This window comes from Agrobacterium sp. T29 (assembly GCF_006970545.1).
In the GTDB taxonomy this organism is placed as follows: domain Bacteria; phylum Pseudomonadota; class Alphaproteobacteria; order Rhizobiales; family Rhizobiaceae; genus Agrobacterium; species Agrobacterium leguminum.
In genome coordinates this window covers 2125460-2183130 of sequence record NZ_CP040641.1, presented here as the reverse complement: position 1 = coordinate 2183130, position 57671 = coordinate 2125460, and the positions used below count along the sequence as shown (strand labels likewise).

Annotated in this window: 50 protein-coding genes (2 of these 50 running past the window's edge); 22 read left to right on the top strand and 28 right to left on the bottom strand. The window is 60.5% G+C overall.

The genetic code is table 11. The features are described 5' to 3' along the window. The 4 genes from FGF54_RS24990 to FGF54_RS24975 all read right to left on the bottom strand — a co-directional run. On the bottom strand, positions 1 to 677 hold the 5' portion of the coding sequence (locus tag FGF54_RS24990) for a carbohydrate ABC transporter permease (protein WP_142781529.1). It extends 157 nt beyond the left edge of the window; 677 of the gene's 834 nt are visible here — the first part of the coding sequence; it begins with the start codon at positions 675 to 677; its stop codon lies off the left edge, out of view. Continuing rightward, entirely contained in the window at positions 674 to 1540 is an 867-nt protein-coding gene (locus FGF54_RS24985) for a carbohydrate ABC transporter permease (protein WP_035225330.1), read from the bottom strand. The genes FGF54_RS24990 and FGF54_RS24985 overlap by 4 nt, the downstream gene beginning before the upstream one ends. A 217-nt stretch (positions 1541 to 1757) precedes the next feature. Beyond that, a complete protein-coding gene (locus FGF54_RS24980; protein WP_142781634.1) occupies positions 1758 to 3044 on the bottom strand; it encodes an extracellular solute-binding protein in 1287 nt (428 codons plus the stop codon). 115 nt (positions 3045 to 3159) lie between these two features. After that, complete coding sequence (locus FGF54_RS24975; protein ID WP_035238462.1) at positions 3160 to 4176, bottom strand: hypothetical protein; 1017 nt, start codon at positions 4174 to 4176, stop codon at positions 3160 to 3162. Positions 4177 to 4673: 497 nt separating this feature from the next. On the opposite strand from FGF54_RS24975, the gene FGF54_RS24970 reads away from it, so the two are divergent. Genes FGF54_RS24970 through FGF54_RS24960 form a run of 3 tightly spaced genes read left to right on the top strand, consistent with a single transcriptional unit; the run spans position 4674 to position 7609 of the window. Beyond that, positions 4674 to 5942 (top strand): ADP-dependent glucokinase/phosphofructokinase, encoded by a 1269-nt coding sequence (locus tag FGF54_RS24970; RefSeq protein ID WP_142781528.1) that lies wholly within the window; start codon positions 4674 to 4676, stop codon positions 5940 to 5942. 11 nt (positions 5943 to 5953) lie between these two features. After that, entirely contained in the window at positions 5954 to 6727 is a 774-nt protein-coding gene (locus FGF54_RS24965; protein ID WP_003521609.1) for an SDR family NAD(P)-dependent oxidoreductase, read from the top strand. A 60-nt stretch (positions 6728 to 6787) separates the two neighbouring features. After that, the gene (locus tag FGF54_RS24960) at positions 6788 to 7609 is read left to right on the top strand and encodes a DeoR/GlpR family DNA-binding transcription regulator (RefSeq protein WP_003504407.1); all 822 of its coding nucleotides are present in this window, start codon (positions 6788 to 6790) and stop codon (positions 7607 to 7609) included. A gap of 25 nt (positions 7610 to 7634) precedes the next feature. Here the strand turns inward: FGF54_RS24960 and FGF54_RS24955 are convergent, their stop codons facing one another. From FGF54_RS24955 to FGF54_RS24940, 4 genes are all read right to left on the bottom strand, one after another. Then, on the bottom strand, positions 7635 to 9239 hold the full coding sequence (locus FGF54_RS24955; protein ID WP_142781527.1) for an FGGY-family carbohydrate kinase: 1605 nt from the start codon (positions 9237 to 9239) through the stop codon (positions 7635 to 7637). Between the two features lie 98 nt (positions 9240 to 9337). Then, entirely contained in the window at positions 9338 to 10114 is a 777-nt protein-coding gene (locus FGF54_RS24950) for an ATP-binding cassette domain-containing protein (protein ID WP_142781526.1), read from the bottom strand. Next, complete coding sequence (locus FGF54_RS24945) at positions 10111 to 11196, bottom strand: ABC transporter permease (protein WP_142781525.1); 1086 nt, start codon at positions 11194 to 11196, stop codon at positions 10111 to 10113. Before FGF54_RS24945 ends, FGF54_RS24950 begins: the two co-directional genes overlap by 4 nt. Before the next feature lie 230 nt (positions 11197 to 11426). Further along, a complete protein-coding gene (locus FGF54_RS24940; protein WP_035238465.1) occupies positions 11427 to 12452 on the bottom strand; it encodes a substrate-binding domain-containing protein in 1026 nt (341 codons plus the stop codon). A gap of 303 nt (positions 12453 to 12755) precedes the next feature. Between FGF54_RS24940 and FGF54_RS24935 the strand changes: the two genes are divergently transcribed. Both FGF54_RS24935 and FGF54_RS24930 read left to right on the top strand, forming a co-directional pair. Then, positions 12756 to 13991 carry an ROK family transcriptional regulator gene (locus tag FGF54_RS24935; RefSeq protein WP_142781524.1) on the top strand — a complete coding sequence of 412 codons (1236 nt, stop codon included), beginning with the start codon at positions 12756 to 12758 and terminating at the stop codon, positions 13989 to 13991. A 146-nt stretch (positions 13992 to 14137) separates the two neighbouring features. Continuing rightward, positions 14138 to 16153, top strand: a complete 2016-nt coding sequence (locus tag FGF54_RS24930) for a hypothetical protein (protein ID WP_142781523.1) — start codon at positions 14138 to 14140, stop codon at positions 16151 to 16153. A gap of 42 nt (positions 16154 to 16195) precedes the next feature. Here the strand turns inward: FGF54_RS24930 and FGF54_RS24925 are convergent, their stop codons facing one another. Then, on the bottom strand, positions 16196 to 17008 hold the full coding sequence (locus FGF54_RS24925) for a nickel-binding protein (RefSeq protein ID WP_142781522.1): 813 nt from the start codon (positions 17006 to 17008) through the stop codon (positions 16196 to 16198). Positions 17009 to 17192: 184 nt separating this feature from the next. Next, positions 17193 to 19136, bottom strand: a complete 1944-nt coding sequence (locus FGF54_RS24920; RefSeq protein ID WP_142781521.1) for an ABC transporter ATP-binding protein/permease — start codon at positions 19134 to 19136, stop codon at positions 17193 to 17195. A gap of 222 nt (positions 19137 to 19358) precedes the next feature. Here FGF54_RS24920 and FGF54_RS24915 point away from each other — a divergent pair, with 222 nt between their 5' ends. The 5 genes from FGF54_RS24915 to FGF54_RS24895 all read left to right on the top strand — a co-directional run bounded on the left by FGF54_RS24915 (position 19359) and on the right by FGF54_RS24895 (position 23166). Beyond that, positions 19359 to 20567, top strand: a complete 1209-nt coding sequence (locus FGF54_RS24915; RefSeq protein ID WP_142781520.1) for an MFS transporter — start codon at positions 19359 to 19361, stop codon at positions 20565 to 20567. Positions 20568 to 20740: 173 nt separating this feature from the next. After that, entirely contained in the window at positions 20741 to 21550 is an 810-nt protein-coding gene (locus FGF54_RS24910) for a cyclase family protein (RefSeq protein WP_142781519.1), read from the top strand. 136 nt (positions 21551 to 21686) lie between these two features. Beyond that, positions 21687 to 22124, top strand: coding sequence for a curlin (locus FGF54_RS24905; RefSeq protein WP_035225274.1), 438 nt, complete (start codon positions 21687 to 21689; stop codon positions 22122 to 22124). 62 nt (positions 22125 to 22186) lie between these two features. Further along, positions 22187 to 22585, top strand: a complete 399-nt coding sequence (gene csgH / locus FGF54_RS24900; protein ID WP_142781518.1) for a curli-like amyloid fiber formation chaperone CsgH — start codon at positions 22187 to 22189, stop codon at positions 22583 to 22585. A 167-nt stretch (positions 22586 to 22752) separates the two neighbouring features. Next, a complete protein-coding gene (locus FGF54_RS24895) occupies positions 22753 to 23166 on the top strand; it encodes a curlin (RefSeq protein ID WP_168208236.1) in 414 nt (137 codons plus the stop codon). A gap of 48 nt (positions 23167 to 23214) precedes the next feature. Here the strand turns inward: FGF54_RS24895 and FGF54_RS24890 are convergent, their stop codons facing one another. From FGF54_RS24890 to FGF54_RS24855, 8 genes are all read right to left on the bottom strand, one after another. After that, a complete protein-coding gene (locus FGF54_RS24890; RefSeq protein WP_142781516.1) occupies positions 23215 to 24210 on the bottom strand; it encodes a hypothetical protein in 996 nt (331 codons plus the stop codon). A 178-nt stretch (positions 24211 to 24388) separates the two neighbouring features. After that, on the bottom strand, positions 24389 to 25258 hold the full coding sequence (locus FGF54_RS24885; protein WP_142781515.1) for a sugar phosphate isomerase/epimerase family protein: 870 nt from the start codon (positions 25256 to 25258) through the stop codon (positions 24389 to 24391). A 66-nt stretch (positions 25259 to 25324) separates the two neighbouring features. Beyond that, entirely contained in the window at positions 25325 to 25990 is a 666-nt protein-coding gene (locus FGF54_RS24880; protein WP_142781514.1) for a nucleoside triphosphate hydrolase, read from the bottom strand. Positions 25991 to 26016: 26 nt separating this feature from the next. After that, positions 26017 to 26865, bottom strand: a complete 849-nt coding sequence (locus FGF54_RS24875) for a sugar phosphate isomerase/epimerase (RefSeq protein ID WP_142781513.1) — start codon at positions 26863 to 26865, stop codon at positions 26017 to 26019. Between the two features lies 1 nt (position 26866). Further along, positions 26867 to 27862, bottom strand: a complete 996-nt coding sequence (locus FGF54_RS24870) for an ABC transporter permease (protein WP_142781512.1) — start codon at positions 27860 to 27862, stop codon at positions 26867 to 26869. Beyond that, positions 27859 to 28875, bottom strand: coding sequence for an ABC transporter permease (locus FGF54_RS24865; RefSeq protein ID WP_142781511.1), 1017 nt, complete (start codon positions 28873 to 28875; stop codon positions 27859 to 27861). The genes FGF54_RS24870 and FGF54_RS24865 overlap by 4 nt, the downstream gene beginning before the upstream one ends. Next, a complete protein-coding gene (locus tag FGF54_RS24860; RefSeq protein WP_142781510.1) occupies positions 28868 to 30358 on the bottom strand; it encodes a sugar ABC transporter ATP-binding protein in 1491 nt (496 codons plus the stop codon). Before FGF54_RS24860 ends, FGF54_RS24865 begins: the two co-directional genes overlap by 8 nt. A gap of 117 nt (positions 30359 to 30475) precedes the next feature. Next, positions 30476 to 31453 carry a substrate-binding domain-containing protein gene (locus FGF54_RS24855; RefSeq protein WP_003521644.1) on the bottom strand — a complete coding sequence of 326 codons (978 nt, stop codon included), beginning with the start codon at positions 31451 to 31453 and terminating at the stop codon, positions 30476 to 30478. Positions 31454 to 31690: 237 nt separating this feature from the next. Here FGF54_RS24855 and FGF54_RS24850 point away from each other — a divergent pair, with 237 nt between their 5' ends. Together FGF54_RS24850 and FGF54_RS24845 are read left to right on the top strand one after the other, a co-directional pair. Beyond that, positions 31691 to 32770, top strand: coding sequence for a LacI family DNA-binding transcriptional regulator (locus FGF54_RS24850; RefSeq protein WP_142781509.1), 1080 nt, complete (start codon positions 31691 to 31693; stop codon positions 32768 to 32770). A gap of 80 nt (positions 32771 to 32850) precedes the next feature. After that, positions 32851 to 33177 carry a tetratricopeptide repeat protein gene (locus FGF54_RS24845; RefSeq protein ID WP_142781508.1) on the top strand — a complete coding sequence of 109 codons (327 nt, stop codon included), beginning with the start codon at positions 32851 to 32853 and terminating at the stop codon, positions 33175 to 33177. Positions 33178 to 33270: 93 nt separating this feature from the next. Here the strand turns inward: FGF54_RS24845 and catB are convergent, their stop codons facing one another. Both catB and FGF54_RS24835 read right to left on the bottom strand, forming a co-directional pair. Next, positions 33271 to 33906, bottom strand: coding sequence for a type B chloramphenicol O-acetyltransferase (gene catB, locus FGF54_RS24840; protein ID WP_142781507.1), 636 nt, complete (start codon positions 33904 to 33906; stop codon positions 33271 to 33273). 332 nt (positions 33907 to 34238) lie between these two features. Further along, positions 34239 to 37028: a bifunctional aconitate hydratase 2/2-methylisocitrate dehydratase gene (locus FGF54_RS24835; protein WP_142781506.1), complete on the bottom strand. Its 2790-nt coding sequence runs from the start codon at positions 37026 to 37028 to the stop codon at positions 34239 to 34241. Between the two features lie 359 nt (positions 37029 to 37387). Here FGF54_RS24835 and FGF54_RS24830 point away from each other — a divergent pair, with 359 nt between their 5' ends. From FGF54_RS24830 to FGF54_RS24815, 4 genes are read left to right on the top strand one after another with little or no spacing between them, the layout of a single operon-like run. Then, positions 37388 to 37885: a spore coat U domain-containing protein gene (locus FGF54_RS24830; RefSeq protein ID WP_003521650.1), complete on the top strand. Its 498-nt coding sequence runs from the start codon at positions 37388 to 37390 to the stop codon at positions 37883 to 37885. A 21-nt stretch (positions 37886 to 37906) separates the two neighbouring features. Further along, positions 37907 to 38626 (top strand): molecular chaperone, encoded by a 720-nt coding sequence (locus FGF54_RS24825; protein WP_142781505.1) that lies wholly within the window; start codon positions 37907 to 37909, stop codon positions 38624 to 38626. Further along, positions 38598 to 41036, top strand: coding sequence for a fimbria/pilus outer membrane usher protein (locus FGF54_RS24820; RefSeq protein ID WP_142781504.1), 2439 nt, complete (start codon positions 38598 to 38600; stop codon positions 41034 to 41036). Before FGF54_RS24825 ends, FGF54_RS24820 begins: the two co-directional genes overlap by 29 nt. Continuing rightward, a complete protein-coding gene (locus tag FGF54_RS24815) occupies positions 41033 to 41983 on the top strand; it encodes a spore coat U domain-containing protein (protein WP_142781503.1) in 951 nt (316 codons plus the stop codon). The genes FGF54_RS24820 and FGF54_RS24815 overlap by 4 nt, the downstream gene beginning before the upstream one ends. Here the strand turns inward: FGF54_RS24815 and FGF54_RS24810 are convergent. The 6 genes from FGF54_RS24810 to FGF54_RS24785 all read right to left on the bottom strand — a co-directional run bounded on the left by FGF54_RS24810 (position 41977) and on the right by FGF54_RS24785 (position 48695). Further along, positions 41977 to 43584: an ABC-F family ATP-binding cassette domain-containing protein gene (locus FGF54_RS24810; RefSeq protein WP_142781502.1), complete on the bottom strand. Its 1608-nt coding sequence runs from the start codon at positions 43582 to 43584 to the stop codon at positions 41977 to 41979. The genes FGF54_RS24815 and FGF54_RS24810 overlap by 7 nt on opposite strands. Positions 43585 to 43766: 182 nt before the next feature. Continuing rightward, positions 43767 to 45581: an ABC transporter ATP-binding protein gene (locus FGF54_RS24805; RefSeq protein WP_142781501.1), complete on the bottom strand. Its 1815-nt coding sequence runs from the start codon at positions 45579 to 45581 to the stop codon at positions 43767 to 43769. Between the two features lie 460 nt (positions 45582 to 46041). Beyond that, complete coding sequence (locus tag FGF54_RS24800) at positions 46042 to 47031, bottom strand: tripartite tricarboxylate transporter substrate binding protein (RefSeq protein WP_059756400.1); 990 nt, start codon at positions 47029 to 47031, stop codon at positions 46042 to 46044. 114 nt (positions 47032 to 47145) lie between these two features. Then, a complete protein-coding gene (locus FGF54_RS24795) occupies positions 47146 to 47841 on the bottom strand; it encodes a superoxide dismutase (RefSeq protein ID WP_142781500.1) in 696 nt (231 codons plus the stop codon). A 195-nt stretch (positions 47842 to 48036) separates the two neighbouring features. Then, on the bottom strand, positions 48037 to 48363 hold the full coding sequence (locus FGF54_RS24790) for a GCG_CRPN prefix-to-repeats domain-containing protein (protein ID WP_142781499.1): 327 nt from the start codon (positions 48361 to 48363) through the stop codon (positions 48037 to 48039). A gap of 149 nt (positions 48364 to 48512) precedes the next feature. Then, the gene (locus FGF54_RS24785) at positions 48513 to 48695 is read right to left on the bottom strand and encodes a hypothetical protein (protein WP_020810615.1); all 183 of its coding nucleotides are present in this window, start codon (positions 48693 to 48695) and stop codon (positions 48513 to 48515) included. Between the two features lie 268 nt (positions 48696 to 48963). On the opposite strand from FGF54_RS24785, the gene FGF54_RS24780 reads away from it, so the two are divergent. The 6 genes from FGF54_RS24780 to FGF54_RS24755 are packed head-to-tail and all read left to right on the top strand — an operon-like array spanning position 48964 to position 54510. Then, a complete protein-coding gene (locus FGF54_RS24780) occupies positions 48964 to 50115 on the top strand; it encodes an extracellular solute-binding protein (protein ID WP_020810614.1) in 1152 nt (383 codons plus the stop codon). Then, positions 50112 to 50996, top strand: coding sequence for an ABC transporter permease (locus FGF54_RS24775; protein ID WP_142781498.1), 885 nt, complete (start codon positions 50112 to 50114; stop codon positions 50994 to 50996). The genes FGF54_RS24780 and FGF54_RS24775 overlap by 4 nt, the downstream gene beginning before the upstream one ends. A 1-nt stretch (position 50997) precedes the next feature. Continuing rightward, positions 50998 to 51822: an ABC transporter permease gene (locus FGF54_RS24770; RefSeq protein WP_142781497.1), complete on the top strand. Its 825-nt coding sequence runs from the start codon at positions 50998 to 51000 to the stop codon at positions 51820 to 51822. A gap of 9 nt (positions 51823 to 51831) precedes the next feature. Beyond that, the gene (locus tag FGF54_RS24765) at positions 51832 to 52866 is read left to right on the top strand and encodes an ABC transporter ATP-binding protein (protein WP_142781496.1); all 1035 of its coding nucleotides are present in this window, start codon (positions 51832 to 51834) and stop codon (positions 52864 to 52866) included. Between the two features lies 1 nt (position 52867). Further along, positions 52868 to 53704 (top strand): glycerophosphodiester phosphodiesterase family protein, encoded by an 837-nt coding sequence (locus tag FGF54_RS24760; protein ID WP_142781495.1) that lies wholly within the window; start codon positions 52868 to 52870, stop codon positions 53702 to 53704. After that, entirely contained in the window at positions 53701 to 54510 is an 810-nt protein-coding gene (locus tag FGF54_RS24755; protein ID WP_142781494.1) for an inositol monophosphatase, read from the top strand. Before FGF54_RS24760 ends, FGF54_RS24755 begins: the two co-directional genes overlap by 4 nt. 39 nt (positions 54511 to 54549) lie before the next feature. On the opposite strand, the gene FGF54_RS24750 is transcribed toward FGF54_RS24755, so the two are convergent. After that, positions 54550 to 56361 carry an ABC transporter ATP-binding protein gene (locus FGF54_RS24750; RefSeq protein ID WP_142781493.1) on the bottom strand — a complete coding sequence of 604 codons (1812 nt, stop codon included), beginning with the start codon at positions 56359 to 56361 and terminating at the stop codon, positions 54550 to 54552. Positions 56362 to 56365: 4 nt separating this feature from the next. Continuing rightward, on the bottom strand, positions 56366 to 57671 hold the 3' portion of the coding sequence (locus tag FGF54_RS24745; protein ID WP_142781492.1) for a gamma-glutamyltransferase family protein. Its footprint extends 479 nt past the window's final position; only the last 1306 of its 1785 coding nucleotides appear in the window; its start codon lies off the right edge, out of view; it ends in the stop codon at positions 56366 to 56368.

Below are 57671 nucleotides of genomic sequence, written 5' to 3'. Positions count from 1 at the left end.
AGCGTCTTCATCTCGCTTTTCGTCAGCACGATCAGCGCCAGGAAAAATTCGTTCCAGGTGACGATGAACTGCCAGATGGTGACGAAAACCAGCGCCGGGCGCACCAGCGGCAGCGCCACATGCCAGTAGGTCTGCCAGGCGTTGCAGCCATCCACCTTGGCCGCCTCGAACAGTTCACGCGGCGCGTCTTCCATGAAGGATTTCAGAATGACCATGGCGAAGGGCACACCGAGTGCGGCATAGGGCAATATGAGCCCGATATAGGTGTTCACCCAGCCGAAATTCTTCAGGAGAATGGCAAGCGGCAACACCATCGAGGCGAGCGGCACCATCAGCGTGGTCAGAAGCGTGGTGTAGAGAAACAGTGTGCCCTTCAGCCGAAGGATGGCGATGGAGAAGGCAAAAAGCGAGGATACGGCAACCACAATCACCACCGTCGCGACCGTCACGATCAGGCTGTTCAGAAAGATGCCGCCGAGCGGATTGTCGCGGATGACGGTGATGAAATTATCGAAGGTCACCGGCCATGTGAAAAGCGCCGCGTCGAACGCCTGGGCCGGCGTTCTCAGACCTACGGACAGCATATAGATCTGCGGGACCATCCAGATGCCGAGCACGATGAACAGCACCGCATGAGTGAGAAGGCCGCGTGCGCGGTTGCGGGCAAAAGCCGTCATGACCGATCCTTTCCGGCAGGCGTCAGCCGTGCGCCGAGTGCTGCGATCTGCAGCAGCGAGAGGCCAAGCGCCACGACAAGAACGATCACGGAAAGCGCCGCACCGCTGCCGGTATCGCCCAGCACAAAGCTCTGCTTGAAGATGAAGGTGCCGAAAACCTCGCTTGCCCGGTTCGGGCCGCCGCCTGTCATCAGATGCACGATGGGAAAGGTCTGAAGCGTGCCGATGACGCCGAGAAGCAGCAACGATTTCGTGGCGGGCGCCAGCATGGGAACCACGACATGGGCGGCAAGCTTCAAACCCTTCGCGCCATCGATGCGCGCCGCATCCAGCACCTCAGACGGCATGTTGGCGATGCCGGCGATATACATCAGCATGGAAAACCCGGTCCATTGCCAGATGTTGACAACGATGAGGGCATAGATCGCCGTTTTGGGATCGCCGATCGGCGAGGTCGACATGACGATGCCGGCATATTTCAGATATTCCTGCGCGATGCCGTAATAGGGCGCGTAAATCTGCACCCAGACAAGGCTGACCACCGAAACGGAGGTGACGACGGGCAGGAAGAACATGGTGCGAAAGAAACCGCGCAGCCGGTCCGTGTGCCGTTCGATGAACCAGGCGAGCACCCCGCCCACCAGCATCTGAACCGGAATGGTGATGACGCCCCAGAGCGCCATGTTGCGCACGACGATCCAGAAGGTGGGGTCACCAAGAACCGTGGCGTAATTCGAAAACCCCGCAAAGCTGCGTGCCTCGCCGGAAGCCGCATAGAAGCTCTGTCCCGTCACCCAAAGGATTGGATAGGCAATGAAAACGACGAACAGCAGAACGGCAGGAAGGGCGAAGACATAAAGCATGGACGTCCTCGAAACTCTGCTGCGTTCAATGATAACAGGCGTAGTACCGGCCCTTAAAACTTCTGCACGCATGGGTTCTCACCGATTGATAATCACGCCACCATCAAACGAAACGGCATCGAAAGGTGTTGAAGCGCACCAGGGAGGTCTTGTCGTGGTCGATGCGCTTCAACCCGCCGGGCGCATTTGGCAGCGCCCGGCATCTTGAGGCCGCCTGTCACTTTGACGCGAGCGCCTTTTTGGTCGCCTCGTCCACCTTGGCCAGCGCAGCCTCGGCTTCGATGCTGCCGGCGGCTACGCCCGCCAGGGCGTTGTCCAGCGCCTCGGCCACGGCCGGCGAAGAAAAGCGCTGGTTTTCAGCCTTGGGCAGATCTGCCATGAACCGCGCCGACAATTGCTTGACGTGGTCGGTAATATCGCCCTTCGGCGTATGGCCTTCGAAGGCCGGCAGATCGTTCAGGTCGTTCAGCGCCTCCTGCAGACCGACACCATTGGTCAGTTCGGCAAGGAAAGTCCATGCGGCGTCATTCTTGCCGCCATTCTTCGTCAGGCCGTAACCAATGTCGATGCCGCCGACAGGTGGGCTTACCTTGTTGCCCTCCTTGACGGGTGGCATGTAGAAGAAGTCGAACCCGTCCATGTTCTGTACATAGTCGGAGAGCGGCGGCGGGAACTTGCTTTCCTGCATCCACCAGGAGCCAAGCGCCATCATGCCCACCTTGCCCTGTGCGAAGAGCTGCGCGCCGGTCGGATAGGCATGCGCGCCAAGCGCACCCTGCTGGAAGATGCCGTCATCGAAGAGGCCCTTCCACGCCTTCATGGCAGCCACCAGCTCCGGCGCGGTCCACGGCGTTTCACCCGCCTGCGCCTTGTCGACGATGCCGGGGGAAAACTGGTTGGCGAGCATCAGGAAGACGTTTTCGTTCTGCCAGCCGTCCGCAGCACCCTGAAACATCGGGATGAGGCCGTTATCGCTCAGCGTCTTGGCGGCAGCCTTCAGTTCCGCATAGGTCTTCGGTACAGCGATATTGTGTTTTTCGAAGAGCTTGCGGTTATACCAGATGCACAGAACCTGCGATTCCTGGGGAATGATGTAGAAATTCTTGTCGCCGGCGGGGTTGCCCATCAACATCTGTTTGCGGTTGACGGGGAAAATCTTCTCCTCCCACGTTGCACCCCATTGTTTGGCGGCGCGTTCGTTTACGGGCTCCAGATTATCGCGATATTGCTGTGTGAGGGACCCCGGCTGCAGGCCGATGATGTCAGGCAGGCTCCCGGATGCCGCCGCCGCCTTCAGCGCCGTGATATATTCCGGCGAATAATTGTAATAGGTATAGTTCACCTTCACGTCTGGGTGGGCCTTCTCGAAGGCCGCAATCGACTTCTTCATGGTGCTTTGCACGAACCATGACCACACGGTCACTTCTTTCTGCGCAGCACTCGCGACAGCAGCGGACAGAACGGCAGTCAGAACTGTCGTTGCAAGAAACAACGTCTTCCTCATCATATTCCTCCCTTTATTGTTTAAAGACGCATTGTTTAAAGACGCCGGCGGACCTGCCGCCCGATTTTGTCGCGGCCCTCCCCAGAGCCGCGTTCACTCGAAATCCCGGCAGCTATCAGGCCGCCTTGGCCGCCGCCGCTTTCAGCACATCCTCGGTAATGACGCGGTCGTCGGCGAGCGGGCGCACCGGGGAAAGCCCCAGTGTCTGCAGCTCGCCATGATAGGCGCGGACCGCCTCTTCCGGCTTCAGGGCACCGTCGGCAACCGCGCGCATCAGCACGATCAGATTGAGCGGTGCTTCAGCCAGATTGATCTTGCGCCCGAACAGCGCGAGCCGCGCACCGTAACGCTCCGACTGCGCCACCAGCTCGAACGTATCGCGGGTGGTGCCCGCTCCGCCGCCAAGAACGCCGACGATCAGCTCGGAATCGAAAGAGGCGAGTTCCTCCAGCGCCTTCGGCCCGTTATAGGGCATCTTGAGAAACAGCGGTCGCTCGGCACGCGGCACGCTCGCCAGTGACTTGATGATGTGGTCGTTGACAAACTCTCCGGTCTGCTCGCGCGTCAGGCCGATATCGACGTTCGGGTTGAAGACCTCATAGAAATATTTGAAATTGTGCTTCGACGCTTCGGCGCGGAACTCGGCGAAAGCTTTCAGCGTGCATATGTCGCGGTCGAGATCGTTGGTGAAGCACACCGAATAAAGGCAGAGATCGGTGCCGGAGGTCGGGTAGTTGGCGATGGCGCGGGCAAGACCCGTATCGCGGAACGGCACGGATGGCGACTGTGTATAGGTGCCATGCCGCACGCCACCCCAGCACATGCTTTCGAGATTGCCGCGAATGGCCGGTTTCACCTCGCTGCCGGAAAACGCACCGCGCTCGTCCAGCAGATCGAGATTGGACTGCGACACCAGCATGATGTCGACCACGTCCTGATCGATGATCTCCTCGATCTGGGCGATGAATTCCTGCCGGGTGCGGCGACGGGGCGGCTTGACGGAATAATCGAAACCGGTGGCGGAGACACCCGCGCCGACATCGCTGTCCTTCGCATCGGCAATGATAAAATCAGTCGGTTTGTAACGCCCTGCGCGAATATTCGCCAGTTTTCTGTCGAGTCTCGTGACCATCGTAGCCCTCAATGAATGTTGGAGTTCGGCTGCCAGCGCTTCGATTGCGACCGCAGACTTGCATTTATAAACGGCCACTTCTCATATTCTGTCAATAGCTATCTTTTTCTCTCTAAATGAACGCGGCACACCCCATATCCTTGGCCGAAGGATGGGACCAAAAGTTTCCAAAGTTCGATTTTTATAAATAGAAATCAATATTTTAAATTGCTCATCCAGACATCTTCCAGCGCCTTTTCATGCCATATCAACAAAACATCAGTGCCACGATGATCCTCCACTCACACGCTTGAAATGTCTTTATTTTCGGTAAATTAGGGGTCAATACGCCGCTCAAGACGTTCGCATGCGCAAAACATGTGCTGCGCCGCTTTAAAAATGCGCTGCATTGCGCAAATTCTGGCAAAATAGCATTTTCAGCGCAAAATCTCGTTGACGATTTGAGAGATAATGGTAGCAATTGACATCATTGCCGCGTGAGGAGGAGATACTCGGCTATGGGTGACGTTTTTACAGGCGACTGGGGGGAGCGTTATGCTGCGCTCGCCGATCCGCGCTCCGGCCCGATTGGAACATCGGCGCTTTCGCGGGCGGGGCTGTTCTTGTGCGGCATGTCCACCTGTGTCGATGCACGGGTCGACATGCACAATATGCAGCCGCTTCTCGATGCCCCAGCCGAAACGCCGGCCGGTCAATTCGCCGCCATGTTGCTGGCGCGCGCCGCAAAGGGTATCGGCGGTGAAGTACGCGCCGACTGGGTGGACGGCCCGCAATGGCTGCGCGACCATCTGGATGTTCGCTACGCGCTGGGCGGCACCGGCCCGCAGGCCGCCTGGGTGCTTTCGCGGCTCGGCGTCGCGTCTCTGGTGGCGCTGGAGGATCGCCATGAGCAACAGCTTCGCCAGATCCCACCGGGCGTTTTATTGGCCGAGGGCAATGCACTTAAAACGGCAGCTGAAGTGACGCCGACAGAACGGCATATCCCTGAAATATTCATCTTCGAATTCACGGCGGGCAAGCCAATCGGTGCGCTCATACCCAATCGTTCGACACGCATCATCGTGCGTTTCTGTGATCGCGGTATCCAGCATGATGCGGCATTTGAGGCGGTATCACGAAAGCGCGCCTCCACCGCCGCTGCCGGCCTTCTGTCCGGCCTCAACGACGAGGCCGCGGAAAATGTCGGCGCCGCCGCCCGCCATGTCTTTGCGCTCAGCCGCGACTGGATGGATGCGGGCTTGAAGACGGTGCATTTCGAGCTTGCCGGCTATGCTTCGCAGGACGCCGTAAGCGAGCTGCTCGATCACGCCAGGGGTGCGATCAGTTCGCTCGGCATGAGCCATTCGGAACTGCTGGCAATGGATAGCGCCGCCCAGCATCCGATGGAGGCGCTGATCGCTCTTGGAGACCGGCTGGATATCGACCGCGTCTGCGTGCATGCCGACACCTGGGCGGCCGCTGTGACACGCAACGACCCCGATGAGGAGGAACTGGCGCTGATGGCCGGATGCGCCATTGCCAGCGCCCGGGCTGCCAATGGGGAACCGGCAAACGCGATCCGTACCGATGCGCTGGCGCAGTTCCACGCGTTGCCCTTCGACAATCGCGTGCGGAAAGGCCGCTGGACCTTTGTTGCCTGCGCCTCGCCCTATGTTGAAAAGCCCGCTACCACGCTTGGCCTCGGCGACAGTTTCACGGCCGGGTGCCTTCTCGTTCTCGGAAATCCCGGCGTCGCGACCGCCCCCGCCGCCCTCAAACAGGCCTGAAGGAAAACACGATGTTTCTCGAACGATTTCGTCTGGATGGAAAAACTGCCTTCATCACCGGCGGCGGGCGCGGCATCGGCCTTGCGACGGCGCAAGCGCTGGCGGAAGCAGGCGCGCATGTCATCATTTCCGACATGAATGCCGAGGTGCTGGAGGCGGGCCTCTCGGAACTGAAGGCACAAGGCCATGCGGCGGATGCGATGCAGCTCAATGTAACGGATGCGAAGGCCGTCGCCGAGGCCGCGCGGGCCGCCAACGACCGCTTCGGCGCCGTCGATATCCTGATCGCCAATGCCGGCATCGCCTGGCCGGACACGCCGGGCGAAGAGATGAGCGACGAGGTCTGGCTGAAGGTGGTGGATGTCGATCTCAACGGCGCTTACTGGTCATGCCGTGAATTCGCCCGGCCGATGCTGGCGCGGGGACACGGCTCCATCGTCACCCTCGGTTCGATGTCCGGATTGATTTCCAACAAGCCGCAGCGGCAAGTGCATTACAACACGGCCAAGGCCGCCGTTCACCACATGACGCGCTGCCTCGCGGGCGAATGGGCTGAGCGCGGCGTTCGGGTCAATTGCGTTGCGCCCACCTATGTCGATACCGTCATGTCGCGCGGCGGCTTTTCAGATGAAACCCTGATGCCGGTCTGGATGGAGATGACGCCGATGAAGCGTGTTGCAAGGCCCGATGAGATCGCCGCGCCCATTCTGTTTCTGGCTTCGGACGCTGCCAGCGCCATGACCGGCACAATCGTTGCGGTGGATTGCGGATACACGATTTGGTAGAGCTTGACGGACATTGGAGAGAATCGGCGCGTTTTTGCGGGCCGAAAACCGGGTGATTGCATGGAGTCTTCGAGCAAGCGTGTTGATATGGTTCCCGCCAAAAGACGGGCGCTCATTCTGGAGCACCTGCGCATCAATGGCGCGGCGGGCATTCAGGAGCTCGCGGATACGATCGGCGGATCGCAATCGACCGTGCGGCGTGATCTCGAACATCTGGTGGAAAAAGGCTATCTCGAGCGCACCCACGGCGGTGCGCATCTGTTGCAGCCGATGCGTGCGACCTTCGAACGGGAGATGACGGTCAATGCCGCGCTTCAGCACGCGGAAAAGGTTGCGATAGGCCGCGAGGCGGCGGAGCGGCTGAGTGCCGGCGACAGCGTCATCTTCGACAGTTCCTCGACGGTGATGGAGGCGGTGCGGGCCGCTGCCGAACGCGACCTTCCATTGACGGTGGTGACCAACAGTCTGCAGATCGCCGATTTCGCCGCCGACATCAAATCCTGGCGCACCATCCTGCCGGGCGGCACGGTGCGGCCCGGGCACCGCCATCTTGCTGGCGAGCCGGGGGAAAGCTTCATCAAAACGCTGCACGCCGATATCTGTATGACGGGGGCTTCGGCCGTTACCGGCACGCTGCTGACGGAAACCTCACTGGAAGTGGCCTCGCTCAAGCGCGCCATGATCGCGGCCGCCCGCAGGACCGTGCTTCTGGTCGACAGCTCCAAATTCGCGGCGCCCGGTTTCTGCACGCTTTCGGATATTTCGCAGATAGATGAAGTCATCACCGATAACGGCATTTCGCAGGATGCGATGACCTCGCTCAAAGCGACGGAGTGCAAGGTGACGCTGGTTTCGCCCGCAGCCCCCGCGCCATTGACCTGACGAACCGCCGCTTCCATCGCCAAATTCACTGTGCCGCCTCGGCGTTCGGCGACTGCGGTTGCGAATGTGCATTTTGACGTGCGGCAAACAGATGAAGCGAACGCATGGCCCGCCGGAGCTCCTCGTCCGCCGCAAGCCGGCGATATTCGGCATAAAGCGTCTCGTATTTTTCTAAATGGTGCAGGTTCGGCACAAATTCGCGTAGACTGCGCGCACCGAGCCTTTCCGCGCCCTCGGCAAAAGAGCCAACGATCCCGGCCGCCACCGCCGCATGGATTGCCGCGCCGAGCGCCGTTGGGTTCTCCACATCAGGAACCTCGATCGTGCGTCCGAACACATCCGCCATCGTCTGCACCAGAAACGGGTTGCTGCGGGCCAGACCGCTCGTCATCACGATACGGCTGATCGGCACGCCGCCCGCTATCGCCATGTCCAGAATGGATCGCGTGCCGAAACACAGCGCCTCGATCAGCGCCCGGTAGATTCCGGCAGAGGTCGATTTCAGGCTGAGGCCCACCAGCAATCCCGACAGCATGGAGTCGGCCAGCGGGATGCGGTTTCCCGCAAACCAGTCGAGCGCCAGAACACCGCCCCCGCCCGGGCCGACCGCCTGCGCCGCCTCATTGTGCAGGGCGAAGTTGCGGGAAAGGTCGTCATCGCGCGGAAAAGTCTTCACATACCAGGCCAGCATATCGCCGAACGCCGCCTGCCCCGCTTCGTAACACCACAGATCCGGCAGGGCAGCGCCGAAGGCCGCCCCTTCGAGCCCTTGTGGCAGGCCGCGTCCCTCGCCGTCCAGAATGAGAAAACCGGCGGAGGTCCCGAGCGCGCCGACAAAAACACCGGGACCGACGGCGCCGACCGCAGGCAGCACGACATGGCTGTCGATAACCGAAACCGCAACGACGGCGTCACCCGTAATTCCGGTGCGGCGACGCCATTTCGGCGTCAGGGAACCGGCGGGACTGCCGACCTGAAGTGGCTTCGAAAGACGCTCCGCAAGCCCCGGCACCACGTCCTCCGGATAGCCGGTTTCCCGCGAAAATTGCGCCTTGTAGGAGGCGAAGTCGAGGCTTCGTGCCTCGTTGCCGGTCAATTGCCAGACCAGCCAGTCTCCCGCCTCGATGAAGCGCCCGGTTTCCGCCCACAATGCAGGTGCTTCAGCGCGCATTTGCGCCGCCTTGGCAAGCATCCATTCGCCGGAAAGCTTTCCGCCGAAGTTTCCAAGATAATCACCGCCCAAAGCATTGATCGCATCGGCATGAGCCTGCGCCGAGTGTTTCCAGAGCTTCACATAGGCATGCGGCTCATCCGGATAAAGCACCGAAAGCGCCGTGCCGTCGGCACGTGCGGGCATGGGTGAAGAGGCGGTGAAATCGATACCTATTCCCGCAACGTTGCGGCCCTTGCCGAGCGCCGACAGAATGATCTCGGCGGCTTCCGTGTAGTCGTCTGCGACCTGGAGCACGAAATTGGCGGGCAGGCTTCGACCGCGCAGCGAATGCGTCAGAATGCCGTTGCGATACGGATGGACATGGTGGCCTTCCTGCGCACCGGTGCGGGCATTGACGAGAATGCCGCGCGCCGATTCCGAGCCGAAATCCATGCCGATCATATAGGTATCGGTCATGATCTCACGCCCCCTCGCGACTGCTTGCAAATATGGTGTGGGCATCATTCAGGGGCATGGGATCTCGCAATTGAGGGGAAGTGGAACACTGCCATTCTTCACATTGTCGGACTGGCAGCAGCCATGGCGCCGGTCATGATCGCCACGGCATCCGACATGGTGACGTCTCCCGGATTGACGACGGCCGCCCGCCTGCCGAGCCTGTGGATGTGGATACGGTCGGCGATTTCAAACACATGCGGCATGTTGTGGCTGATAAGGACGATCGACAGGCCCTTGTCGCGAATGCTAAGGATCATATCGAGAACCTTGCGGGATTCCTTGACCCCGAGAGCTGCGGTCGGCTCATCGAGAATGACGACGCGCCCACCGAACGCGCAGGCACGGGCGACGGCAATGCCCTGCCGCTGACCACCGGACAGCGTTTCTACGCTCTGGTGAATGTCCTGCACCGTCATCAGACCGAGGCTCGACAGATGCCGCCGCGCTTCGGTCGCCATGCGGGGGCGGTCCAGCAGGCGAAAGACCGATCCACCGATGCCGGACACACGCATTTCACGCCCGAGGAAGAGATTGTCGGCGATGGACAGCGCCGGCGAAAGGGCAAGGTTCTGAAATACGGTTTCGATGCCGGCGGAGCGCGCATCCATCGGCGTTCTGAAATCGACACGTTTGCCTTCCAGCCGGATTTCGCCGCTGTCGGGTATAACCGCACCGGCAAGCGCCTTGATGAGGGTGGATTTTCCGGCACCGTTGTCACCGATCACGGCGAGAATTTCGCCGCGACGCAATTCGAAGTCCGCACCGTTGAGTGCAACGACATTGCCGTATCGTTTGGTCAGGCCGCGACCTTCGAGCGCAAGTTCGCCTGTCATGCCGAAACCCTCCGGAGCCACTGGTCGACGCCGACGGCCGCCACGATCAGAATACCGACCGCGAATTCCTGCCACAGCGCATCGAGGCCCGCGAGCGCAAGGCCGTTTCTAAAGACCCCCACGATCAGCGCGCCGATCAGGGTGCCAATGATGGTGCCGCGCCCGCCGAACAGCGATGTTCCGCCGATCACCGTCGCGGTGATGGAATCCAGATTGGCAGTCGATCCGGAGGTCGGGCTGATTGCGCCGACCCGGCCGATCAACGCCCAGGCGCCGATGGCGGAGATGAGACCCGCACAGGCATAGACCGCCAGCAGCACGCGACGTGTATCGATGCCGGCAAGCGTCGCCGCATCCGGGTCGTCACCCGTCGCATAGACATGGCGGCCGAAGGCGGTGCGGTTGAGCACATACCAGGCGAGAGCTGCGAGAGCGAGCATCAGCACGGTTCCGAGCGTAATGCGCGCGCCACCGAACTGGAGCGCAGCCCCCATCCATTGCAGGATCGGTGCGACCTCCGCGACTTCCTGACTACGGATGGTCTGGCTGCCGGAATACCAGAGGTTCAGCGCCCCGAAGACGCTCCAGCTCCCGAGGGTGACGATGAATGGCGGAAGACGCATATAGGTTATGAGAAACCCGTTGATGAGGCCGCAACCCAACCCGCCGCCGAGCCCGATAAGGAAGGCGAGTTCCGGTGGCAACCCGGCTGTAATAGCAAGGCGGCCCATGAGCGTCGAGGTCAATACCATGATGGCGCCGACGGACAGGTCGATGCCCGCCGTCAGGATCACCAGCGTCTGGGCGATGCCGATAATACCGATGATGGTGACCTGCTGAAGGATGAGCGAAAGATTGAAAGGCTGAAAGAACCGTGAGCCGACGATGATGGAAAACACCCCGACGCTGGCTGCAAGAACAATGAACGGCACCACCGTTGGATTGCCGTGCAGGAAACGTTGCAGCCTGCGAAGCGGGCTCGTGTCCTGATCCTCGAACACGGCATGAGATGTTTCTTTTGCTATCGAACCGGCCTCAAAGCCTGCCGGACCAGTCGAAGCATGTTTGCTGGGTTCAGTCATCGAGATACACCCTTCGCAGGTCTGCGGCTTCAACCCGGATACAGGATCGGCTGCCGGAAAATGCGATGCACGGATTAAACACGTTGGAGCGCCTTTTCACATCAGCAGGGAAGTGCGGCGTTCTGTTACGGCAGATTTTCAAAAGCGTGGCCAGACGGTGTTTATTCGGAAACTGACCTTGCCAGGAGTGACGCCCCGCGCCTTAGAGAGGACGGGGCGTCAAAGGCAGCTCAGCCCCAGCAGGCCTTCAGCGCTTCATCGGAAGTGATCGAGTCAACGCCGGCAACCGGCTTGTCGGTGACGAGCGTGACGCCGGTGTTGAAGAACGGCAGGCCGGGGCTGGCTTCGGGCTTCTTCCCGGATTTCACATATTCGACGATCGCCTCGACTCCAAGCGACGCCATCTTGAGCGGATATTGCATCGACGTTGCGCCGATGACGCCCGCCTTCACGTTTTTAACGCCGGGGCAACCGCCATCCACCGAGGTGATTATGACGGAGTCCTGCTTGCCGGTGGCCTTCAACGCCTCATAAGCGCCGGCCGCGGTCGGCTCGTTGATGGTGTAGACCACATTCAGATCGCTGTCTTTCTGGAGAAGCGTTTCCATGCCGGTGCGGCCGCCCTCTTCCGATCCCTGCCCCCACTGGTGGCCCACGATGCGCGCATCGTCCTCATCCAGATAACGCGTCACATCCTTGGGATCGATGCCGAAACCTTTCATGAAGCCCTGATCGCGAGCGACATCCACCGTCGGCTGGTTTTCGAGCGCATCGATAAAGGCGACCTTGGCCTTGGAAGCATCGCCGACCGTTTTGGCGGCCCAGGAACCGATCAGTTCACCCGCCTTGAAATTGTCGGTCGCAAAGGTCGCATCGGCGGCATCGGCGGGTTCGAGCGGCGTATCGAGCGCGATGACGAGGATACCCGCCTTGCGGGCCTGCTCCACCACCGGCACCACCGCCTTGGTGTCGCTCGCCACCATCAGAATACCCTTTGCACCGGCAGAGATCAGGTTTTCGACGGCAGCCACCTGACTTTCATTGTCACCGTCGAACTTGCCGGCGAAACTCTGGATTTTCACACCACCCAGTTCCTTGGCCTTCAAGGTCGCGCCTTCGCGGATCTTGGCAAAGAAGGGATTGGCTTCGGTTTTGGTGATGACGCCGATAAGGATGTCTTCAGCCTGCGCGTTCAAGGGAATGAAGGCAAGGCTTACCCCCAGAGCGAGCGCTGCGGCGCCGAGACGTCCGGACATGGCAAAACTGCCCGCAGAAGCGGGTTTCTCAAAAAACTTCATTTGAAATCCTCCCAGATTACCAAGCGCTCCCTCCCATCCGGAGGACGTAATCCGTCTTGGCACGATTATTACTGACCGCAATTATGAATACTGTCAACATTATCTAATTACCATTTTGTATTTTTTTATACATATATCAGGAGCAATATCGGAAATTTCGGATTATAAGGGGATTTTCTACCAAATGTTGGTAAGCAGTCTCGTCAGGCACGCGGCCGCATGCCAGACACTAAAAGACGCTGTGAGGAACGGAAACCGGCAATGGCAAGCACAACCTCCGGACAAGGATCTACCCCTCGCGAGTGGCAGGGCGATCTCAACGCGATCAAGGCAAGCGCGGCGCTCTTGTCGCTCGTCGGTTCGGGTCGCGCCCGTTCGCGCAGCGCCCTGACCGAACTTTCCGGCCTCTCGCGCGCGACTGTACACCAGAAACTCGCAGGCCTGATCGATGCGGGGTTGATCCGCGAGACGGAGGAAACGCTTCCGAGCGGCGGACGCCCCACGCGCGCCCTTGATCTCAACCGCGACTTCGCCGTCGTCCTCTCCGCCGATATCGGTGAGCAGCATATCCGCGTCGCCGTCACCGACCTGCAGCCGCGAATCCTGACGGAAATCTCGGAAACATTCGATATTCTGCGCGGCCCCGCTGTGGTTCTCAACTGGATCGAAGAGCAGTTCGAGGCGCTTTTATCGAAGATCGGCAAAACAACCGCCGATGTGCTGGGCATCGGCATAGGCCTGCCTGCGCCTGTCGACTACGCCAACGGCCGGGTCGTCGGTCCTTCCGTGATGGTCGGGTGGGACAATTTCGAAATCAGGCAACATCTTGAAGAAAGATTCGGTGTTCCCGTCTACGCCGAAAACGACGTGAACCTTCTGGCCTTGAGCGACCATCGACAGCGACGGACGAATGTGAGCGAGATGGTATTCGTCAAGGTCGGGACGGGCATCGGCAGCGGCATCATTACGGAAGGCCGCCTTTATCGCGGTGCGCAAGGTGCGGCGGGCGATATCGGCCATATCCAGTTCGCGCGTGAACCCGCGCCGCTCTGCCGCTGCGGCAAGATCGGCTGCGTCGAAGCGCGCGCCGCCGGCTGGGCAATCGCACGCGAATTGCGCAAAGAGGGCATCGAGGCGCACACCGCCCGCGACGTGACCCGGCTGGTCGAACTTGGCCAGCCGCTTGCCATTCACCTCGTCAGGGAATCCGGCCGCATTCTCGGCGAGGTCATGACAAGCCTCGTCAGCATCCTGAACCCGCAGATGATCGTGATCGGCGGGACACTGGCCATCGCCAACGACCACCTTCTGGCCGGCATACGCGAGCTGGTCTACAAGCGCTCGCTCCCCCTGGCGACGAGGGAGCTGGAACTGGTGATCTCGCCCCCGGACCCGGACGCAGGCATCATGGGCGCCGCCATTCTTGTGGTTGAAGAACAGATGAAGGCACAGAATGTCGAAATGGTGATGTTGCGCCATGGTGCGCAGCCCAGGTAGAGGCCAGCCAGCACTTCGGATTACCCGACACCTCCTCTCCGTCAAGATTTCCCACGCAAAGAACCAACTGGCAATGACCACTTGCTAAGCAACTTTTGCGTGCTTAAAAGGCGGCCAATATCAGTTCGTTAGAGAGGACTCACTTCGTGGAACAGGAAAACATCCAGACCGGCAAGGGTCGGCGCAGGGCGCTTTGGGCGGCGGTTGCGATTATTGCCGTTGCTGCCGCAGGCGTCATCGGCGGCAAGACCTTCTACGAAGCAAAGGTGAAAGAACTCGTTGCCCGCAGCGGTGCGACGGCCACTTCCATCGAGGTCGATTTTCTCGGGAAAATTCATGTTCGCGATCTGACGCTGCCGCTTGAAGAGGGCAGGAATATCAAGATCGCGGCTATCGACGGACGTCCGAAACTTCCGTTTTTGGACGGCGCGCTGGACATGAACACCATCGACATCGATGTGCCGACCGGAAAGATCTCGATGGCGCAGGCCCGCGTCGAGAATGCCGCATTCGAAAAGCCGGCACAGGCGGAAGGAAACGGCGGCTCCCTGCCCCGGCGCATCGAGCGCTTCGCGGCGACAAGCATCTCCACGCCGGAGGTGACGTTTACCCAGTCCGTCGCAACCACCGAGCAGAAGACCCTTTACAGGAACTTGGCTCTCTCTGAGATCGCCGGCGGCCGCATTGCCCGATACTCTATCGACAATGGCAGCTACGACATCAAGATGCAGCTTCCCGACAGCGACGGCGCGATGAAGGACAAGCATATGGTCGTGTCGACCGGCGCGATCGCCGGCCAGGACATCGACGTCGCTTATCTCGCCCGGCTCTATACGGAAAAGGCCGGCCCGGACGACAAGGAAGCGAAGCCGCTCTACGGGCCGCTCTCCGTCAAGGCAGTTTCCTTCTCTGAAGGAGACGGTCATTTCAGCTACGATGAAATCCGCAGCGACGGCTTTACCGCCCGCATGCCATCCGAACCGCTGCTGGAGACCCTGAAAGCACTGACGGCGACCAAAGATCCCGACCAGCTTCCACCGGAGGAACGGCAGGCGCTTTTCGCAAAGGTCGTGTCCATTCTCGACATGTTCGGCAAGAGCAACATGCAGCTCATCGGCTTCAAGGTCGATGCGCCGGATGAAAAAGAGGGAGCGGCCGGCAAAAGGGTCAAGGCCACCATCGACCGCATCGACATGCAGATGGACAGCCGCAAGCTCGACTTCGGCATAAATGGCATGTCGATCGGAGACGGCGACGGCAGGATCGAAGTCGCGGAAGCAAGCCTCAAGGGCTTCGACTGGAGTTCGACGCTCAAGGGAATCTCCGAGATCATCGCGCTCGACGAGACGCAGATGGAGACCTTCCAGTTCAATCGCCTGATACCGGAACTTGGCCGGGTGCGCCTCGGCGGCATCAACGTCGACATCGCCGCGCCGGAAAAGCCGGAGGAGGAGACGGCGGAAGAAACGGCCAGCACGCCGGAACGCATCAAATTCTCACTCAAGAATTTCGAGATGGGGCTGACCAAGCCCTTCAACGGCATTCCGACCGATATCGAGATCAGGCAGGACGAGCTCACGCTTCCGATCCCGGCGGACTCGACGGAAGAGGTTTTCGTCGAAGCCCGCAAACTGGGTCTCGAAACGCTGGCCTTCTCTTATGGTCTCGCCGCCGGCTGGGACGAACCGAACAGCAATCTGGTGATCCGCGATATCTCGCTCAGCAGCAAGGATTTCGGCAGCGTCAATTTTGCCGGTCTGGTAAGCGGCTTTACCGAAGAATTCTTCTCCTTCGACGTCAATCGCGCGCAGGCGGCGCTCTTCGGGCTTGCCGGCCGCGAAGTGAAGCTCACGATCAAGGACGAAGGTTTGATGGCCAAGGCGATCAAGCTTTATGCCCTGCAGAACGACATGACGGAAGATCAGGTACGCGCCACTCTGACTCTGGTGGCGAGCATGATGCTGCCGCAGGTGGCAGCTGAACAGCCGAAGCTGCAAAACGCCGTGGAAGCGCTCGTCCAGTTCATCAGCAAACCCGGGACCCTGACGGTAACGGTCAAATCCACCGGCGCAAACGGCCTCGGTATTTTCGATCTGGTCGCCGCCTCCGACAATCCGATGGGGCTTCTCGACAAGGTCGACATTCAGGCGACGGCCGAATAAATCGGGCGATTTCTGCCCCTTCGGTGGCTGCACAAGCCGTAGCTAGTGCAGCCACTCGCAACTATAGGCCAGCACCGGCTCGGCAAAGCCTTTCAGCCTGTAACGATCGCCATGCACGAGGACATCGGCGCCGCCATATTCCTGAAAAGTCTTGTCCGATATCAGGATCTGATCGCTCTCGGCAGCGGCGCAAAGCCTTGCCGCCAACTGCACTGTCGTGCCGAAAAAATCATTGCTGTCTTCGATAGGCTCCCCGCAATCCAGACCGATACGGATGTGGATGGGCTCGCCCCTGTCGCTGTTGTAACGATGGAACTCGCGCTGGATATCGATGGCGCAGTCCACGGCAAATGGCGTGGAGGAGAACACGGCCATTATGCCATCCCCGGTATGCTTGACCTCCCGTCCCGAGCGCCGCCCCAGACAACCGCGCACAAGCGCATCGTGTGCCCGGATGAGTTCCGCTGCCATGCGATCGCCGAGGCGAGCCGTCATTTCGGTTGAACCGACGATGTCCGTGAAAAGGATCGCGCGGTGGCCGGGGTCCATATTTTTCGAGGCGGCCCCGGGCGCTACCGGATCCTGTATTCGCCCGAGAAACGCTTCCACCGCCGACAGCGCGACTTCCACCACCTCGCTGGCGACGAACCCGTGCGCTTCGCGATGCACGCATTGCGCGGTTTCAGCGTCCGGAGCGTCCATAAGGCAAAAGGCCGTACCGCGCCTTTCATCGAACCAGTAGGTCAAAAACCTGACGCCGTACCGATCCTGGATGTTGAGATCTTTAAGATGTTCTGCGGCGATATCCGCAGCGGAAACGCCGGCAAGCTCGTGCCGGTCCATGAAGATAGGCATTGGTTTCCTCCCAAGAGTATATCGTTGCCTCCTCTGCCAGCCATTTTATGACTTCGCCGAATTGCCGTCTATCGTTCTTACGGGTGACGCCGCACAAGGCGGGAACACCGGAAAGGGCGATATTCGTTCGCGTTAGAATTTTGGAGGCTGCATGCCTGCAAGCATTCCCGACAGCCGCAGCGACTTACCTGCGTTTGACCATGCGCCGAAGCAAGGAACGGGATCGGGCTTTACGGGGAATGAGGTGGATATCGCTGACCAGCTTTGCGCCGCCCTCCCGGCGTTCCAGGGTTATCTTCCGGCTATGGAAGGCCTCCAGCTCGGCACGATGCGCCACGCTGATGATGGTGGCCTCGGGCAATTCATCGATCACCGTCTGCATCATCCTGTCCTGGCTTTTTTCGTCGAGAGCCGCGGTCGCCTCGTCCATAACGATGATATCCGGGTCGTTCAGTAACAGGCGGGCAAAGGTCAGCCGCTGTTTTTCACCGCCCGACAGCGTCTGGTCCCACGGCGCCTCCTCCTCCACCTTGTCTTTGAGATGGCCGAGACCGACCTTGTCGAGAGCCTCCCCTATCTCTTCGAAAGTCCAGCTCTCGGCCGCCTGCGGATAGCAGACCGCCCGGCGAAGGGTGCCGGAGGGAACATATGGCCGCTGCGGCAACATGAAAAGCCGGCTGCCGGCCCGAAAACTGACGCTGCCCCCGCCCCATGGCCACAGGCCCGCAATCGCCCGAACGAGCGTGCTTTTGCCGGATCCGGACTCGCCTGCGACGAGCACTCTTTCTCCCCGCCCGATTTCCACATCGGTCTCCTTGACGACGGCCGTGCCGTCACCGAGCGACACCGAGACATCCTTGAGGCTGAGCATCGTTTCGCCTTCCGTTTCACCGCGCACGATCCGGCCGAGCTTATCGCTCTGTTCGGCCCGCTCCAGCCCGTCAAGCGACATCATCAGGGAGGCAACGCGGCGTGCGCAGGCATTCCAGTCCGCCAGCCGGGGATAGTTGTCGACCAGCCAGCCGAAGGCGGATTGAACGATGGTGAAAGCGGATGCCGCCTGCATGACCTGACCGAGGGACATGCTTCCATCGAGAAATTTGGGCGCGCAGAGAAGAAGCGGAACAACGGGCGCGATCAACATCGATCCATGCGACACGACCGTGGTGCGCATATATTGCTGCGCCATCTGCTTCCATTGGTGCCGGACATTGCGGAACCTCCTGTCGAGGTCGCTTCGCTCCTCCTCTTCGCCGCCAAGCAGGGCGATGCTCTCCCCGTTTTCCCGGACACGGGTGAGCGTGTAACGGAATTCCGCCTCCAGCTGGTTCTTGACCTCGGAGACCCGGACGAAGTTCCGGCCGATCAACGCGATGGAACTCGATGTGATGAGCGCATAGATCACCGCCGCAATCACAAGAAAGCCGGGTATGGTGACCGATACCCCGCCGATCGGCAGCGTCAGTGCGCCGCCAATCGTCCACAGGACGACAATAAAGGTGGACGCCGACACGAAGGCGGCAATGACGCCCGCCACGAAATCCACGGGCGCCTCGGTGGCGATCCGCATATCTTCCGACAGCCTCGCCTCCGGATTTTGATGGTCGCCGTCGATCAGGTTGAGCTGATAATAGCGGCCATTTGCAATCCATCGTGAGACCAGCACCTTGGTCAGCCACGACCGCCAGCGCCGCTGAATGCGCATTCTGACGTAAACCTGCGAGGTCACGATGAAAACGCTTCCGAGAACCAGCGGCGGGAATATGGAAGCGAGAAAGTAGACCGTCGACGCATCCCGTTTTTCAATCGCATCGAAAATCCCGCGATTCCAGACGTTGATGCCATATTGAAAACCGACATTGACGCCGATCATCGCCAGAAGCCCGATGGAGAACGGCCAGGCAAGCCCATCCCCACGGCGGCTCCAGAAACCCCGCGCGCTGATCAAAAAGCGCTTCAGAAGATATCGCTTGCGCGCCTCTTCGGCCTGCTGCGGCGTCAAACCCGAAGCGGGCTCTAACTCCTCCGGCGGAAGAGGATCATCGGGTGCGTCGTTGGCATGAACATTCTCTGCACCCTTTTGGCCGGTGCCATCGATCGGGTTCGGTTTTGCGTCAGCATCGGTCATGGATGCATAAACGGATGACGGTTTGAAAAGTTGCCGGCCCGAAACAGTTTCCGGTTGGCGGAACCGGCCCGGTCGATGCAAAGGCATCCTCGTCACGCGAACGGCGCGACGAACGTTGTGCGATGCACAAATTTTGGAGGAATAGGCATGAAATTCGGATTTTTAGATACATATCATCCGGAGAAAACCGTCTAAAACTCTCTCAACTCAAGGAGAGACGTCATGACGGACACGACATCGCAGTTTGATGGGGTAGCTATCCCCCTGGAGACCACAGAAGAACCCGCATGGACGGCCGCGACCTGGTTCGCCGTTCTTTCCATGGCGGCCACCAGCTTTGCGCTGGTATCTGCCGAGTTCCTGCCCGCGGGCCTGTTGACGCCCATGGCGCGCGATCTTGGCATTACTGAAGGGACAGCCGGGCAAGTCGTCACCGCAACCGCCTCCGTAGGCGCGGTGACGGCTCTGTTGAGCAATGTTCTGATCGGCAGAATGAACCGCAAGACAGTGCTTGTCGGTCTTAGCGCGCTGGCTATCGCCTCCAACGTTCTGGCATCGGTTGCCGCCGATTTCTGGTTATTGCTGTTGGGCCGCGCCGGGCTAGGTATTGCGCTCAGCGGTTTCTGGGCGCTGTCGGTTGCCGTTGTGGCGCGGCTTGTCGGCGCAAACTCGACCGGGCGCGGCATGGCTATCGTCACCCTCGGCGTTTCACTCGCCACCATCGCTGCTCCTTCGATGGGCGCCCTGATCAGCGACTGGCTGGGATGGCGCATCGCCATGTCGATGACGGCGGGACTTGCCGTCATTGCCATGCTGTTGCAGGTACTCAGCCTGCCGTCGCTGCCGGCAAGTACAAGCAACAGTCTTTCCGATGTCCTTGGATTGACGCGGCGCCGCAGCGTTCAGCTCGGTATGCTTGCCATCCTGTTGCTGATGACGGGGCATTTTGCAGGCTCGGTCTATGTGCGTCCCTTCCTCGAAAAGGTCACGCTTCTTGACACCACGCCGATTGCACTCGCCCTGCTCGGCTTTGGCGTTGCCTCCGTGATCGGCAATGTCGTCGGGGGCCGGATGGCTGACGCCAGTATCCGCGCTGCTCTCATCGTCACTGCCGCGGTGACGGCATTTGCGACGATCGCTCTCGTTATCTGGGGCGCTCATACTAGTGCGGCTTTTGCTCTCGTCGCACTTTGGGGCCTTGCATTCGGCATGGGGCCGGTCGTGCTGCCGACAAACCTCTCCCGTGGTGCACCCGATGCTCTGGAGGCAGCCGGCAGCCTGATGGTGGTATCTTTCCAGGTGGCGATCAGCATTGGCGCGGTGCTCGGCGGTTACATCGTTGACTCCTACGGTGCGACCGCGCCGCTCGCTCTCACTGCCGTCCTTGCCACATTGACGGTCGCACTCGCCGTCGTGCAGCGTCGCGACTGATCCCTACCATTCCTGGGCCGCGGGCGACATGACGCCCGCGGCAACCGGATGAGCGGCGAATTTCCAGAGCCGCCACCTGCAACAGGTTAAAAATTGGGGCAGGTCCTGCCTTGCGTCACTCCACCTTTGCGCTACGCTTGAGAACAGGGATTTCTCAATGGAGGGACTGAGGCATGTGCAACAACTGCGTGATCGAGAACGTAAAACGGAACATGCTGTCACGACGCCTGCTGTTCAAGGGCGCCGTGGCCGGTTTAACGGCCATGACGGCGGGCAGCCTGGCGGCCCCGGTGCTGGCGCAATCGCCCCGGCAGGTCGTTGATCTCACCCATACCTATGATTCCACATTTCCCACATTCGATGGCAAACCGGGCATAGAATATGAGTGGGCAGCGGAGATCGCCAAGGACGGCTATCAGCTCCACAAACTCACCATCTACGAACATACCGGCACCCATATCGATGCGCCTTTCCACTTCAGCGCGGATGGCGCGAGCGTCGACCAACTGGAGCCGCAGAAACTTGTCGCGCCGCTTGTCATCGTCGACATCACCGACCGCGCCAAAGACGATGCCAATTCCACCATTGAAGCCGAAGACATCGAACGCTGGATATCTGCGAATGGCGACATCCCGGCAGGTGCAATCGTGGCTCTGCGCTCCGGCTGGGCACCCAAAGTGAAGAGCCCCTCATTCCGCAATGACGACGCTGGAAAATTCGCCTTTCCCGGTTTCGGCAAATCGGCGACCGACCTTCTGCTCAAGCTCGACACCGTCGCCATTGGTGTCGACACGCTTTCGCTGGATCCCGGCAACTCCGCAGATTTCGCGGTTCACAATTCCTGGCTCCCGGCGGGGCGCTACGGCATCGAAGGGCTGAACAACCTTGAGGCTCTGCCGGTCAAGGGAGCGACCATAATCGTCGGCGCGCCGGCACACCGCGGCGGAACGGGCGGCCCAGCCCGTATTCTGGCCCTGGTCTGATACCGGCGCACAGCGCCGCAACGACAATGCGGCCGAATGAACTACGACTGAATAATCTCTTCAGCTTCCGTTCCAACGGGACCGTCTAAAACAAAGACGTTCAACCGCGGTCCTATCCGCCTGAGGAGACACAGTCATGATCCGGAAGTCTTTTATTGCAAGTGCACTCGTTGCTCTCGTTGGCATCGCTGCCGCGGCGCCCGCCATGGCCAACGATGTGCGCATCGAACAATATGGCTGGTCCAACTCTGCCGGTGGCGCGCAGGAAGGTTATGGTAACCGGATCCGCACCTACCAGAACGGCGGTTACAACCGGATTGTCGGCCATCAATATGGTCGCCAAAACCTTTCGGCCGTCGGTCAGGAGGGGCATGATAATTACGGCTCCACCTATCAGAACGGCAGCCGCAACGTGGCCGGCATTGGGCAATTCGGCTCCAACCACACCACCATCCTCACCCAGGACGGCAACGGCAATATCGCAGCCGGTGTTCAGGTGGGCCGTGGCTGCAGCGCCAATGTGAGCCAGGGCGGCAACGACAATGTCGCGGCCTTCGTGCAGGCCTGCCCTTAAGCAGCCCGCGATGAGGTAAAACGCGTCGAGATCGAAATATCAGATCGTCAGGGAGACGAGCCATGCCCCATACCCTCAGACATCCGCGCCGTCTGGCGGCGATCCTTGCAATGGCCCTGCTTCCTTTCGGCGCCGTTGCGGCCATATCGACTGCAAAGGAACCGGCCGAAGGACAGCGTTGCGAGATCACGGCAACACCGCAGGCCGGCATGGTAAGGCTGGAGGCCGTCACGAAGGGTGACGCCGGTGGCCGCGGGGCCTACTCCTTTCACGTCGAAAAATCGAGCGGCGGCGGGAGTTCCGTCATCAATCAGGGCGGCGACTTCGACGCCGCTGCCGGACGTTCGCAACTGCTGAGTTCTGTGACGCTCGATGCGAAGGGAGCCCGCTACAAGGCCGTGCTCGATCTCGTGATCGATGGCAGGAGCTTCAGTTGCACGAAGCAGATTGGCGGCGATTAGGCTGTCGTCATGTCGTATATTTCACCAGAAAGGGCACCGGTTTCGGCGCCCTTTTCTTTTGATCGTGCCGAACCGCTGAACGACATGTGAATGGGCAATTCCGGTCTGGTTCAGTTGCGAAATGCGACGGTGGATCATCGGCAAGAGGCTGACAGATGGAGATAAGAATGACCAACAACCTATTGAAACTTCTTACCATTACTGCGCTTGTCGGCAGCCTCGCGCCAATCGGGTTTTCCGCACCCGCTCAGGCCGGCGGCCGGATTTCATTCGACCTCGCACCGGGCAATACAGCGGATGGAGATCTTCTTTCCACCGGGCTGCGCGCATATTCGCTGTACCGTGGCCTGAAGGATGCCGATATCCGGCAGCTCGGCCGTGGCAACGCCGCCGGCATCGCCCAGAACGGCGGCGGCAATCTCGGCTTCATCCGGCAACGGGGCAACGGCCATGCCGCAACATTGCAGCAGAATGGCAACAACAACGCCTATGGCATTTTCCAGTATGGCCGCAACACGCAAACCAATGTGGTGCAGGATGGAGACAATAGCAGCGGCCTGACCTTCAGCTATGGCTGGTGAGACAATTATCGAACTGCCATGCCCACGGCACCTCGCCGCCGCGCGGGATCAATTCTGGAGAACGGACAGAACCTTTCCGTCCCTGCCCTGCACGATATCATGCGACGGCACCGGTGGAGTATCGGCAGTGGGCAGAGGCGGAATTATCAACCACGCGCCGGGATAGTCGTTGCGAAGATGCCGGGGATTGTAGCGAATATTGGTTCCGGCGGCATGGTGAAGCGTCCCGAGCGTTGCGTCTTTTGACAGGACACCTCTTTTGATCTCGTGGAGTTTTCGCTCTGCATCAAGGGCAAGCGTCGCCTCGGAAAGATCGAAACTGTCGATGTGAACGGTCTGGTCCTTAGCCGTGTCGAGAACCCATCTATCGGAATCGACGAAGCCATCGGTATAGACATTGCCGGTGGAGGCACGCAGGGACGTGCCTTTCGGCAGGGTGATGCCGTCGACAACATTGCCATCGGAAAGAGTGCAGTTGCTGAAAGCGGATATGCCGCCATCGGGCGAAAGATCGAACTCCACCGGTTGCGTCGCGTCGCAGCGCCAGCCGCTCTGGGTGGTCACGCCGTTGCCGGTAATCCGCATGGTCTGCGGGGTAAAGCCCACCGTTTCATAATTCTCGTTGGTTTTTATCGAGATATAACGGGTGATTTCGACGGCATCGATATCCGCCACCCGCACGGGATGCGGAAACACGGCCCGGTCGAAGGCCTCCCTATTATTCGCAATGGCCAGTTCGAGTTTCGTGCCCTTGGGCATATCGATCTGGCCAAGGCGCGCCAGCTCGAGCAGTTCCGGCCGATGGCTTGCCGCCCTCTCTTTGTCATAGGCGCGCATCTGGAGATAAAAATCACCGAACCGAAAGAGCGTGAAAAGCGCGACGACGGTTACGAGCCCATAGGGCAGGATCATCGGGCGCTTCCAGCGGCCTGCCATATATCGAACGAACAGCGAGAGCGTCCAGACGATCCATATGAGGGTCGTGATGAGCAAGAAAGCAAGGAGAAGCAGCGCTTCGACGGAGGGGAGTGCGACAGGGATCATGCAAACCAATGGTCTTGGGCGGATCGTTTTTGATCCTGAAGAGACATCAGAGCTTTAGCCCACAAGCGGTTGTCTTTTCAACTATGGGGATAGCGAGCGGGACAAGCCAGCGATCTGCTGGGACATTTTTCGGTGTTAACCGGGCGACAGATGGCCGCCGCCCGGTCAATGCGCTTATTCAGGAGCCAAGGACGAAACGGGAGAATGCCAGGGCATTGCGGGCATCGTCGTCCATTTTTGCGAGGTCGGCGCCGCCGCTGAGATCGCGCCACACCTTGATGTCGGAGCCGATTGTGCCGCCGGTCTTGACGAAAGGCTCCATCACGACCGCACCGGTGTAATTTATATCGCGAAGGGCGAGGCCGATTTCGTGCCAGGGCATCCTGCCCTTGCCCGGTACGCGGCGATTGCTCTCGCCGGTATGGAAATGCCCCAGCAACGGGCCCGCCGTACGGATGGCCTCGCCAAAGCTGTCTTCCTCGATATTCATGTGGAAGGTATCCAGCATGACTTTCACGTTGTTCTTGCCGACATCCTTGACGAAAGCAACGCCTTCGGCCGCCGTGTTGAGCACGTGATTTTCGAAGCGGTTGAGGACTTCGATGCACAGGTTGATGCCGAGATCATTGGCGAAATCGGCAATGCCGTGAATGCCTTCGACACCGCGCGCATAATCGCCCGCCTTGTCGACCGGCTGCGAATAGTCGATCGGCCAATAGGAATGCAATGCCCCGCCGATGGTGTGGATATCGAGCTTGGCGACATTGGACAGGGTACGTTCAAAAAACGCCTTGCCGGCTGCACGAACCGCGGCATCCTCTGACGACAGGTTCTTCGTTTTCGAAGGGCCGATGCCGGCAGTGAGGATGATGCCGTTATCCTTCGCGCTCTGCCTGATGACGGCGAGTTCGGCGTCGCTGTATTCATTGATGTGGTGCGCGGCGACTTCGATGATATCGAAACCGAGCTTGGCGACCTTCTCGATATAGGGGCCGAACTTGGCGCTCCACTCATGTTCCCAGTAGGAATAATAGATGCCGTGTTTCATGGGGGTCTCTTTCGCTTTTCTGTTTCGCTTGACTTTGGATAGGGAGGCGCAGCCCTTCAGGCAGGTTCAGGACGCGGAACTGCTTCCCGGATTTCCGATGCGAAGGTCCGGCTCCGTGCTTGTGGATGTGATGAAGCGGCCGTTGGGGAGATCGTTTTCCTCCACCTTCCGGTTGATCTCGTCCTCGCCAAGACCGAAGCTCCGCCAGCGGTCCCGCAGCCGCGCGCGCAGATCGTCCTCGTCGACATCAACGAAAATCGTGAGATCGAAGATCGGCTTGAGGCGATCCCAGGGCGACTGGCCGGCGAGGAGATAATTACCCTCGCAGACGATGATATCGACGGATTGCGGAATCAGGCGACCGCCGGCGCGGGCGATTTCGATGGCGCGGTCGAAGACGGGGACGGCAATGACATCGTCTTGATTGGCCTTCAGGCGTTCAAGCATGTGGCGCAGGCCGTGGACATCGAAAGTATCGATGGCGCCCTTGAAGGGACGGCGCTTCATCTCTTCCAGAACGGCATCGTCATAATGAAAGCCATCCATCGGGAACAGTGCGGCGGACACGCCTTCGCCTGCGTTCAACACATCGACCACGCATTCGGCGATGGTTGATTTTCCCGATCCGGGGGCACCGGCAATCGCAATCATCACACGCCGGCCTTTTGACCTTTCCAGTCGCTGGAGGGCAAGGTCCGCAATCTCGCGGGCATTATCGTCAATAGTGTTCAAGGTTCTCGCCCCGATAATGAGTGCTTTCAGAAAATGCGGTACTGGTTTGCCTTGTCGCGCAGGAATGTCAGTCCCTTGTCGAGAACCTCATCGGCGCTGGGCGCAACCGGCCGCCAGGTCGAAATCGCGCCAGCCATCTCCTTGGGCATCGCCGCAAAGCTTTCGAGCGTCAGCACGCCCTTGAAGCCGATGGCTGCGAGCGCCGAAAACACCTCGTCCCAGGCAACATTGCCGCAACCCGGCGTGCCGCGGTCGCTTTCCGACATATGCATGTATTTCAGATGGTTGCGGGCAGCGATGATGCCATTGGCGATGCCCTTTTCCTCCATATTCATATGGAAGGTATCGAGATGGATAAAGACGTTGTCGGCACCGATCCGCTCCACCAGCCCCACCGCCTGTTCGGCGGAATTGAGCAGATGGTTCTCGTAGCGGTTGACAGTCTCGATGCCGAATTGCAGGCCGAGTGTTTTTGCGTGGCCGGCAGCCCTGGAGAGCGCCCTTGTCAGATTGTCATATTCACCCTGTGTCGGCGGAAATCCGGTTCGCTCATTGGTGCCGCCATAGGTAACACCCGTCAGCGCCTCCGCGCCCATTTCTGCGGCCTTGTCGAGCGCGGCATTCAGATGGTCGATTGCCGCATCGGGACGTAAGGACGCCCAGGCGGGCTCCGGCAGCACCAGCGAGCAGACGGCGCGTAAACCGTATTTCTCCAGCAGGGCGCGCGTGTGTTTTGCATCGACGGAGGGGATATCGATGAGCGGAATCTCGATGAAATCCTGACCGTAATCCGCGGCAGCGGCGATGGACCGTCTGGCGTTTTCGTGGTCCCAGTTCAGGGACCACATCATTGCGTGAACACCGAAGCCTTTCACGTCATACCTTCTTTCTGAGAGATGCGAAGTAGCTTGAAAACAGGCCGCGCGCCGCCATGACGACAATCATCAGCACGCCCCAGAGCGCCGTTGCCAGATGCTGGTTGGCGCCGAGAAGATTGAGGCCGGACGACAGGAGCTGCAAAACGATGAGCGCAACGAAGACCGGCAGCACCCGACCGAAACCGCCGAACGGATTGATGCCGCCGAGAAAGGCCGCCAGCACCGTGATCAGCAGATAGGATTCCCCGTGGCCGACACGGACCGAGTTGAAACGGGCAAGCATGATGATGCCGGCAACCGCACACATCAGACCCGAGAGCGTATAGACGAGAACCTGGATTTTGCGCGTATTGAGACCGGAATAACGCGCGGCCTCGATGTTCGAGCCGATCATCAACAGGCCGAAACCGAGCTTGGTTCGCGTCAGCAGCACATGCCAGAGGCCGACGCAGACGATGAATATCAGAAGCGGGATCGGCAGACCGAGAAGCGTGCCGTGACCGAGCGGCGCCATATAGGCGGGGAAACCGGAAACGTCTCCGCCACGGGTGAGAAACTCGCCAAGGCCACGCAGGAAAATCATCATCGACAGCGTCACCAGAATGGGGTGCGCGCGGGTGTAGGCAATCGCCGCCCCGGTCATGGCTCCGGCAGCGCCGCCGGTGGCTAGTGCGGCAAGGCAGGCAAACAGGAATACGCTCGGCGGCGCATCCACCCCGCCATGGGCCTGCAGCACCCAGGCTGCGGCCAAGCCGGAAAGATTGGCGGCGAAGGTGACGGACAGATTGATGCCGCCCGTCAGCAGCGGCAGCAGCATCGCCAGTGTCAGCAGACCGAGTTCCGGCAGCTGGAAGGCGACCGAACCGAATGTCGCGAGCGAGAGAAAGTTATCGGCAAAGGTTCCGAAAATGAGCATGACAGCGATGAAAGCAATCACCGGCCCGGCCATGTCGGCACCGAAAATCGCGTTGAATTTCCTGACAAGGCTGCTCATCGCTGGGCGCTCCCCTTCTTTGCGGATGTCCGTAAGGCGCTCGGCAGGAGCTTGTCGAAGCGGGTGGAAGAGAGCGTGATGGCGATGAGGATGATGGCACCGACGATCATCTTGAAGGCAAAGGGAGAAACGCCCATGAGGTTGAGGCCGTTCTGGGTGATCGACACCATCAGCACCCCGAGCACACAGCCGATGACGGAGCCCTTGCCGCCGCCAAGCCGCGCACCGCCAAGCACGGTTGCGGCAAGAACATCCAGCTCGCGGCCATAAAGCGCGTTCGGCACCACCTCCTGCGCATAGTGCGCCTGCATGAGCCCGGCAATGCCCGCCATCAGACCGAGCCAGCCGAAGGAAATATAGTGCATGGCGCCGATGTTGATGCCGAAGCGGCGTGCGCCTTCCGGATTGTCACCGAATGCATAAAGTTTGCGGCCGACGGTGGTGCGGGAAATCATGAACCAGGTGGCAAAGCAGCAGAGGATCATGACCACGACGGGCAGTGTCAGCTCTACCCAGGAACCATCGGGCATCTCGCGTTCGTAAAATACCACGCGCGTCGACAGCCATTCCGGCAGATCGTAGATCGACACGCCCTTGGTGAAGAACATCAAAAGCCCGAAGAAGATGTTGAAGGTGGAAATGGTCGCGACGATGGAAATGATGTTGAGCCGCCAGACGAGGAAGGCGTTTACGAAACCGAGACTGAGGCCAACCGCGCCGGCGATGATGAAACCTTCCGCCCAGTTGCCGCCGCCGAGCGCATTGAGCGCCAGCACCGTCACATATTGAACGACGGAGGCCGCGACCGCGAAGGAGATGTCGATGCCGCCCGAGATCAGCACCACGAGCAGGCCGACCGCAAAGATGATGTTGACCGCCGAGACATTCAGCACATCGAAGGCATTGGAGATGGTGAGAAACCGGTCAGTGGCGAAGGACAGTCCCGCGCAAAGCAGCACCATGACGACAAGCAGCGTGAATTCGGTCGTATGTCCGAGAATGAGCCTACGCATAGATGGCGGACTCCAGTTCGGTCAGCGACAGGCGTCGCGGATCATAGGTGGCGTGGAACCGGCCTTCGACCATATGGATGACCCTGTCTGTATTGAAATAAACTTCCGGGGCTTCGTCGGAGATCACGATGATCGAGAGACCTTCTGCGGCGAGCTTGCGGACGATTTCGAAGATGCCGGCGCGGGCGCCGACATCGACCCCCACGGTCGGCGCATCGAGGATGAGGATTTTCGGGCCGATGGCCAGCCACTTGGCAATCGCCACACGCTGCTGGTTGCCGCCCGAAAGCGTGCGGATCGGATCTTCCGGCAGGCCGATCTTGACGCCAAGCGCCGAAATCCAGCGGGAAACGACATCCGCCTTTTTCGACGGTGAGATCAGGCCGCCGCTCAACAGCCGGTCGAGCGAGGCCATGACGAGATTGTCGGCAATGGATTGCGGCTGGTTGAGACCAAGCGAAAGCCGGTCCTCGGAAAGATAGGCGACGCCCGCCCGGATCGCGTCGCGGTTGGAATGAAAATCCACCTTCTTTCCATCGATGAGGATTTCACCCGATTGCGGCCGATGCATGCCGAACAGCGTCAAAGCCAGTTCCGTGCGACCGGCTCCGAGAAGGCCGGTAATGCCGAGCGTTTCGCCCCGCCGCAGATCGAACGAAACATCCTCGAACTCGCCGGCCCGGCTCAGCCCGCGCACCGAGAGAACGACGGGCTTGTCATCGTGATCGGCGGCAATGACGGCGCTATCGAAATTACGGCCGGTCATCAGCTCGGTTACCCGTGACTGGGTCATGCCCTCAACGGGAAAGACACCGACGAGCGAGCCGTCCCGCAGCACGGTGATGCGATCCGAAATCTCAAGCACTTCCGCAAGGCGGTGCGAGACGAAGACAACCGCGACACCCGAGGCCGACAGGTTGCGGACGATGTCGATCAGGTAATCCGTTTCAGACTGCGTGAGTGACGCGGTCGGTTCGTCCATGAAAACGAGCCGTGCTTCCCCGACCAGCGCGCGGGCAATCGCCACGATCTGACGCTGGGCAATGGGCAGTTCCTTGAGCGGCCTGTCGAGATCGATCTCGACGCCCAGACGGGCCAGCGCCTTTTCGGCAGCCTGTTCGATGGCGCGCTTGTCAACCAGCCCGTATTTTCCATTCACCGCGTACTGGAAGCCGATATTCTCAGCCACCGTCATTTCATCGAAAAGCGCCAGATCCTGCCAGATCACCTGGATGCCAAGCGATTGCGCAAGCGTTGGGGTCATCGTGGCTATCGGCTTGCCGTCGAAATAGAGTTCAGCATCACTCTGGGGCGTGTAAACGCCCGTTATGACCTTGATCAGCGTGCTCTTGCCGCAGCCGTTTTCGCCGGCGAGGCAATGCACTTCACCGGGATTGACCTCGAAAGAAACACCCTTCAGGGCGCGGACGCCGCCGAAGGTGACTTTGACATTTTTAAGGGACAGGAGCGGTTCTGCGCTCATGATAATGTAAATCTCCTTCGCCGCGGCAGCATTGCAGACGTGGCGCTCGGCATGTTTTCCAGATGGAACGTCGCGCGAGTATTACAACTCGCGCGACGCCCTTGGCCTTGGGGAGGATCAGAGGCCCATGGAAACGAGCTTGTCGATGCTTTCCTTGTCGATCTTCAAAAGCTGGTCGACGACGATGGTGTTACCCTCGGGATTGATGGTGCCGAGACCTTCGATATTGTCACCGGCCTTGGGTGTCTCACCCTTGGCGATACGATCCGCAAGCGTGATGAAGACCTCGCCAGCCTGCTTCGGGTTCCACATGAAGCCGCCCGTCAGCGCCCCCGACTTGATCAGCTTGGCGCCCTGCCCCGGCGAAAACGGGCCGATGACGAAGACTTTGCCATCCTTGCGTCGCTCTTCGACGGCGCGCCCGGCGCCGATCGGTCCCTGCGAACCGAAGGCGAGGAAACCGCTCAGATCGGCATTGGCGGACATCAGGTCAAGCGCCGTCGAACGGCTCTTGTCAAGGTCCTCTGCTACGCCATAGCGATCGCCAACGAGCTTCATGTCCGGATAATTGGCCTTGATGTAAGCGATGGCGGCATCCGCCCAGGCATTATGAAGCGGAACCGTAAGCGAACCAACGAAGACGGCATAGGAGCCCTTGCCGCCCATCTTTTCAGCCAGCAGCTTGCCATGCGCTTCGCCGAAGCCCTTGGCGGAAGCCAGTTCGAAATCCCAGTCAGCGCCGAGCTGCTTGGGCGATTCATGGGTGATGACCTTGATGCCGGCGGCCTGGGCCTTTTTCAGCACCGGCTCCAGCACCTTTGCATCATTGGGCACAACGCCAATGAAATCGACCTTCTGGGCGATCAGGTCCTCGATGGCGCGGACCTGCAGGGCCGGGTCGGCGCTGGTCGGGCCGACCATGAAACCGTCAACGCCGAGCTTCTTGCTCTGCTCCTTGATACCGGCCTCCATGGCGTTGAACCACGGAATGCCGCCGATCTTGACGACGACGCCCACCTTCGGCCCTTCGGCGAAGGCGGCGGACGAGAGCAGCGCGAGCGACAGGCCGACCGCTGCAGCAATAATTTTCTTCATGATGTTCCTCCTCAAAAAACCAGGCAAACGAAACCCGCCGCAGCCATTTTCATCTGGCGCGTTCAAAATTTCTCATCTCGCTTATTCGAGACTCTCCCTTGCCACTCCCACAGCAACCATCTTGCACAATCGATATTGCCAAGTTGCACAATCGATGGTGCAATAACCATATCATGAAGCGCCCTTCCGTCAAGGGGATGTGTGCTCTAATAATTGGAATCAGTTGGGGAGATCACAGTGACGGGTATAACTTCCAAGAAAGCCACCATTTATGACTTGTCGATATTGTCGGGCGCATCAGCCTCGACAGTGAGCGCGGTGTTGAACGGATCGTGGCGCAAACGGCGGATTTCGGAGGAGACTGCCGATAAGATTCTCTCCCTCGCCAAGGCGCATCGCTACACCACCAACCTGCAGGCCCGCGGCCTGAGGAGTTCGAAATCCGGTCTCGTCGGGCTTCTGGTGCCCATTTATGACAACCGGTTCTTTTCATCGATGGCGCAAACATTCGAAGGGCAGGCGCGCAAACGCGGCCTGTCGCCCATGGTGGTCTCCGGGCGGCGCGATCCCGAGGAAGAACGCCGCACCGTGGAGACCCTGATCGCCTATTCGATCGATGCCCTCTTCATTGCGGGCGCGACCGATCCCGACGGCGTGCACCAGGTCTGCGCCCGCGCAGCACTGCCGCATGTCAATATTGACCTTCCCGGCAAATTTGTACCCTCCGTCATTTCCGACAACAGGCACGGTGCGGAAATACTGACATCGGCGATCCTTGCCCATGCGGAAAAAGGCGGGCCTCTCGGCCTTGACGACGTCATCCTGTTCGGCGGTCATGACGACCACGCCAGCCGCGAGCGTATCGACGGCTTCCACGCCGCCAAGGCCGCTTATTTCGGGGCGGAAAGCGGAGACGATATCGAGATCACCGGCTATTCACCGCATATGACGGAGCTGGCCTTCGAACGTTTCTTCGAGCGCAGGGGCCGCCTCCCCCGCTGTTTCTTCGTCAATTCATCGATAAATTTCGAAGGCCTGCTTCGTTTCATGGGGCGTCATGATGGCGAGGCCTTCGGCGACATCGTTGTCGGCTGTTTCGACTACGACCCGTTCGCATCCTTCCTTCCCTTCCCGGTCTATATGATTAAACCCGATATCGCGCAGATGCTCGAAAAGGGTTTCGAACTGCTGGAAGAGAACCGGACCGAGCCGGAAGTCACCATCATCGAACCGAAGCTCATCCCCCCGCGAACCGCTCTCGAAGGCCCGCTCGACGACATATGGGACCCGGTTGCATTGCGTCGCATGGCGAAGTGATAGCGCGAAATCCCGCTTGACCTCAACTGCGCTTGAGGTCGTACCGATTGCATGGTGCTCACCATTGCAACGGGACAACGATGATCGAAAAACTCATGAGGATGCTGGAAGACGGACGGGACAGTCCGCTCCTGCGCTTTTCAATCGCAAAGACGCTCAAGGTGGCCGGGCAGTTCGAAGATGCCGCGCTTCATCTCCAGGAGGCCGTCCGGCAGGACCCAGACTATTCGGCGGTCTGGGCCGAACTCGGCGAATGTCGCGCACGGCTGGGAGATGATGACGGCGCCATTGCGGCATGGGTGGAAGGCATCGCGGTGGCCGTCAGGCGTGGCGACATTCAGGCAAAGAGGCAGATGGAGGTCCGGCTGCGACGTTTGCGGTCACGCGCCCTGAAGGGTGTCAGTTGACGAGAACCTCCACCCATATTGTCAAATCGGATTACTATCTGTCCTGACCCGGAGAAAGGTCCGGCCCGCCTCCATGAAACGGGCCGGGCGTTTTTACGGCTGCGGCTTATCGGATCGCCAGAACCGATGAAGCTCGGCGACATTGCCGCTGGTCATGAGCGGCATTGCCGCCTTCAGCCGCGCCGCCGGCCAATCCCACCATTTCATCTCGAGCAGCATGGCGATGCTGTCGTCATCGAACCGCTTGCGGATCGTTTTCGCGGGATTGCCGCCGACGATGGCATAGGGTTCGACATTCTTCGTCACCAGCGCCCGCGTTCCGATCACGGCGCCATCGCCGACCGTGATGCCGGGCATGATGATCGCTTCCGAGCCTATCCAGACATCGTTGCCGATGACGGTATCGCCCGCCGGCAGATAGCCGTTGCCGGCATTCTCGAATTCCGGCACCTCCGGCATGAAGAAGAACGGGAAGGTGCTGATCCACTCGTTACGATGGCCCTGATTGCCGGCCATGATGAAGGCGGCGCCCGAACCGATCGAGCAGAAGCTTCCGATCACCAGCCTGTCCGCGCCCTCATCCGGCAGCAGATAACGGGCGCAATCCTCAAAACTATGGCCGTGATAATAGCCGGAATAATAGCTGTATTTCCCGACCACGAGGTTCGGGCTCCTGACCTGCTTGTCAAGCGTGATGCCCCGGAACGGGCTTTCGAAGTAATTTTCCATTGGAGTAATCTCACTGCATATGTTCGCATTCGCTTGCCTTCAGACAAGCCGACGCCGAGCGCCAAGCCTGTCGGCCTTTCGCTCGATGCTCCTCGCGCGGCGGCGGGAGCTAGATGCAGATGATACTCGAGGCTTTTATCATTCTGCCTGGTTACCGCAAAAAGGGGCGAAGGCCAAGCCGAGACATGTCTCCAGTCTTCAATGGTCTGGTCGGAGCACCGCCGGCCCATAAAAAACAGCGGAGATTTCTCCCCGCTGTCCGCGTTCATTCGGCATTTTCAGTGCATCGCCAGCGCGGAGCCTGTAGCCCACGCACCGCGATAATCACGACCTCAGTAATGGACCGACTGCGAATCGATCGGCGTTACCTTCGGGGGCGCGAACTTCGTCAGGTCGATGCCTTCGACGGCAGAGCGATATTCCTCGATGCTCGGCGTGCGGCCGAGGATGGCCGAGAGCACCACGACCGGGGTGGAGGCCAGAAGCGATTCACCCTTCTTTTCAGCCGTATCTTCCACCACGCGACCCTGGAACAGGCGGGTCGAGGTTGCCAGAACCGTGTCGCCCTTTTCGGCCTTTTCCTGGTTGCCCATGCACAGGTTGCAGCCCGGGCGTTCGAGATAGAGAATGTTCTCGTATTCCGTCCGGTTGGTGGTTTTCGGCTTCAGATCATCGAACTCGAAGCCCGAATATTTCTGCAGGATTTCCCAGTCGCCTTCCGCCTTCAGTTCATCGATGATGTTGTAGGTCGGTGCGGCGACGACGAGCGGCGCCTTGAACTCGACCTTGCCTTCGGACTTTTCGATGTTCTTCAGCATCTGGGCGACGATCTTCATGTCGCCCTTGTGCACCATGCACGAACCGACGAAACCGAGATCGACCTTCTTGGTGCCGCCGTAATAGGAGACCGGGCGGATCGTATCGTGGGTGTAGCGTCGCGACACGTCGTTGTTGTTGACGTCAGGGTCGGCGATCATCGGCTCGTCGATCACGTCCAGATCCACGACGACTTCGGCGAAATATTTCGCATTGTCATCGGGCTTCAGCGCCGGCTTTTCGCCCGAGCGGATTTCGGCAATGCGCTGATCCGCCTTGGCAATCAGGCCCTTGAGCGTCTGGGCGGGGTTATCCATGCCCTTGTCGATCATGATCTGGATGCGCGACTTGGCGATTTCCAGCGATTCGATCAGCGTTTCGTCCTGCGAGATGCAGATCGACGCCTTGGCCTTCATTTCGGCCGTCCAGTCGGTGAAGGTGAAGGCCTGATCGGCGAGCAGCGTGCCGATATGCACTTCGATGATGCGGCCCTGGAAGACGTTGTCGCCATGCTGCTTCAGCATCTGCGCCTGCGTGGCGTGCACCACGTCGCGGAAGTCCATATAGGGCTGCATCGTGCCCTTGAAGGTGACCTTGACCGACTGCGGGATCGGCATGGTCGCCTCGCCCGTTGCCAGCGCCAGTGCGACGGTGCCGGAGTCAGCGCCGAAGGCAACGCCCTTGGACATACGAGTGTGGCTGTCGCCGCCGATGATGATCGCCCAGTCATCCACGGTGATGTCGTTTAGCACCTTGTGGATCACGTCCGTCATGGAGTGATAGGCGCCCTTCGGATCGCGTGCGGTGATGACGCCGAAGTTGTTCATGAAGGACATGAGCTTCGGAATATTCGCCTGTGCCTTCTTGTCCCAGACGGAGGCCGTGTGGCAGCCCGACTGGTAGGCGCCATCCACCAGCGGCGAAATGACGGTGGCCGCCATCGCTTCCAGTTCCTGCGCGGTCATCAGACCGGTCGTATCCTGCGAGCCGACGATGTTGACCTTGACGCGAACGTCGGAGCCGGCGTGCAACACCTTGCCAGGCGTCACGCCAACGGCGTTGCGATTGAAAATCTTCTCGACGGCCGTGAGGCCCTGGCCTTCGATCGAAATTTCCTTGTTCGGTGCAAAGACAGGGGTCGCCTCGACGCCAAGCGTTTCAGCGGCAAAAGTCTGGAGCTTCTTGCCAAAGACGATGGCGTAGGAGCTGCCCGCCTTCATGAATTCCATCTTCTGGGGCGTGAAGGACGAAGCGAGGTCGACCAGCTCGGTGCCGTTTTCGTCCCGCAGCTTGCGATTCTTGGCGTCGATCTTGAGGACCGTGCCGGTCTCGACCGAATATTTCTGCTCGAGGATGGGGTTGCCGTCATTGTTGAGGATCGGCTTGCCGTCTTCGCCGAGCTTCTTCACCCAGTTTTTCAGGTTGATGCCGATGCCGCCCGTCACATCGACGGTGGTGGCGAAAATCGGCGAGATGCCGTTGGTGCCGGCGACGATGGGGGCGTAATTGACGAAGGGCACATAGGGGCTGGCCTGCTTGCCGGTCCACAGCGCCACGTTGTTGACGCCCGACATGCGCGACGAGCCGACGCCCATCGTGCCCTTTTCGGCGATCATCATCACCCGCTTGTCCGGATGCTGCTTCTGCAGCGCGACGATTTCCGCCTGCGCTTCCGGCGAGATCATACACTGGCCGTGCAACTGGCGGTCCGAGCGCGAATGCGCCTGATTGCCGGGAGACAGGAGGTCGGTGGAAATATCGCCTTCGGCGGCGATGAAGGTGACGATCTTGATCTCGTCTTCGACATCCGGAAGCTTGGTGAAGAATTCGGCCTTGGCGTAGCTTTCCAGTACGTCCCTGGCGATGGCGTTGCCAGCCTTGTAGGCGTCGCGCAGGCGGAACATATCGGCATCGTAAAGGAACACCTGCGTCTTCAGCACTTCGCCGGCCTCAGCGGCAATCGCAGCATCGTTGCCGAGCGCGATATCGAGCAGCACCTTGATCGACGGGCCGCCCTTCATGTGCGACAGCAGCTCCAGCGCGAATGAAGGCGCGATCTCCGTCACGACGACTTCGCCGAGGATGATCTGCTTCAGGAAGGCCGCCTTGACGCCGGCGGCGCTCGTGGTGCCCGGCAGGGTGTTGTAGATGAAGAATTTCAGGGCATCAGCGCGGTGCTCGCTGCCCGCATCCTTGATCAGCTCGATAATCTCGGCCGTCAGTGCACCGTCATCGATCGGCTTGGGCGCGAGACCCTGTGGTTCTCTGCTTTTGATTTCAGCCAGGTAATCCAAGTAAAGGTTCATCGCAATCCCAACGTCATGATGTCTATGGGGCCGAACACAGCGTCACCGAACGGTACTGTTGATCGGCCCGGGTTTCTATCGATTTCGAGTACGCCAACCGGGGCCGGCTGACAAGATGTCGCATTTCAGTAAAAAACTCGTAGACGGGATTTAGCGTCGATCCTGTGCTTTGCAACCACGTCGCGACACTTTTGATTGTGGCGCCCGCTGCATTTCAGCCAGTGGTTTTTCAGGCATCCCCCATTAAGGATTTATTAACCAAATCGGTACGAGTATTAGATTATTCTAATTACCCGTTATTGGCGTAATTCCATGTTGCGCATCGAAAAATCAGCAGCGCAGCAGCTTGGGGAGGCAGCATGAAGTTTGCAGCATCAGGCTATTTATTATCATTTGCGGCACTGGTCCTCACACCGGCATCGGGTGTCGCGCAGGTTGCCACGACGAATTTCAACGTCCAGATCACCATTCAGGCGGCGTGCCAGATCAATTCCGCCGGCAACCTCAATTTCGGCACGAACGGTGTGATCGGTAGCAATATCGATGCGACCAGCGATATTGTCGTGCAATGCACCGCCAGCACTCCCTTCAGCCTGGGTCTCAGCGCCGGTGCCGGCTCTGGAGCGACGGTCGCCAACCGTCTGATGACATCGCCTGCGGGCGCGACCATTTCCTACTCGCTTTATACGACTGCGGCACATAGCACGGTGTGGGGGAACACCGTGGGAACGGACCGGCAAACGGGAACCGGAACCGGCGCGCCGCAGACATTCACTGTCTATGGGCGCGTACCTGCCCAAACGACACCCGCGGTCGGCGTCTATACCGATACGGTGACGGCCACGCTCAACTACTGATCGCCACAGGGAGGATCGCGCATGCGTGTTTTTACCTTAGCGGCTGCGTTTTTTGCCGGTTTGAGTGTTTCACCTTCACAGTCTGCATCGCTACGGGTCGCACCCGTGCTTCTGGATCTTAAAGCGCCCACGGCGGCCTCCAGCCTCCGCATCTGGAACGATGCGAAAACCCCGATCAACGTTCAGGTCAGGATATTCCGCTGGACCCAGCAGAATGGGCAGGACGTCTATACGGCGGCGCAGGACGTCGTCGCCAGCCCGCCGATGACGCAACTGAAGGGAGGCGCGGAAAACCTCATCCGTATCGTCCGGCTTTCCAAGGCGCCGCTGCGGGCCGAAGAGAGTTACCGCGTCATTGTCGACGAATTGCCGCCGGCGGGAAGACCGCAATCCGGCACGGTCAATCTGGTGGTGCGCCACTCCATACCCGTTTTCTTCTCACCCGCCTCCACAGGCGATGCGGAACCGGCCTGGAAGGTAACGCCGCAGGGCAATGGCTACCGGGTCTCGGTGTCCAACACGGGCGCAAAGCGGATAAGGATCGCCAACCTGATGCTTTCCGGTAGCAACGGACAGGCGATTGCCCGGCAGCAGGGGCTGGTGGGATATGTGCTTGGCGGATCCGCCGCAAGCTTTGTGGTTCCGGCAACGGGCGGCAGAAAAGGCGGCGGCACGCTGAAGATTTCGGCAGACAGCGAAGGCGGCCCCGTCAATGCGACGGCGCGCGTCTCGGGCGGCTGATCTCGCCGTTTTGACGATTGCCGCTCTGACGGTCATTTCATCGGGCAATTTCTCCGTGGCGCAGGATATACCCCCTGCGGCGCAACCGGCCTCTTTTGCCGCAAAAGAAGCGGGACAATTGCAGCTCGAAGTCTACATCAACGATGTTTCGACAGAACTGATCGCCACATTTCGTCAAAACGACGCCGGATCGTTTCTCATCGAGCCGGAACAGCTCACCAATATCGGGATTTCCCCGGTTGAAAGCGCTGCCGGCGACGATGGCTGGATCGATATTTCCCGGCTGCCGGATGTGGTGGCACGTTACGATGAAGGCACCCAGTCCATGCATTTCACCCTGCCGATGGCGGCGCGGGCAAACAGGGTGATCGACGCCTCCGGCAAGATTGCGCAGAAGCAAGACGAAGAGACCCGGGAAAAGGCCACGAGCGATTTTGGAGGTCTGGTGAATTACACGATCTATGGTTCCTCCGGCGGCAACAAATGGTCGGATATCGCCGATTTCAACGGTGTCTCGGCCCTTTTGGAAAGCAGGGCCTTCGGTCCGCTCGGCGTGCTGTCCTCATCGCAGGTTCTGAGCACATCGCGCCTGTCGGAGTTCGATACCCAGCGCCTCGATACCACCTGGAGCTATTCGGACGAGGACACACTGACGAGCTATCGGGCCGGCGATCTCATCACCGGCGGGCTGAGCTGGACACGCCCGACGCGGCTGGGCGGCCTGCAGATACGCCGCAATTTCGACCTGCGGCCGGATATCGTCACCATGCCGATGCCGGAATTTGCCGGTTCCGCAGCCGTGCCCTCCACCGTCGACGTCTATGTCAACAATGTCCGCCGCCTGTCGCAGGATGTTCCCGAAGGGCCGTTCTCCATCACCAATCTCCCTGTCATCAGCGGCGCGGGCAATGCGCGGCTGGTGGTGCGGGATGCGCTGGGGCGCGAAACCGTGTCCGAAACGCCCTTTTATGCTTCACCGGATCTGCTGGCGCAGGGCCTCATCGATTTTTCGGCCGAGCTTGGCTTTGCCCGGCGCAATTACGGAACCTCGTCATTCGATTACGATGACAGACCGCTGGGGTCTGCGACGCTGCGTTATGGCGTGTCGGACAGCCTGACGCTGGAAGGCCATGCGGAAGGCGGCGAGAATTTCTACAATATCGGCTTTGGCGGCGTCTTCACCCTTGGAGCGCAGGGATTGGCGGCGGTTTCGGGCGCATCGAGCCGCTTTGGCGCGGAAAGCGGTTATCAGCTTTCCGCAAGCGTCGAAGCGGAATTGCTGGGGGTAAAATTTCACGCACGGTCGCAAAGGACATTCGGCGATTATCACGATATGGCCTCCGTCTCCGCCGACCTGTCCGATATCCGCACGGTATCCGGACTGCTGAGCGCGCGGCCGCCGCGTGCCCTCGACCAGATTTCCGTTTCCACCCAGCTCGGTTTCGATGAGACCAGCCTCAATTTCTCCTATACGGAACTCGAAACCTTCGATGAAAGGCGATCCCGGCTGCTCGGCCTTTCCGCCACGCGGCCGTTCGGCGAGAACGGCAATATCTTCATCACCGCCTATAAGGACCTTGAGGACAATAAATCCTACGGCATCTTCGCGGGCCTCTCCTGGTCGTTCGGCGGCGGCGTCTCCGGCTCGGCCGGCATGTCGTCGGATGCGGATGGATATTCGCTGACGGCCGAGGTCGGAAAATCCGAAGAGCAGGCCGAGGGAAGTTATGGCTGGCGCCTGCGCGGCTCGACCGGCGGCAACGATATCGCCTCCGTTTCCGGCAGTTACCGCGGCAGTGCCGCGCGCGTTTCGGCCGGCGTCGACCAATTCAACCGCACGACACAGGCCTATGCGCAGATCGAAGGATCGATAGCGCTCGCCGGCGGCGATGTCTTTGTCGGCAACCGGATCGATGACGCTTTCGCCGTGGTGGATGCGGGCGCGCCCGGCGTCGATATCCTTTTGGAAAACCGCCCCATTGGCCAGACCAACCGCCGCGGCAAGATATTGCTTCCGAACCTGCGTTCCTATGACGTCAACAACATCACGCTCGACCCGAGCAATCTTCCGGTCGACGCCCGCATCGACCGGACGAAACAGACCGTCAGGCCGACGCAGCAGGCCGGCGCGGTGGTCAATTTCAAGGTTGAAACCGAGGGTCAGGTGGCGCTGGTGACGCTGAAAGACGAGAGCGGCGAATTCATCGAAACCGGATCGACCGGCAAAATCGACGGCAAGCGCGATTTCATCGTCGGTTATGACGGACAGGCCTATCTCGACAATATCAGCGAAACGCATCGCCTCCGCATCATGCAGCCGACGAAGGGCGAATGCGAAGCGCAGATCACCGTGCCTTCTGCCGGCAATTCACGCGCAACTTTCGAAACCACATGCAGGAGCATTCCATGAAGGTCCTGACCCGTACCGCCCTTGCCATCGCCGCTGTCCTCTCGGCTTCACCGGCACTGGCGCAAAGCTGCACCTTCAGCATGTCGGACATGAATTTCGGCTTCGTCAATCTCGCAAGCGGCAGCGCCGTGGACACAACGGCGACATTGTCAGTCACCTGCTCCAACCCCTTGTCGCTGGCGCTTTCCATCCGCATCTGCCCCAATATCAATGCCGGAAGCGGCGGGCAGTCGGGCGGCATCCGTCGCATGCTTCAGGGCAGCAACATCCTCAATTACCAGCTCTACCAGAACGCGGCGCGGACAACCTCATGGGGATCGGTCACGCAGCCCGCACTCGGCTCGCCTCCGCCAATCGACATGGCGCTGCCGCTCCTGATCAACACCACGAGCCGCACGGTCTATGGCCGGATCAACGCCGGTCAGGCCTCGGCAGCGCGCGGCCTTTATCTTTCCAGCTTCGCCGGCGCGGAAACGAGCTTCACCTATACGAGCTTTACCCTGCTCGCACCGAGCTGCTCTTCCGTGACCCAGAACCCCACGCAGGTGCCGTTCAACGTGTCGGCCGCAGTGGCGCCCACATGCATCATCTCGGCCCAGAACATCGATTTCGGCAGTCACGGCGTGCTGAACACGGCAGTCAATGCGACCGGAGCGATCAATCTGACCTGCACCACCAATCTAAACTACAGTGTGGCGCTCAATGGCGGCCTGAGCAACAGCCCGCCAGCCACGCGCCAGATGGTGCAGGCGGGCGCATCGATAACCTATGGTCTCTACCGCGACGTGAACCGCACGAATGTCTGGGGAAGTGCGGCGGGCGAGATCGCCACCGGCACCGGAACGGGCAGCCTGCAGACATTGACTGTCTATGGCCGCGTCCCGGCGCAGAACACACCAGCCCCGGGAAACTACTCCGATACGGTCGTCGTGACGGTGAATTACTGAGAGATCGAACACACCTCTTCCCCGCCAAATTCCAGCCGCCTCTCGATGCCAATGGCGGCGAGGAACGCCTCATCGTGGCTCACGACCAGCAAGGCGCCGTCATAGGCCTGAAGGCCAGCCTCCACGGCCGTGATGGAATCGATATCCAGATGGTTCGTCGGTTCATCGAGGATCAGCAATTGCGGAGGCTGCGGGCCTCCCAGAACACAGGCGAGACCGGCCCTGAGCATCTGCCCGCCCGAGAGCGTTGCAACGATCTGCAAGGCGGCATCGGCACGAAACATGAAGCGCGCAAGCGCGGAGCGGCAGGCATTCTCCCCGGCCTTAGGGTTAAGCCGAAGGAAGTTGTCGCGAATGGACAGGCTCGCATCGAGCAGGCTGACCTGCTGGTCGAGAAACACGGACTTCACCCCGACATGCACCGCGCCTTCGAATGGCGGCAAGTCCCCGGTGATCACCGAAAGCAGCGTCGTTTTTCCAGACCCGTTCGGACCGCTGACGGCAACGCGTTGCGGCCCGATGATCTCGAAGGACAAATCGCGAAGCACGGGGTGTTCGGCCTGATACCCGGCGGTCAGATTTTGCAGGCTGAGAACGGTCTTTGTCGCGTGCAGCCCGCTGGGCGGCAATGTGACACTGACGCCCTGCAGGATTTCGATCCGCTCACGCGCCGTCTTCAGGTCTTCGGTCGCCGCGGCCGTCAGGCGGCTGGCCAGATTGGCATTGTCGCCGCTCGTCTTTTCGGCACGCCTCTTCATCGCACCGACAAGGATGCGGGGCATATCTCCCCTCGCCGCTTTTGCAGCCCCCCTGCTATCGCGGCGGGCCTTGCGCTCCAGCGCCTCCTGCGACCGGCGCCTGACATCCGACAGACGTTTTTCCGCATTCGCGAAGTCCTGTTCGGCGGCGGCCAGTTCCAGCGCTTTTTGTGCCCGATAGTGGCTCCAGTTGCCGCCGTAACGGGTGGCACCGAGCGTGGTCATTTCCACAATCGCATCGAGGGTTTCGAGAAGCTCCCGATCATGGCTGACGACGATCGCTCCGCCGCGCCAGCCCGCCAGAAAATCGGCAACGAAAATGCGTCCGTCCCGGTCGAGATTGTTGGTCGGTTCGTCGAGGATCAGGAAATCCGGCGCGGCATGGATTTGAGCTGCAAGTGCGGCCCGCGTGCGCTGTCCGCCGGACAGCGCCGAAAGCGGTGTGGAGGGCAAGGCATCCAGCCCGACCTGCGCGAGCGTCCCGGCAATTCTCTCCTCCAGCATCCAGTCGATGTCTTCAAGCTCTTCCAGAGTGGCCGTTCCCGCCTGCGCACGGGCAAGCACCTCCAGCGCATCGCGCGCTTCGAACAGATCGGCGACGGTCTCGTCGGACACGACCTGCACACTCTGGCGCAGAAGATTGACGCTGCCCGAGACGGACACCGCGCCCGCGGACGGCGACAGTTCGCCGGCGATCAATTTCAGAAGCGTCGTCTTGCCGACGCCGTTGCGCCCGACGAGGCCGGTGCGTTCGGGTCCGAAGCGAAGATTGATGTTAGAAAAGAGCGGATGACCGTCAGGTGTCGACCACGAGAGGTCCGAGAGAGTGATGGAATGCGGCATGGATATGGGTTCCCCTGATGACAAGGCGTTGCGGCTTTGTGATCGGGTGGAAATCCATGGTTCACCGTCCTGTTGGTGTTGCGCAGAACACCCCCTTACGCAAAAAAAGCGGCGTGTTCGTGGCGCGGGGTCAATGTTCGGGAAGGGAACGCCGGGAGGATACCCCCCGGCGTTTCGTTTTTTCAGGCCACCAGGCCCTTGGTCAGCTCCAGCGCCTGCCGTTCGAACAGCCGGCGGTAGATGCCGTCATTGAGGCGGATCAGCGCCTGATGGTCACCCTCTTCGACAATCCTGCCCCTGTCGAAGACCAGCAGCCGGTCCAGCGCCCGGACCGTGGAGAGCCGATGGGCGATGACGAGCGTAGTGCGGCCGACCATCAGCCGCTCCATCGCCTGCTGGATCTGCACTTCGCTTTCGCTGTCGAGGCTGGAAGTGGCCTCGTCCAGTATCAGCACCGGCGCATCCGCGAGGAAAGCGCGGGCGATGGCGACGCGCTGACGCTCACCGCCGGACAGCTTGACACCGCGTTCACCCACCATCGTCTCATAACCTTTCGGAAGGGACATGATGAAATCATGGGCGCTGGCCTGTTTCGCCGCCTGCTCGATCTGACGCCGCGTGGCGTCCGGCCGACCATAAGCGATGTTTTCCGCCAGCGTGCGGTGGAACAGGATGGGCTCCTGCTGCACGATGGCGATCTGGCCGCGCAGGCTCGATTGCGTGACGCCTGCGATATTCTGGCCGTCGATGCGGATCGCGCCCGACTTGATGTCGTAAAGCCGCTGGATGAGCTTGACGAAGGTTGTCTTGCCCGAACCGGAATGGCCAACCAGACCCACCCGTTCACCCGCCTTGATGGTGACCGAAAAGTCATCGTAAAGCGGCGTGGGATGCGCGCCATACTGGAAGGTAACGTGATCGAAGACGATCTCGCCCTTTCCAATTCTGATCGGCCCTGCATCCGGCCTGTCCTCGATGCCGAGCGGCATCTTGTCCAGCAGCACCAGTTCTTCCATGTCGTTGACGGCGCGTTGCAGGTTGCGGATATCCTGCCCCACATCGCGCAGATAACCCTGCAGCACGAAGAACATCGCCAGCACGAAGGTAATGTCGCCCGGCGTCGCCAGCCCCTTTTGCCACATGATGAGACCCGTACCCAGAATGCCGGCCTGCATGGAGACCATCATGAAGCTCTGGATCGTGCCGTTCAGCGTGCCGCGCTTCCATGTCCTGCGCGTGCGGTTGTCCCACTTCACCAGCACATGGCCCAGCCGCGTTTCCTCACGGGTCTCGGCACCGAAGGCCTTGACCACCGAATTGCAGCTGATGGCATCCGCCAGCGCACCGCCAAGTCTGGTATCCCAGGCATTGGCAAGCCTTGCCGCCGGCGACACATACCCCATGGAAAGGCCGACCGTAACGCCGATATAGATCAGCGATCCGAGACCGACGATCAGGCCCATGACCGGCCAGTAGCTGCCGAGCACGATGGTGGCGCCCACCAGCATGACGATGGAAGGCAAAAGCGCAACGAGCAGCAGGTCATTGAGCGAATCCAGCGCCCACATGCCGCGCGTGATCTTGCGGACCGTGGAGCCGGCGAAGCTGTTGGCATGCCAGTCGGTGGAGAAGCGCTGTACCTTGTGGAAGCCGTTATTGGCGACATCCGCCATGATTTTCAGCGTCAGCCGGATGATGCCGTTGAAGATGAACCAGCGCAGCACCACGCTCACCAGCCCCAGCGCCACCACGATGACGAAAGCGCGCAGCGCCTTATCCGCCCCGTTGCCGGCCCCATTGCCGGCCTCGGCGCCACCGGCAATGGCATCGACGATCTGGCCCGAAAAGACCGGCACCATCACTTCGGCCAGCGTGCTGGCAATCACCAGAACGATGATGAAACCCACCAGCGCCGGCCGATGACGCCAATGGTTGAAAACAAAGCCGAGCACATGTCGATAGGCATCGGCGCGGAAATCGAGCTTCTTGCGAGTCATTTTTACCAGCCCAGCGCCCTATAATCGGCGACCGGTCCTCAAAACGGAAGTTGGATGGCACAGCCCGGGCGGGAGACGAAGTGATCCCGTCAGATCAATCGGGCTATGGGGGAAGTAAAACCGCATGTCGGGCGCGCTCAGGGCGGGCCGCGAATGGATATGACCTAGTGTCGGGTCATTCCCTGCGGGAGGGTTTCGAAGAATGCTGGTGTCATGCAACGCCTCCCTTTGTTCGATCTGACGCGGTAACGAGATTTGTAACTCAGCGGTCGGAACTTGCCAAGCGGGTTTTTGCAACCGGCTGGTGAGTGATGCGGAATGGCCACACCGGTTGGGTGCGTCACTATAAATCGTGGCCGATGCGACAATGGCATCGGCCACGGCTTTGTCAGGTCGTTATTTCTGTCCGCAACCGGCAGGATGTGCGGCGGAAAATCGGGATGGTATCTGCCGTTACCGGTCAGTCCATCTGCACATTCGCGTCCTTGACCACCGGTCCCCACTTGGCGATTTCCGCCGCGACGTGGGTTTTCAGCTCATCCGGCGAAGAGGCGACGATCTTGGCGCTGAATTCCGCCATGCGTGCGGCAACCCCCGGATCGGCAAGCGCCTTCTTGGCCGCGGCATTCAGCTTGTCGACCACCTCGGCCGGCGTGCCGGCAGGCGCAAAGAGCGCATTCCAGGTATAGGTCTCATAACCCGGCACCGTCTCGGCGATTGTCGGCAGATCCGGGAAGGACGAGGCGCGCTCCTTGGTCGTGACGCCGAGCGCCCGCAACGTGCCGGATTTGATATGTCCGGACGAAGACGGCAGATTGTCGAACATGATGGAAATCTGGTTGCCGAGCAGATCGTTGAGCGCCGGGCCTGCGCCCTTGTAGGGAACATGCTGCATGCTGACACCGGCCATGCTCTTGAACAGCTCGCCGGAAAGATGCAGCGGGGTGCCATTGCCGGAAGAGGCATAGGCATGTTTGTCCGGTTCGGCCTTCAAGAGGGCAATCAGTTCCGCCACGCTGTTGACGTTGAGCTTCGGATTGACGACCAGCACATTCGGCACCACCACGAGCAGCGAAACCGGCGTGAAATCCTTTTCCGGATCGTAAGGCTTGGTCTTGAGAATGAGCGGGTTGAGGGCGTGGGTGGCAACCGTGCCCATCAGGATCGTATAGCCGTCGGGATCGGCGCGGGCCACGCGGTCGGCACCGAGATTGCCGCCGGCCCCGGCGACATTTTCAACGACGATCTGCTGGCCGAGCTCATCACCCATCTTCTGTGCGATAACACGCGCGACCACATCTGTGGAGCCGCCCGCCGCGAAAGGAACGACCAGAGTAATCGTTCGATCGGGGAAGCCCTGCGCGACCGCAGCCGTTCCCAGCATGCCGAAAGAAACCGCCGCAGCGGCAAGTTTCAGCACCATGCGCCGTTTTGAAGACCGGTAAATCATGAACCCTCCTGTAACATGGCCTCCTCGCCATGGGCGCATAGTAGCTAAAATGCACCTCAGGGCAACCCGCAGGCGGCCGGCCGCTCCCGGCAGGCTTCGGGAGAAAGAGGATCGTTATGATTTCAGGCGCTCTTCGACGACCCGCCAGTTGACCAGCTTGTCGAGCACGGCGCGAATATGTTCGGCCTTGCGATTTTCATAATCGACGTAATAGGCATGCTCCCATATGTCGATGCCGAGATAGGCCGGGCGACCGACAGCGACGGGATTTTTGCCGTCCTCATATCCGATCAGCGCGAGCCGGTCGTCGTCGCCGCGCGTCAGCCAAACCCAGCCGGTGCCGAAGACCGTATCGGAGACATCGACCGCGCGTTTAATGAAACCATCATAGCCACCGAAGGTCTCGTCTACCGAAGCGGCGAAATCGCCCGTCGGCCGGTTCGGCCCGCCCGGTACGAACTGATCCCAATAGGCGACATGGTTCCACGCCTGTGCGGCATTGTTGAAGATCTTGACGTCCGCCGCCTCTTTCGACCTGGCGGATTGCGTCACGATATCCGCCAGCTCCATGTCGGCATAGGGCGTGCCGGCGGCAAGCGCATTCAGCTTGTCGTAATAGGCCTTGTGGTGTTTTCCGTAATGAAGACCTACCGTTTTCGCCGAAATAACTGGCGCGAGATCGGCCTCGGCGAAAGGAAGTTTGGGCTGCATCAATGGCAATGCGGCACGCGCGATATGCGGGCGGGGAAAGATTGCAGCGGCGGCGGTGGCTGCGCCGGCGGTGAGAATCGTGCGTCTGGTGATGTCCATCGTATCCTCCTTATGAACGGTGATACGGGACTAACCCCGAACTGCGGTCCGGGTTTCCTCACATTGAAGGCAATTCTGTCGCAGGCCATGCTGATTTGCAGCAGGGACGCTGTATTCACACCCTCCCCAAGGGCGGATGAACCTCACCGGCCCATATGAGAAAGGCCCTCCCGACGCGGAGAGGGCCTTGCCCCATCAGTATCGATAATAATCGCGACGATCGCGGTAGTCGCGATAATCTCTGCGGTCGCGCCACTCACGCCATTCCCGTCTGGCCTGACGCTCGCGCCGTTCACGGCGAGCTTCCCAGCGGTCGCGCCGGTCCCAGCCGCGCTCATAACGCGGTCCGTTCGGACGGCAATAGCCGCGCGGGGTCAAATGGAAGCCGCGTCCGCAGGCATAATCCACCTTTTGAATGTGGGATGCCGAAGGTGCAGACGGTTGACCGACAGGCATGGCGTTAGCACCGGTGCCGAACAGGGCGCCGAGAATTAGTCCGGCGGTTAGAATCATCTTGCGCATCTTATCTCCCTCCTTGTGGGGTGAGGGGATTTAGCGCCCCGCCGGGTGAACTGCGGCTGAATGAATCGTGATCTTTTCGTGGCACGGACGCCCGCGCCCGATCACCGGCCGGCTCTTTTTTTACCGACGTTTTGCGGAGGATTTTCCCCTCAGCTAGCCAGGGCCAGAACAAACGCGATGACGATCAGCAAAGGCCCCATCCACCTGAAGTGACGAACAACCGGCGGCTGATTGACCGTATTTTTTGACAGCGGCAGATAACCGAAGCCGACGCATGTCATCCACAGGCCTGCACAAAACATGATGAATTCGTCGATATAGGCTGCGATCATCGCTCCCCTCCCTCCGATGCTAGTGCGATCACTCTACCTGCCCGGCAACGCCTTTAGTAGGGCCTGCTTTCGAACGGCCACCCGGACAGGGCGTGCCGGCGATGCCTGTCGGCAGCAACCGTCACGAAAGCGTTATGGAAAGACATTAGAACCGCCGCCGGCCCGTTCAAAAAATGCACGGCTGTGCAACGACCGGCCAGAGCCTTCCCCATCTTTCCGGGGGCAGCGCTCAGCAGTTCCACTCGCGCCGAAAACATCGGAGACATAGATGAAACGCCGCACCTTTATGATGTCCGCCGCAGGCGCCGCCGCCGGTCTCGCCCTTGCACCGCGCATGAGCTTCGCGGCTCCGGGCACGATCGACTGGTACACCAGTTCGGATACGAATATCCTCGATTTCTGGTCCAATACGATCAAGCCCGCCTTTGAAGCCGCCAATCCCGGCCTGAAGCTCAACCTCGTCGATGCCGGCGACAGCGCCGGCATCACCGCCATCGGTGAGCGCGCCATCGCCGCAAAGCAGACGGGCACCGATCCGCAGGCCGATTATTTCGAAACGGCCGATCCGCTGCTGCCCACCGGCGGCATCGATGCCGGCATCTATGTGAACATGGCGAAAGCCGGCCTCTCCAACTATTCGCGCGTCAACCCGCTTGCCATCCGCAGCGAATACAGCCTGCCCTATCGCGGCAGCCAGGTTCTGCTCGCCTATGACACCAGCAAGCTCAAGCCGGCGGATGCACCGAAGACCTGGGATGAACTCGTCAAATGGATCAAGGCCAATCCCGGCCAGTTCGTCTATAACCGTCCCGACAAGGGCGGCTCCGGCGGTAACTTCGTCCGCCGCGCCATCCATCAGGCCAACGGCCTCGACCCCAAGGCCTTCACGGTCGACAATTACACCCAGGAAGCCGGCGACAAGGCTCTCGGCAAGGCATGGGCGCTGCTCAAGGACATCGCCCCGTCGCTCTATGACAAGGGCGCATATTCCTCAGGCAACACGCAGTCGCTGCAGCTGCTTTCGCAGGGCGTCGTCACCATGACCCCTGTCTGGTCCGATCAGGTGCTGAAGGCCATCGATCAGGGCGTTCTGCCGCAAGAAACCGGCCTCGTCCAGCTTCAGGATCTGGCGCTTTGCGGTGATTTCTCGCGCGCCGTGGTGCTTGCCAACGGCGTCAATCGCGATGCTGCCCTGAAGCTCGCCAATTTCGTGCTGTCGGAAGAAATTCAGGGCGCGATCCTCACCGAACTCGGCGGTTTCCCCGGCGTTTCCTGGGACTATGTGCCGGCCGAACTGCGCAAGCGTTTCGCCGACATCATCCCGCAGACCATTCCGACCTTCCCGGCCGGCAAATGGGAAACCGCCATCAATGATGGCTGGTATCGCAACGTCGCTCCCAACGTCGACCGCAAGTCGTGACCGAGGTTGCGGAAGGAGCGGTTCGCCCGCTCATCGACAATACGGCAGGCAGGAGGCCAATCGGCCTCCTGCTCGTCGCCATTCCCGTCTTCCTGATGATCTGGCTCGTCATCTGGCCTGCCATCAACGCCATCGGCCGCACCGTCTGGCGCACCGGAGCGAACGGTGAAACGGGTGTCGATCTTTCGAGCTACGGCTTCTTCTTCTCGGACCGCTACAGCCTCGACAATCTTGCCGTGACGTTGTGGACAACAATGGTCTGCGCGATCCTCCTGCTGGCGATCTGCCTGCCGATCGCGCTCTACCTGCGCTTTTCGCAAGGCCGCCTTTCGGCTTATGTGCAGGCGCTCGCCATCTTCCCGATGTTCGTGCCCTCCATCATCCTCGCCTTCGCCTTCATCCGCGTTCTCGGGCCCAACGGTATGGTGGACATATTGCTCAACGCGGTCGATCTGCCGAAAATCCGCACGCCCTATCTCACCCCGTGGGGACCGGTCATCGGTCTTGTCTGGGACAATATTCCGCTGACCGTTCTCATCCTGCTCGCGGGCCTCGGCAGCGTCGCCAACCAGTCGGTGGAGGCGGCACGGGATGTGGGCGCAAACGCGCTTCAGGTCTTCTGGCACATCATCCTGCCGCGCATTTCCAATTCCATCCTCGTGGCGCTTTCCTTTTCGGTGCTCGGCATTTTTTCCTCCTTCACCCTGCCCTATCTTCTCGGACCGGCCTCTCCCGAAATGCTCGGCCCCTTCATGCAGCGCACGCTGCGCGAAGTGCAGGATCCTATCGGCGCCATGACCCAGGCCGTCATCGCTTTCGGTTTCTGCATCGCATTCGGCCTGTTCTACGTGCGTTCGGTCACACGCAACCAGGGGAAATGACATGACGACCCTTACGTCGGCGCGAACGCGCATGGACTGGCCCGGCATATTTTTCGCCACCCTTCTCACCGTCGCCATCGTCGGGCCGCTGCTTGTGGTGGGCACCTGGGCATTCACCGAGGTCTGGCGTTTTCCCAACGTCATTCCCCAGCAATTCGGTTTCCGCTTCTGGGGCCAGACGCTGGGCCGCGCCGATGTCTGGAACGCCCTGATGCTGAGCCTGCGGCTGACAACGGTGGTAACGCTGCTTTCAGCGGTGATCTGCCTTCCCGCCGCCTATGCCTTTGCGCGCATGAGCTTTCCCGGCCGTAACCTGCTGTTCTTCTCTTTCCTCGCCGGCCACGCCTTCCCGAAATTCGGGCTTCTGGTGGCGATTGCCGCCATTTTCCTGCAGCTCAACCTCATCGGCACCTTCTGGGGCGTCGTTCTCATCCAGCTCGTCGGTACGCTGATGTTCATGATCTGGATTCCCGTGGCGGCATTTCAGTCCGTCGACCGGCGCATGGAAGAGGCCGCCCGCGATGTCGGCGCCAGTCCGCTCAGGGTCTTCTGGTCGATTACGCTGCCGCAGGCGGGACCGACCATTGCCGCCGCCGTGCTGCTGAGCTTTGTCGGCACTTTTTACGAGACGGAAGGCGCATGGCTGATCGGTGCGCCCGGCATTCGCACCATGCCGGTGCTGATGATCAGCTACATCAACAACCAGATGGTTATCCAGTATGGCGCGGTCCTCTCCGTCCTGCTTTGGGTGCCGTCCTTCATTGCCCTCATGTTCGCCCGCCGCGTCATCGGTGGCGGCGCATTCGCCCGCGGTTTCGGCGGTTAGGAAATCATCATGTCCGTACTTCACATCCGCCAGGTCACGAAAACCTATTCCGGCGGGACCAAGGCAGTCGACAGTTTCTCGCTCGATGTCGCCGATGGCGAACTCGTCTGCCTTCTCGGCCCTTCCGGTTCGGGCAAATCGACGCTGCTGCGCATGGTCGGCGGCTTCGAGCAGCCGACGGGCGGGCAGATCACCATCGATGGCGAAGATGTCACCCACCTGCCGCCGGAGCGGCGGCCGACCGGCATGGTGTTTCAGAGCCACGCGCTCTGGAGCCACATGAACGTCTTCAAAAACCTCGCTTTCGGCCTCAAGCTGCGCCGCATGCCGGCTGCCGTCATCAGAGAGAAAGTGGAGGCGGTGCTCCAACTCGTCGGACTTTCCGGTTATGGCGAGCGCGCCACCGGCCAGCTTTCCGGCGGCCAGCAGCAGCGCGTAGCGCTCGCCCGCTCGCTGGTTCTCGAACCGAAAATACTCCTGCTCGACGAGCCCTTCGCCAGCCTCGACCAGCATCTGCGCGAGCGGCTGCGGGAAGAGGTGCGCGATATTCAGCAACGTCTCGGCATCACCACGCTGTTCGTCACCCACGGTCAGGACGAGGCCCTTTCCATGGCCGACCGCATCGTCGTGATGGCGAATGGCAAGACCGAACAGATCGACCGGCCGAACGTCATCTACCGCGAACCGCAGACCCCGTTCGTCGCCGGCTTCATCGGCACGATGAACCTGATAGAGGGCGAGGTTTCAGACGGAAATTTCATGCGTGCTGACTTCAGCCTGCCGCTCCCCGTCTCCGACGGACCGGCCATTCTCGCCGTTCGCCCGGAAGCCATCGATCTGACGATTTCCGAAACGCCGGAAGCAAGTGTGCACCGGGTGACGGATTATGGCACCCACGGCCTTGTCGACCTTGATCTTGCCGATGGTACAAGGATCAAATCCATGGTCGCCCACCCGGATATGTTCCAGACGGGACAGGGCGTGCAGATTTCGCCCCGTGCCGTCACCGCCTATCGCGACAACCGCCCAATCTACCGGAGCTGACATGAACCAGCCGATCCTTATCGACCGCGACGGCCACAGAACATGGCTCAAATGGCATCGCGCCCGGCGTCGTGCCGAAGATCCGGTCTTTACCGGCGAGCGTATCATCGAGGCGATGCGGCTCGGTGCGAGCATCGAGGTCGATCTCGTCATCCATGGCAATCACGGCTGCGCCGTTTTGCATGACCTGACGCTGGAGCGGGAGACCACCGGCACCGGCCGGGTGCGCGATACATCCGCCGCCACCCTGCGTCAGCTCCACCTGCGCGACAATGACGGCCAGCCCATCGATGCGAAGGTAATGCTGCTCGAAGACCTTTGCGCCCTGCTTGCCGAGGGCACCGTTCATCCTGACGCCCTGCTTCAGCTCGATTTCAAGGAAGACCGGCAGGCGCTTACCCCGCAGGTGGTCGCCGACTTCGGGGCGAGCGTTTCGCCAATAGCAAAGTCGGTGATCCTGTCGGGCGGCGATTTCGACGCCATCGCGACGCTTGCCGGCTCAGCCCCCGGCCTTCGCACCGGATATGATCCCTGCCATCGCGGCACGCTAGCCGCCCTGAAGGCAAGCGGAAACTATCCGGGCTTCATCGCAGACGCCCTTGCCACGGCACCCGATGCCGACATGATCTATCTCGCCTACGAGATCGTGCTTGCCGCCGAGGATGCGGGTGTCGATATCATCGCCCCCATCCACGCCGCCGGTCGCCGTGTCGACGCCTGGACGATCAACAGCGTCACACCGCAATCCATAGAACAGGTGAAACGCCTCTTGCGGCTTAAGGTGGACCAGATCACCACCGACGATCCGGAAGGGCTCGCCGAGGTTTTTAGCCGATGATAGTCAATTACAGCACCATCCTCGACCATATGGTCGCCACCGCCCGCGAAGCCGGCGCATTGACGCTCGACCATTTCAGGCGCTTCCGCGAGATCGAGATCGGCGTCAAGGGACCGGGGGACTTCGTTTCCGACGCGGACAGGGATTCCGAAACACTGATCCGCGACCGTCTGCTCGGGCAATATCCCTGGGGACTGACCGGCGAGGAATTCGCGCCCGTCGAAGGGACGGATCAGGATCACCGCTGGCTGGTCGACCCCATCGATGGCACCACCAATTTCCTCTTCGGCCAGCACTATACCATCACCATCGCGCTTCGCCGTGGCAATGAAACGACCTGCGGGCTGGTCTACAATCCCGTTTCCGACGAGATGTTCACCGCGATCAAGGGAGACGGCGCCTATCTCAACGGCGAGCGGCTGCGGGTCAATGCCAGCACCGATGTCGCCCTGATGTGCGTCGGCACCGGCCTGCCCACGCCCAATCTCCAGCTTTATCCCGGCGCCTATCAGCGCCTAGACGCCGTTCGTGCGCCCATCGGCGCGGTCCGTGTGGTCGGCAGCGCCGCCAATTCCTGTGCTTACGTCGCCTGCGGCCGGCTGACCGGCTATTACGAGGAAACGGGCTTTGTGGACACGGCAGCCGGTATTCTGCTGGTGCAGGAGGCCGGCGGCATCGTGACCGACTGGTGGGGACGCGGACCGGAATTCTATGAAAAGACCGGTACGCTGATCGTCGCCAATGCCGCGACCCATGCCTATCTTATGGAGCACCTGCGCGGCGTTCCGCCCAAGAACCCCGCATAACGGCTTCCTGTTCGGAGCATCCATGCCGCAACAATCGTCTCAGGCCACCTGCACCAGGTGGCCGGGCGAAACCGTCCTGTAGTTTCGCACCGGCGTTTCATATCCCATGGCCCGTATCGGGCTTTTCAGCTCGTCATTGGATATGCCGCGCCTTATCCCGCGCCTTGCCGGGTCCGGCACCGGAACGGCGGACATCAGCTTTTTCGTATAGGGATGCTGCGGATTGTCGAAAACCGCCGCGCGCGGCCCGATTTCGACAATCTCCCCGAGATACATCACCGCCACACGATGGCTGACGCGCTCCACCACCGCCATGTCATGGCTGATGAACAGGAAGGCGAGGTTGAGGCTCTGTTGCAGGTCGAGCAGCAGGTTGCAGACCTGCGCCTTGATGGAAACATCGAGCGCCGAGACGCTCTCATCGGCGACGATAACCTTCGGATCGAGCGCAAGCGCACGGGCAATGGCAATGCGCTGGCGCTGGCCGCCCGAAAATTCATGGGGGTAGCGGCTGGCCATATCGGCGGACAGGCCTACCTTTTCAAGAAGATCGGCAGTCTTTTCCTTCGCCTGTCTGCTGCTGCCGAGTTTGTGCTTGATGAAGGGCTCGGAAATAGCCGTGCCTATCGTCATGCGCGGATTGAGCGAGGAGAACGGGTCCTGAAAGATCATCTGCACGGATTTGCGCATATTGCGCAGGCCGACCGTATCGAGCCGCATCACGTCGTAACCATCGAGCGACACGTCGCCGGCCGTCGGCTCCACAAGCCGCATGATCGAGCGGCCGGTGGTGGATTTTCCGCAGCCGGATTCACCCACCAGCGACAGCGTTTCACCCTGAAACAGATCGAAGGAGACGTTTTCGACGGCGTGAACCGCACCCGTCTGGCGTGCCAGCAGGCCGGAACGGATGGCAAAACGCGTCACCAGGTTTCGGACCGACAGAACCGGCGTCTGCCCGCTCGCAACTGTTCCGGCCACCTCCTGCGGCTCGCTCGAAAGGCCGGTTTTCATGTCGAGCACCGGAAACCGTGTCGGCCATTGCCGGTCGCGCATTGAGCCGAGCTTCGGCACCGCCGAAAGCAGCGCCCGCGTATAGGGATGCTTGCCACGCCGGAAGATGTCCTCGGTCGGTCCGGTCTCGACTTCATCGCCGCGATACATCACGATCGTCCGGTCGGCGATTTCGGCCACGACGCCCATGTCATGGGTGATGAAGAGGACGGACATGCCCTCCTCTTCCTGCAACAGTTTTATCAGGTCGAGGATCTGGCCCTGAATGGTCACGTCGAGCGCCGTCGTCGGCTCGTCGGCGATCAGCAGTTTCGGCCGTGAAGCGAGCGCCATGGCGATCATCACCCGCTGGCGCATACCGCCGGAAAACTGGTGCGGATATTCATCGAAACGGCCGGAGGCGTTGGGAATGCGAACCTTTTCCAAAAGCCGCACCGTCTCCGCCCGTGCCTCCTGCTTCGAAAGCCCCTTGTGCCGGATGAGGACTTCGGAAATCTGGCGGCCGATGGTGAAGATCGGATTGAGCGAGGTCATCGGCTCCTGAAAGATCATCGAGATATCGTTGCCGCGCACGCCGCGCATTTCTCTTTCGGAAAGCGCAAGAAGGTCGCGCCCGTTGAGCAGCACTTCACCCTCGATCCGGCTGGAGGCCGGGGCAAGCAGGCGCATAAGAGACAGCGACGTCACCGATTTACCGGAGCCGGATTCACCGACAATCGCGACGGTTTCGCCGGGCGCGACATCGAAGGACACATTGCGCACCACGCTCTTCCACGCGCCATCGACGAGGAAGGAGGTGGTGAGGTTGCGGACGGAAAGGACTGGTTTTGTCTCCATGGTCTCACCGTCCCACCGCATAGGCCTGCATCAACCGCGGTGTTGCGGCGGCGCGCAGCAGACCATCCGCATCGCGACGCGCGGCGGTGAGCCGCCCGACCGACCATGCATCGGCAACAGTGACGCGGTGCCCGCGGCGGCGAAGCTCCTGCAGGGTCGCTTCGCCCACCGTGCTTTCCACGGTAATCTCACCCGGCGAACTGGTGCGCGGATAAAACGAGCCCGGAAAATGCGCGGTGTGGAACAGCGGCATATCGATGGCGGCCTGCAGGTTCTTGCCGTGATGAGCGTAACGCAGGAAGAAAGGCAGTTGCCATTGGTCCTGCTGATCGCCGCCCGGCGTGCCGAACACCATCGCGGGACGCCCCTGATGCAGCGCAAGCGAAGGCGTCAGCGTGGTGCGCGGACGTTTGCCCGGTGCAAGCGAGGTCGGCAGGCCTTCCTTCAGCCAGAACATCTGGGCGCGGGAATTGAGCGCAAAACCGAGGCCGGGCACGATGGGCGAGGATTGCAGCCAGCCGCCGGAAGGCGTGGTGGAGACCATGTTGCCCCAGCGGTCGATGACATCGATATGCACCGTATCGCCGCGCTTCTCCGTCAGATGCGACATGGTCGGCTCGTAGACCGTGCCGGTGCCGCTCATCTCGGCCAGCATGGCCATGGTGGCGTCCACCTGCTTTTCATAACCCGGCACGGTGCCGGGGCGCAGCTCCAGCGAGGCCTCGCCGCTTATCAGCGCGCGGCGGCCGGCATTGTAGCCTTCGGACAGGAGATATTCCGTCGGGATCTGCCCGAATTCCGGATCGCCGTAATAGACCTCGCGGTCGGCAAAGGCGAGCTTCATGGCTTCGACGATGGTGTGGATGAAATCGGGACCGGAGGGGTCCATGGCCGCAACGTCGAAACCTTTCAGAAGCGCAAGCGATTGCAGCAGAACCGGACCCTGCCCCCAGGCGGGCGTCTTGGCAATCGTCCAGTCGTGATAGTCGAGCGTCTGCGGCGCTTCGACGGTCGCGCTCCAATCCGCCATATCCTGCGCCGTCAGCACACCCTTGTGCTTAGCACCGCTGGCATCCATGACTTCCGCTGTCCTCACGTAACCGTCGATAGCTTCCGCAACGAAACCCCGATAAAAGGCATCGCGTGCCGCCTCGATCTGGTTTTCGCGGCCGGAGCGCGCTTCGGCTTCGGTGACGATCCGCTGATAGGTCGCGGCCAGAACCGGATTTCGGAAATTGGCGTGAGGCTCGGGCGCCGTGCCACCCGGCAGCCACGTCTCATGGGATGTCGGCCATTCCTTCTCGAAGAAA

Coding starts and splice junctions, on each gene's coding strand:
- FGF54_RS24805 (WP_142781501.1), bottom strand. CDS start 45,581: ATGACTCGCAAGAAGCTCGATTTCCGCGCCGATGCCTATCGACATGTG.
- FGF54_RS24985 (WP_035225330.1), bottom strand. CDS start 1,540: ATGCTTTATGTCTTCGCCCTTCCTGCCGTTCTGCTGTTCGTCGTTTTC.
- FGF54_RS24960 (WP_003504407.1), top strand. CDS start 6,788: ATGGAGTCTTCGAGCAAGCGTGTTGATATGGTTCCCGCCAAAAGACGG.
- FGF54_RS24825 (WP_142781505.1), top strand. CDS start 37,907: ATGCGTGTTTTTACCTTAGCGGCTGCGTTTTTTGCCGGTTTGAGTGTT.
- FGF54_RS24910 (WP_142781519.1), top strand. CDS start 20,741: ATGTGCAACAACTGCGTGATCGAGAACGTAAAACGGAACATGCTGTCA.
- FGF54_RS24940 (WP_035238465.1), bottom strand. CDS start 12,452: ATGTCCGGACGTCTCGGCGCCGCAGCGCTCGCTCTGGGGGTAAGCCTT.
- csgH (WP_142781518.1), top strand. CDS start 22,187: ATGCCCCATACCCTCAGACATCCGCGCCGTCTGGCGGCGATCCTTGCA.
- FGF54_RS24970 (WP_142781528.1), top strand. CDS start 4,674: ATGGGTGACGTTTTTACAGGCGACTGGGGGGAGCGTTATGCTGCGCTC.
- FGF54_RS24770 (WP_142781497.1), top strand. CDS start 50,998: ATGACGACCCTTACGTCGGCGCGAACGCGCATGGACTGGCCCGGCATA.
- FGF54_RS24810 (WP_142781502.1), bottom strand. CDS start 43,584: ATGCCGCATTCCATCACTCTCTCGGACCTCTCGTGGTCGACACCTGAC.
- catB (WP_142781507.1), bottom strand. CDS start 33,906: ATGGAAAATTACTTCGAAAGCCCGTTCCGGGGCATCACGCTTGACAAG.
- FGF54_RS24920 (WP_142781521.1), bottom strand. CDS start 19,136: ATGACCGATGCTGACGCAAAACCGAACCCGATCGATGGCACCGGCCAA.
- FGF54_RS24895 (WP_168208236.1), top strand. CDS start 22,753: ATGACCAACAACCTATTGAAACTTCTTACCATTACTGCGCTTGTCGGC.
- FGF54_RS24780 (WP_020810614.1), top strand. CDS start 48,964: ATGAAACGCCGCACCTTTATGATGTCCGCCGCAGGCGCCGCCGCCGGT.
- FGF54_RS24845 (WP_142781508.1), top strand. CDS start 32,851: ATGATCGAAAAACTCATGAGGATGCTGGAAGACGGACGGGACAGTCCG.
- FGF54_RS24905 (WP_035225274.1), top strand. CDS start 21,687: ATGATCCGGAAGTCTTTTATTGCAAGTGCACTCGTTGCTCTCGTTGGC.
- FGF54_RS24820 (WP_142781504.1), top strand. CDS start 38,598: ATGCGACGGCGCGCGTCTCGGGCGGCTGATCTCGCCGTTTTGACGATT.
- FGF54_RS24855 (WP_003521644.1), bottom strand. CDS start 31,453: ATGAAGAAAATTATTGCTGCAGCGGTCGGCCTGTCGCTCGCGCTGCTC.
- FGF54_RS24885 (WP_142781515.1), bottom strand. CDS start 25,258: ATGAAACACGGCATCTATTATTCCTACTGGGAACATGAGTGGAGCGCC.
- FGF54_RS24760 (WP_142781495.1), top strand. CDS start 52,868: ATGAACCAGCCGATCCTTATCGACCGCGACGGCCACAGAACATGGCTC.
- FGF54_RS24915 (WP_142781520.1), top strand. CDS start 19,359: ATGACGGACACGACATCGCAGTTTGATGGGGTAGCTATCCCCCTGGAG.
- FGF54_RS24925 (WP_142781522.1), bottom strand. CDS start 17,008: ATGCCTATCTTCATGGACCGGCACGAGCTTGCCGGCGTTTCCGCTGCG.
- FGF54_RS24750 (WP_142781493.1), bottom strand. CDS start 56,361: ATGGAGACAAAACCAGTCCTTTCCGTCCGCAACCTCACCACCTCCTTC.
- FGF54_RS24830 (WP_003521650.1), top strand. CDS start 37,388: ATGAAGTTTGCAGCATCAGGCTATTTATTATCATTTGCGGCACTGGTC.
- FGF54_RS24860 (WP_142781510.1), bottom strand. CDS start 30,358: ATGAGCGCAGAACCGCTCCTGTCCCTTAAAAATGTCAAAGTCACCTTC.
- FGF54_RS24935 (WP_142781524.1), top strand. CDS start 12,756: ATGGCAAGCACAACCTCCGGACAAGGATCTACCCCTCGCGAGTGGCAG.
- FGF54_RS24980 (WP_142781634.1), bottom strand. CDS start 3,044: ATGAGGAAGACGTTGTTTCTTGCAACGACAGTTCTGACTGCCGTTCTG.
- FGF54_RS24800 (WP_059756400.1), bottom strand. CDS start 47,031: ATGATTTACCGGTCTTCAAAACGGCGCATGGTGCTGAAACTTGCCGCT.
- FGF54_RS24795 (WP_142781500.1), bottom strand. CDS start 47,841: ATGGACATCACCAGACGCACGATTCTCACCGCCGGCGCAGCCACCGCC.
- FGF54_RS24815 (WP_142781503.1), top strand. CDS start 41,033: ATGAAGGTCCTGACCCGTACCGCCCTTGCCATCGCCGCTGTCCTCTCG.
- FGF54_RS24755 (WP_142781494.1), top strand. CDS start 53,701: ATGATAGTCAATTACAGCACCATCCTCGACCATATGGTCGCCACCGCC.
- FGF54_RS24870 (WP_142781512.1), bottom strand. CDS start 27,862: ATGAGCAGCCTTGTCAGGAAATTCAACGCGATTTTCGGTGCCGACATG.
- FGF54_RS24955 (WP_142781527.1), bottom strand. CDS start 9,239: ATGACCGATACCTATATGATCGGCATGGATTTCGGCTCGGAATCGGCG.
- FGF54_RS24765 (WP_142781496.1), top strand. CDS start 51,832: ATGTCCGTACTTCACATCCGCCAGGTCACGAAAACCTATTCCGGCGGG.
- FGF54_RS24865 (WP_142781511.1), bottom strand. CDS start 28,875: ATGCGTAGGCTCATTCTCGGACATACGACCGAATTCACGCTGCTTGTC.
- FGF54_RS24835 (WP_142781506.1), bottom strand. CDS start 37,028: ATGAACCTTTACTTGGATTACCTGGCTGAAATCAAAAGCAGAGAACCA.
- FGF54_RS24950 (WP_142781526.1), bottom strand. CDS start 10,114: ATGACAGGCGAACTTGCGCTCGAAGGTCGCGGCCTGACCAAACGATAC.
- FGF54_RS24975 (WP_035238462.1), bottom strand. CDS start 4,176: ATGGTCACGAGACTCGACAGAAAACTGGCGAATATTCGCGCAGGGCGT.
- FGF54_RS24945 (WP_142781525.1), bottom strand. CDS start 11,196: ATGACTGAACCCAGCAAACATGCTTCGACTGGTCCGGCAGGCTTTGAG.
- FGF54_RS24965 (WP_003521609.1), top strand. CDS start 5,954: ATGTTTCTCGAACGATTTCGTCTGGATGGAAAAACTGCCTTCATCACC.
- FGF54_RS24790 (WP_142781499.1), bottom strand. CDS start 48,363: ATGCGCAAGATGATTCTAACCGCCGGACTAATTCTCGGCGCCCTGTTC.
- FGF54_RS24890 (WP_142781516.1), bottom strand. CDS start 24,210: ATGATCCCTGTCGCACTCCCCTCCGTCGAAGCGCTGCTTCTCCTTGCT.
- FGF54_RS24785 (WP_020810615.1), bottom strand. CDS start 48,695: ATGATCGCAGCCTATATCGACGAATTCATCATGTTTTGTGCAGGCCTG.